The 57671-nt window shown below is 56.7% G+C and carries 49 protein-coding genes and 1 riboswitch (2 of these 50 cut by a window edge); of the genes, 24 read left to right on the top strand and 25 right to left on the bottom strand.

The window, feature by feature from the left end; all coding sequences use genetic code 11:
* The 6 genes from ACI7MX_RS11270 to ACI7MX_RS11245 form a co-directional block, all read right to left on the bottom strand.
* Positions 1 to 840 carry the 5' portion of a hypothetical protein gene (locus tag ACI7MX_RS11270; protein ID WP_405586726.1) on the bottom strand. It extends 102 nt beyond the left edge of the window, so 840 of the gene's 942 nt are visible here — the first part of the coding sequence; its start codon is at positions 838 to 840; its stop codon lies beyond the left edge, outside the window.
* The gene (locus ACI7MX_RS11265) at positions 837 to 1793 is read right to left on the bottom strand and encodes a DUF6708 domain-containing protein (RefSeq protein ID WP_405586729.1); all 957 of its coding nucleotides are present in this window, start codon (positions 1791 to 1793) and stop codon (positions 837 to 839) included. Before ACI7MX_RS11265 ends, ACI7MX_RS11270 begins: the two co-directional genes overlap by 4 nt.
* A complete protein-coding gene (locus tag ACI7MX_RS11260) occupies positions 1790 to 5125 on the bottom strand; it encodes a toxin VasX (RefSeq protein WP_405586732.1) in 3336 nt (1111 codons plus the stop codon). Before ACI7MX_RS11260 ends, ACI7MX_RS11265 begins: the two co-directional genes overlap by 4 nt.
* Positions 5122 to 5970 (bottom strand): DUF4123 domain-containing protein, encoded by an 849-nt coding sequence (locus tag ACI7MX_RS11255; RefSeq protein WP_314489796.1) that lies wholly within the window; start codon positions 5968 to 5970, stop codon positions 5122 to 5124. Before ACI7MX_RS11255 ends, ACI7MX_RS11260 begins: the two co-directional genes overlap by 4 nt.
* A complete protein-coding gene (gene tssI, locus ACI7MX_RS11250; protein ID WP_405586735.1) occupies positions 5967 to 7988 on the bottom strand; it encodes a type VI secretion system tip protein TssI/VgrG in 2022 nt (673 codons plus the stop codon). Before tssI ends, ACI7MX_RS11255 begins: the two co-directional genes overlap by 4 nt.
* 118 nt (positions 7989 to 8106) lie before the next feature.
* The gene (locus ACI7MX_RS11245; protein ID WP_405586738.1) at positions 8107 to 8736 is read right to left on the bottom strand and encodes a LysE family translocator; all 630 of its coding nucleotides are present in this window, start codon (positions 8734 to 8736) and stop codon (positions 8107 to 8109) included.
* Positions 8737 to 8816: 80 nt separating this feature from the next.
* Between ACI7MX_RS11245 and ACI7MX_RS11240 the strand changes: the two genes are divergently transcribed.
* From ACI7MX_RS11240 to ACI7MX_RS11230, 3 genes are all read left to right on the top strand, one after another.
* Complete coding sequence (locus ACI7MX_RS11240; RefSeq protein ID WP_405586741.1) at positions 8817 to 9782, top strand: 2-hydroxyacid dehydrogenase; 966 nt, start codon at positions 8817 to 8819, stop codon at positions 9780 to 9782.
* 31 nt (positions 9783 to 9813) lie between these two features.
* Positions 9814 to 10812, top strand: a complete 999-nt coding sequence (locus ACI7MX_RS11235; protein WP_146384268.1) for a class I SAM-dependent methyltransferase — start codon at positions 9814 to 9816, stop codon at positions 10810 to 10812.
* Positions 10813 to 10862: 50 nt separating this feature from the next.
* Positions 10863 to 10982, top strand: a riboswitch (yybP-ykoY riboswitch).
* A gap of 91 nt (positions 10983 to 11073) precedes the next feature.
* Positions 11074 to 11658, top strand: coding sequence for a TMEM165/GDT1 family protein (locus ACI7MX_RS11230; RefSeq protein ID WP_314492591.1), 585 nt, complete (start codon positions 11074 to 11076; stop codon positions 11656 to 11658).
* 193 nt (positions 11659 to 11851) lie between these two features.
* Here ACI7MX_RS11230 and ACI7MX_RS11225 read toward each other — a convergent pair whose 3' ends face one another.
* The 4 genes from ACI7MX_RS11225 to ACI7MX_RS11210 form a co-directional block, all read right to left on the bottom strand.
* Positions 11852 to 12673, bottom strand: a complete 822-nt coding sequence (locus ACI7MX_RS11225) for a M48 family metallopeptidase (protein WP_405586744.1) — start codon at positions 12671 to 12673, stop codon at positions 11852 to 11854.
* A 154-nt stretch (positions 12674 to 12827) separates the two neighbouring features.
* A complete protein-coding gene (locus ACI7MX_RS11220) occupies positions 12828 to 13454 on the bottom strand; it encodes an SOS response-associated peptidase (RefSeq protein WP_405586747.1) in 627 nt (208 codons plus the stop codon).
* Positions 13455 to 13493: 39 nt separating this feature from the next.
* Positions 13494 to 13754: a putative signal transducing protein gene (locus ACI7MX_RS11215; RefSeq protein ID WP_314492579.1), complete on the bottom strand. Its 261-nt coding sequence runs from the start codon at positions 13752 to 13754 to the stop codon at positions 13494 to 13496.
* Positions 13755 to 13763: 9 nt separating this feature from the next.
* Positions 13764 to 13949, bottom strand: coding sequence for a CPXCG motif-containing cysteine-rich protein (locus ACI7MX_RS11210; protein WP_314492580.1), 186 nt, complete (start codon positions 13947 to 13949; stop codon positions 13764 to 13766).
* 103 nt (positions 13950 to 14052) lie between these two features.
* Here ACI7MX_RS11210 and ACI7MX_RS11205 point away from each other — a divergent pair, with 103 nt between their 5' ends.
* Together ACI7MX_RS11205 and ACI7MX_RS11200 are read left to right on the top strand one after the other, a co-directional pair.
* Positions 14053 to 15219 carry a 1-acyl-sn-glycerol-3-phosphate acyltransferase gene (locus tag ACI7MX_RS11205; RefSeq protein WP_405586751.1) on the top strand — a complete coding sequence of 389 codons (1167 nt, stop codon included), beginning with the start codon at positions 14053 to 14055 and terminating at the stop codon, positions 15217 to 15219.
* Positions 15220 to 15437: 218 nt separating this feature from the next.
* A complete protein-coding gene (locus ACI7MX_RS11200; RefSeq protein ID WP_405586754.1) occupies positions 15438 to 15644 on the top strand; it encodes a hypothetical protein in 207 nt (68 codons plus the stop codon).
* Positions 15645 to 15703: 59 nt separating this feature from the next.
* Here ACI7MX_RS11200 and ACI7MX_RS11195 read toward each other — a convergent pair whose 3' ends face one another.
* The gene (locus tag ACI7MX_RS11195; protein WP_314492589.1) at positions 15704 to 16288 is read right to left on the bottom strand and encodes a YajG family lipoprotein; all 585 of its coding nucleotides are present in this window, start codon (positions 16286 to 16288) and stop codon (positions 15704 to 15706) included.
* An 832-nt stretch (positions 16289 to 17120) separates the two neighbouring features.
* On the opposite strand from ACI7MX_RS11195, the gene mqo reads away from it, so the two are divergent.
* Complete coding sequence (gene mqo, locus ACI7MX_RS11190; protein WP_405586758.1) at positions 17121 to 18626, top strand: malate dehydrogenase (quinone); 1506 nt, start codon at positions 17121 to 17123, stop codon at positions 18624 to 18626.
* A 70-nt stretch (positions 18627 to 18696) separates the two neighbouring features.
* Here mqo and ACI7MX_RS11185 read toward each other — a convergent pair whose 3' ends face one another.
* The 5 genes from ACI7MX_RS11185 to ACI7MX_RS11165 all read right to left on the bottom strand — a co-directional run bounded on the left by ACI7MX_RS11185 (position 18697) and on the right by ACI7MX_RS11165 (position 22141).
* Positions 18697 to 19137 carry a hypothetical protein gene (locus tag ACI7MX_RS11185; protein ID WP_405586761.1) on the bottom strand — a complete coding sequence of 147 codons (441 nt, stop codon included), beginning with the start codon at positions 19135 to 19137 and terminating at the stop codon, positions 18697 to 18699.
* Positions 19138 to 19410: 273 nt separating this feature from the next.
* Positions 19411 to 19695, bottom strand: a complete 285-nt coding sequence (locus ACI7MX_RS11180; RefSeq protein WP_314490742.1) for a PA4642 family protein — start codon at positions 19693 to 19695, stop codon at positions 19411 to 19413.
* A gap of 55 nt (positions 19696 to 19750) precedes the next feature.
* A complete protein-coding gene (locus tag ACI7MX_RS11175; protein WP_314490739.1) occupies positions 19751 to 20245 on the bottom strand; it encodes a hypothetical protein in 495 nt (164 codons plus the stop codon).
* Between the two features lie 80 nt (positions 20246 to 20325).
* Positions 20326 to 20886 (bottom strand): response regulator transcription factor, encoded by a 561-nt coding sequence (locus tag ACI7MX_RS11170; RefSeq protein ID WP_122785776.1) that lies wholly within the window; start codon positions 20884 to 20886, stop codon positions 20326 to 20328.
* Positions 20879 to 22141: an ATP-binding protein gene (locus tag ACI7MX_RS11165; RefSeq protein ID WP_314490736.1), complete on the bottom strand. Its 1263-nt coding sequence runs from the start codon at positions 22139 to 22141 to the stop codon at positions 20879 to 20881. Before ACI7MX_RS11165 ends, ACI7MX_RS11170 begins: the two co-directional genes overlap by 8 nt.
* Positions 22142 to 22388: 247 nt before the next feature.
* On the opposite strand from ACI7MX_RS11165, the gene ACI7MX_RS11160 reads away from it, so the two are divergent.
* The 9 genes from ACI7MX_RS11160 to ACI7MX_RS11120 all read left to right on the top strand — a co-directional run bounded on the left by ACI7MX_RS11160 (position 22389) and on the right by ACI7MX_RS11120 (position 34213).
* The gene (locus tag ACI7MX_RS11160) at positions 22389 to 23105 is read left to right on the top strand and encodes an SIMPL domain-containing protein (protein ID WP_405586766.1); all 717 of its coding nucleotides are present in this window, start codon (positions 22389 to 22391) and stop codon (positions 23103 to 23105) included.
* Between the two features lie 416 nt (positions 23106 to 23521).
* Positions 23522 to 25147, top strand: a complete 1626-nt coding sequence (locus ACI7MX_RS11155; protein WP_405586769.1) for an ABC transporter substrate-binding protein — start codon at positions 23522 to 23524, stop codon at positions 25145 to 25147.
* 300 nt (positions 25148 to 25447) lie between these two features.
* Positions 25448 to 27046 carry an ABC transporter substrate-binding protein gene (locus ACI7MX_RS11150; protein ID WP_314490727.1) on the top strand — a complete coding sequence of 533 codons (1599 nt, stop codon included), beginning with the start codon at positions 25448 to 25450 and terminating at the stop codon, positions 27044 to 27046.
* Positions 27047 to 27206: 160 nt separating this feature from the next.
* Positions 27207 to 28574 carry an OprD family porin gene (locus ACI7MX_RS11145; RefSeq protein ID WP_314490725.1) on the top strand — a complete coding sequence of 456 codons (1368 nt, stop codon included), beginning with the start codon at positions 27207 to 27209 and terminating at the stop codon, positions 28572 to 28574.
* A gap of 88 nt (positions 28575 to 28662) precedes the next feature.
* On the top strand, positions 28663 to 30258 hold the full coding sequence (locus ACI7MX_RS11140; RefSeq protein ID WP_405586774.1) for an ABC transporter substrate-binding protein: 1596 nt from the start codon (positions 28663 to 28665) through the stop codon (positions 30256 to 30258).
* 75 nt (positions 30259 to 30333) lie between these two features.
* On the top strand, positions 30334 to 31344 hold the full coding sequence (locus ACI7MX_RS11135) for an ABC transporter permease subunit (RefSeq protein ID WP_314490720.1): 1011 nt from the start codon (positions 30334 to 30336) through the stop codon (positions 31342 to 31344).
* Between the two features lie 10 nt (positions 31345 to 31354).
* A complete protein-coding gene (locus ACI7MX_RS11130; RefSeq protein ID WP_146384289.1) occupies positions 31355 to 32266 on the top strand; it encodes an ABC transporter permease subunit in 912 nt (303 codons plus the stop codon).
* Positions 32267 to 32276: 10 nt separating this feature from the next.
* Positions 32277 to 33245 carry an ABC transporter ATP-binding protein gene (locus ACI7MX_RS11125; RefSeq protein ID WP_405586778.1) on the top strand — a complete coding sequence of 323 codons (969 nt, stop codon included), beginning with the start codon at positions 32277 to 32279 and terminating at the stop codon, positions 33243 to 33245.
* Positions 33245 to 34213, top strand: coding sequence for a peptide ABC transporter ATP-binding protein (locus ACI7MX_RS11120; RefSeq protein ID WP_405586781.1), 969 nt, complete (start codon positions 33245 to 33247; stop codon positions 34211 to 34213). The genes ACI7MX_RS11125 and ACI7MX_RS11120 overlap by 1 nt, the downstream gene beginning before the upstream one ends.
* A 200-nt stretch (positions 34214 to 34413) precedes the next feature.
* On the opposite strand, the gene ACI7MX_RS11115 is transcribed toward ACI7MX_RS11120, so the two are convergent.
* Both ACI7MX_RS11115 and ACI7MX_RS11110 read right to left on the bottom strand, forming a co-directional pair.
* Positions 34414 to 34740, bottom strand: a complete 327-nt coding sequence (locus ACI7MX_RS11115; RefSeq protein WP_314490710.1) for a hypothetical protein — start codon at positions 34738 to 34740, stop codon at positions 34414 to 34416.
* A gap of 199 nt (positions 34741 to 34939) precedes the next feature.
* Entirely contained in the window at positions 34940 to 36523 is a 1584-nt protein-coding gene (locus tag ACI7MX_RS11110; protein ID WP_314490707.1) for a peptide chain release factor 3, read from the bottom strand.
* 339 nt (positions 36524 to 36862) lie between these two features.
* On the opposite strand from ACI7MX_RS11110, the gene ACI7MX_RS11105 reads away from it, so the two are divergent.
* The 5 genes from ACI7MX_RS11105 (at position 36863) to ACI7MX_RS11085 (ending at position 41989) form a co-directional block, all read left to right on the top strand.
* Entirely contained in the window at positions 36863 to 37579 is a 717-nt protein-coding gene (locus tag ACI7MX_RS11105) for an ABC transporter permease (RefSeq protein ID WP_405586785.1), read from the top strand.
* Positions 37580 to 37604: 25 nt separating this feature from the next.
* Positions 37605 to 38498, top strand: a complete 894-nt coding sequence (locus ACI7MX_RS11100; protein WP_314490701.1) for a glycine betaine ABC transporter substrate-binding protein — start codon at positions 37605 to 37607, stop codon at positions 38496 to 38498.
* 14 nt (positions 38499 to 38512) lie between these two features.
* Positions 38513 to 39166, top strand: a complete 654-nt coding sequence (locus ACI7MX_RS11095) for an ABC transporter permease (RefSeq protein WP_405586789.1) — start codon at positions 38513 to 38515, stop codon at positions 39164 to 39166.
* Positions 39163 to 40320, top strand: coding sequence for a betaine/proline/choline family ABC transporter ATP-binding protein (locus tag ACI7MX_RS11090; protein ID WP_405586792.1), 1158 nt, complete (start codon positions 39163 to 39165; stop codon positions 40318 to 40320). Before ACI7MX_RS11095 ends, ACI7MX_RS11090 begins: the two co-directional genes overlap by 4 nt.
* Positions 40321 to 40825: 505 nt before the next feature.
* Positions 40826 to 41989: a type III PLP-dependent enzyme gene (locus tag ACI7MX_RS11085; RefSeq protein ID WP_153381394.1), complete on the top strand. Its 1164-nt coding sequence runs from the start codon at positions 40826 to 40828 to the stop codon at positions 41987 to 41989.
* Between the two features lie 83 nt (positions 41990 to 42072).
* Here ACI7MX_RS11085 and ACI7MX_RS11080 read toward each other — a convergent pair whose 3' ends face one another.
* The 4 genes from ACI7MX_RS11080 to ACI7MX_RS11065 form a co-directional block, all read right to left on the bottom strand.
* Positions 42073 to 43086, bottom strand: coding sequence for an alpha-xenorhabdolysin family binary toxin subunit B (locus tag ACI7MX_RS11080; protein ID WP_314487078.1), 1014 nt, complete (start codon positions 43084 to 43086; stop codon positions 42073 to 42075).
* Between the two features lie 19 nt (positions 43087 to 43105).
* Complete coding sequence (locus ACI7MX_RS11075; RefSeq protein WP_314487082.1) at positions 43106 to 44392, bottom strand: alpha-xenorhabdolysin family binary toxin subunit A; 1287 nt, start codon at positions 44390 to 44392, stop codon at positions 43106 to 43108.
* Positions 44393 to 44494: 102 nt separating this feature from the next.
* Positions 44495 to 45259 (bottom strand): tetratricopeptide repeat protein, encoded by a 765-nt coding sequence (locus ACI7MX_RS11070; RefSeq protein ID WP_314487085.1) that lies wholly within the window; start codon positions 45257 to 45259, stop codon positions 44495 to 44497.
* Positions 45260 to 45262: 3 nt separating this feature from the next.
* Positions 45263 to 45943: a Fe2+-dependent dioxygenase gene (locus ACI7MX_RS11065; protein ID WP_122785800.1), complete on the bottom strand. Its 681-nt coding sequence runs from the start codon at positions 45941 to 45943 to the stop codon at positions 45263 to 45265.
* A 218-nt stretch (positions 45944 to 46161) separates the two neighbouring features.
* On the opposite strand from ACI7MX_RS11065, the gene ACI7MX_RS11060 reads away from it, so the two are divergent.
* From ACI7MX_RS11060 to ACI7MX_RS11050, 3 genes are all read left to right on the top strand, one after another.
* Positions 46162 to 48462 carry a TonB-dependent siderophore receptor gene (locus tag ACI7MX_RS11060; protein WP_314487090.1) on the top strand — a complete coding sequence of 767 codons (2301 nt, stop codon included), beginning with the start codon at positions 46162 to 46164 and terminating at the stop codon, positions 48460 to 48462.
* 89 nt (positions 48463 to 48551) lie between these two features.
* Complete coding sequence (locus ACI7MX_RS11055) at positions 48552 to 51098, top strand: PepSY domain-containing protein (RefSeq protein ID WP_405586799.1); 2547 nt, start codon at positions 48552 to 48554, stop codon at positions 51096 to 51098.
* A 95-nt stretch (positions 51099 to 51193) separates the two neighbouring features.
* Positions 51194 to 51556: an endonuclease domain-containing protein gene (locus tag ACI7MX_RS11050; RefSeq protein ID WP_405586802.1), complete on the top strand. Its 363-nt coding sequence runs from the start codon at positions 51194 to 51196 to the stop codon at positions 51554 to 51556.
* 168 nt (positions 51557 to 51724) lie between these two features.
* On the opposite strand, the gene ACI7MX_RS11045 is transcribed toward ACI7MX_RS11050, so the two are convergent.
* Genes ACI7MX_RS11045 through ptsP form a run of 3 tightly spaced genes read right to left on the bottom strand, consistent with a single transcriptional unit; the run spans position 51725 to position 57275 of the window.
* Positions 51725 to 53461, bottom strand: coding sequence for a PTS fructose-like transporter subunit IIB (locus ACI7MX_RS11045; RefSeq protein ID WP_405586805.1), 1737 nt, complete (start codon positions 53459 to 53461; stop codon positions 51725 to 51727).
* An 11-nt stretch (positions 53462 to 53472) separates the two neighbouring features.
* Entirely contained in the window at positions 53473 to 54414 is a 942-nt protein-coding gene (pfkB, locus tag ACI7MX_RS11040; protein WP_405586808.1) for a 1-phosphofructokinase, read from the bottom strand.
* A complete protein-coding gene (ptsP, locus tag ACI7MX_RS11035) occupies positions 54414 to 57275 on the bottom strand; it encodes a phosphoenolpyruvate--protein phosphotransferase (protein WP_405586810.1) in 2862 nt (953 codons plus the stop codon). Before ptsP ends, pfkB begins: the two co-directional genes overlap by 1 nt.
* Positions 57276 to 57612: 337 nt before the next feature.
* On the opposite strand from ptsP, the gene cra reads away from it, so the two are divergent.
* On the top strand, positions 57613 to 57671 hold the start of the coding sequence (gene cra / locus ACI7MX_RS11030; RefSeq protein WP_405586813.1) for a catabolite repressor/activator. The gene runs 937 nt beyond the window's last position; 59 of the gene's 996 nt are visible here — the first part of the coding sequence; the start codon lies at positions 57613 to 57615; its stop codon lies off the right edge, out of view.

The raw sequence follows: 57671 nt of genomic DNA, 5'->3' as shown, positions 1-57671 counted from the left end.
CCATTCGATGATCTCGGGGTAATCCAAGGTGGGTGGGGGTGAGAGCTTCCAGGTTTGCAGCATGAAGGCTACGGGGGCGCCAAAAATGAAGATACCCAGTATTAACCAAATCGCTTCACCGACCTCCCCGTCCCGCAGATGCTTCCAAATACCCTGCGCATACTCACAGCAAATACCCCAAACTATCCCACGACCTTTAAGATTGGCACGCGACCTTTCAAAATTATTGCATTCAGGTATGGCGTGCGGACCGATTTCCATGTAACTACGAATACATTCCCACGTTGACATCGCGGCTTCATTGCCGCCGCAGTTGAAACCCCACAACCATTGTTTATTGTTCTCGGCTGCAAGCGGATCTGGGTTGTCAAAGCTGATAAACAACATCCCTGAAGTCGTTTTGCCTGCCTGACTGACTGAAGAATGCTGCGAAGCTGCGGCATTGACAGTTTCCCAAGGCACAATCCAATATTCGCCATCCTTCCGAGGCACGCAAACTTCGCGACGTTGGCGATTGAAGCGTATGGGTAAAGGCGCGGGACGAATTAAATTGCTAACGAACACCAATGTAGGGATACCCACAACCGCTATCCCTGCTAAGACCATAAGAGGCTCTGGAAAATAGATATTCATCAACAAAAAAAATATGGACATTGGCCAGATACTCATGATGGCACCGCCAACATTGAAATTCCCAATATCTAAAAACACATCATTCTTGCGCCAAATCATGTTGACCATATCAATAGGCTTCTGACCCGTTGGTATTGGCAACGGGGCTAAATAATCCTGCTGCGAAAGTAGACTCTTTTTTGTAGTGCCAGCGGCTTCTGAAGTCATGACTGCGCTCTCGCAAGCAACTCCGCCTCGCGCTGGATAATGGCGGCTTCCAAAGCGTCTGAACGCTTGGCCCATTGTTCAGGGGGCAGGGGTTTTGACCATTCGATTATCTCGGGGTAATCCAATGTTGGCGGTGGCGAGAGTTTCCAGGTTTGCAACATAAAGACGAAGGGGCCACCAAAAATAAAGATGCCAAGAATTAACCAACTCGCCTCACCCACCTTCCCGTTCCGCAGATGTTGCCAAATAGCCTGCGCATACTTACAGCAAACACCCCAAACTATCCCACGGCCTTTGAGAGTGGCACGCGCCCCTTCAAAATTATTGCACTCGGGTATGGCGTGCGGACCAATTTCCATATAACTGCGAATGCATTCCCACGTTGACATCGCGGTTTCATTGCCGCCGCAGTTAAAACCCCACATCCAGTGCTTGTTATTTTCGGATGCAAGAGGATCAGGATTATCAAAGCTAATAAACAGCATCCCCGAAGTCGTTTTGCCTGCCTGACTGACAGAAGAGTGCTGGGAAGCTGCGGCGGTGACTGTTTCCCATGGGATGATCCAATATTCACCCTCTTCTCGAGGCACACAAACTTCGCGACGCTGGCGATTGAAGCGTATGGGCAATGGCGTTGGGCGGCTCAAATTGTAGATAAATACAAGTGCGGGAATCCCTACGACAACGAGTCCAAGCAACAAGGTGAATTCACTTCCTTCAGGCGAGATATTTTTAAAACCCAAACCTAGAGCCAAATAAAATAGCGCCGAAAACCAAAGCACCATAAACCCGCCAACATTAAAATTCCCTATGTCTAAAAAAACATCATTATTGCGCCAAATCATGTTGGCCATATCAACTGGCTTCTGGCCGGTCGGAATTGGCAACGGTGCAAAGTAGTCCTGCTGAGAAAGGACGCTTTTTTTGATTGTTCCAGCCGCAGGAGAACTCATTTCTTCAACCCCGACTGCCAGATCACCGAAAACTCTTGATTGCCTAAAACATAGTTAGGCGCTCTATCCAGTTCTGGAGTTGGATCGTTACGAAGTTCAACAACGCCTGATGAACTGCTCACTGTAAAGGCTACACCTCGTTCGCCACCGACATAGCTGAGTGCCCCCAGCAGGGAAGTCAACGGCGTGCGATAGCGCAACCGCAAGGACACTTTTGAAGGCTGCGACATAAAAACCCCCGGCACGACTTTCAAGAAGGTGCCTGTCAAACGTAACCCCTGGCCTTGGGTAGACGGAATCCATTCACAACGACTGTGCTTTATCCACAGATCAGCAAGGGTTTGCATAGGTTCATCTGCACGCAGGCGACCTTCACCATTTTTGATACGGGCCCACATCGCCGGCGAATCCACTGGATTACCAATCATGGCGATTTCGAGGTGCGCATTACCCGGTTCCGCCCCCGGTAAATCAATAGTCAGGGAATCAATAAAGGTGGTGAACTTCACCCCCACATAGCTATTGGCGCCAACGGGTTCATCACGCCCTTTAAAGCTGACTCTCGGGGAGTAGAGAATACCGTAGAGCCTGTTTAGTTCATCTTGCTGATTCTCAATTGTAATGGGGCTTAGATCGCTGGCGCGGGCTTTGGACCAACAACACGAGTTTAGAAATTTTTGTATGGGTGTTTGCTGGAAGTACCATGCAATCAAATACAACACACCCAATACAGCGACCAATAAGTTGAGTGGCCCCATCCATAGAGCATATGCGGCAATCGCTGCTTTGGCTGTCATTACTCCCGCGAGAGCTCTGGCCGTGTAATAAATCCCTATTAATGCTTGAGATCCAAATACGAAAATTTGTCCTACTACCACGTTCTTCCGCATGTTCAACCACGGATCCATTGAACCATGAGCAGATTCTAATTGTTTCTGAAGAGACGAAAATTCGTAGAATGCCGCGATTGCTGAAAACCCTCCAATGACAGCACCAAAAAAAGTTAATACAGGTGTTGAAACCCATTCGCTAGTAGGTAACTTAAGTGTAAACACCCTCTCAGCAACCTTACTCCTCATCTGATTATCAATAACCGCCACTAACGCAGCCCCTGCATACAAGGTCGCAGATACCGTGTCATTAATCCGCTGCCGATCCATCCCCTCCAAAGCCCCTGCCTGCGTGAGGTAATTCTTGGCATTCCAGCTATTGAGCAATAACGCTGACAAGGCCACCAAACCTCCGCTGCCCTTCACCGCTTGGGAGTTAAGGATTTTGGACACTTGCCCTGCACCAATGGCATCGCCGGTTTTTTTGGCCCATTGCGCAATATCTTCCCCGGCTTTGCCAAACAGTTCCCACGTGCGCAAAGCACCTTCCTTGACCGCACGTAACCCGACGCCACTCCCCAACCGAGCCGCTACCAGTATGGCCAGCCATGAGCCACCGGGCGCATTGCCGTGCTCGCCTTTGAGCAGCAACAAAGCGCCCCCTAACCGCTTGACCAACGTTGCCCAACTACCCTGAGTGTCTTCAGCACGAACCCCCATACTGACGACCATTGGCTCGTTCAACACCCCCAGGACCTTAATAATGGCTTGCTTGGCATTGGCCTGATTTTCCAGCGCCAATGCCGCGATCAATTCGCCTGCGCGCGTGGTGCTGTTAACCGCGGCATCCAGCGTCGGGTTCCAGCCATAGAACAACTGGCGCAACGCCCCATCATCGGCACTGCGCACATAGTCGGCGTATTGCTCGGCACCCTGGGTGCGGATGCATTGACCACTGAGGCAGGCCACGGCCAGATTATCCAGCCAGTGGGTGTGGTCGGGATCGCTGTAATCAACTTGCCATGTCGCGCTGTGATGACGTTGCAAGTACAGGCCACGGTCAGAAAACAGGCTTTCGTGACGCTCCTGAACCTGCGCAAAGTGCGCAGGGGCTGTGGTGTCGAGCCAGGTATTCATCGCCGGCAAGTCGATGTATTCCTCAACCTTGTCGCTGGCGAGTTTGTTGTTGATATTGTTGGCTTTGCTTTCCTGATAATCGCGCACCAGTTCGATCACTTCGCTGTGCAGATCAAGGGGAATAAACCCACGCACAGGGAATACGGCAGCCTGTTCACGCCGATGTATTTCAGCCAAACGTATATCAGCCTCTTCATTGCTGTGGGTGGTGCCACGCCGAATGTTGGCGGTGTATCGGTCTCTGGCCAGCTTCGCCAATTGAGTGCGGGCATCCAGCAGTATTTGCGCCTGATTTCGGGTTATCAGAATGTCGCGATCGCGGTAGCGGTAGTTGAGCTGTCCTGATAATTCTGCAGCGTCCTCTGTGATCAAGCTTCTCACAAACCCACCAATGCTCAGGCGCAGGTTGTTGTCGGCTTGCCACTGTTCGTGGCGAGACTCGACCCATTCTTGTTCGTGATTGATGTCGCGTAGCACACCAAGGTCGTCATCGAGGCAGGCCAGTACGCTGTATAAACCGTTCGATTCCGAGAGGGCGGTTTCCACCAGCGACTTGCTGGCGGTGGGTGCCCACGCCTGGGCACTCCATTCTCCCGGTGGCGCAACCTCTTCGGAAAGCGGCGGGTAGTGCGCCGCTAGTTGCGCTCGTTCTTCCACCCAACGCATAGCATCGGTGTAGGCCTTGATCATGAACGGGGTCGGCTTTTTGCAGACTTGCTCACCCAGCTCCTCCGCCTCTTTACAGTAAACCTGCTGGTTGCGCTGGTAATCCATCGCCAAGGCCAGGTCGTAAGTCTTGGGTATCAACTCGCCCACTACCTGTGCCGCGTCTTGCAAGGGCACGCAATGGGGGGCTTGCAGGGTGTTGGCGACGGCTCGCAGGTCGAGGCAGCGCATGCGCCTGGCGCGCACCTCTGGGTCGCTCAGGTGTTCGCAATGCTGGGGTTTGAGCGGGATTTCGCTGTACAGCATCCATGCCGACTGGTGCTTGTCCAATGCAATGCCGCTCAAGGTTCCCACAACCACGACTGTGTCATCGTCGTCCAGCGCCTGTTGGCGCAACCGATTGTTCTCCGCCACGGCATAGCGCTGTAGCGGCCCCTTACCCTGCCACACGTAGACAAAACCGACGCGCAGCAACCGCACCGCCATGGGATGACTTTGGGTGTCAACGCCCGGCTGGAAGGCGGCATGGGTCACAGGTTCTTCGCTGAGGGCATAGCGTACTGGCACGACAAACAGGTGCCCTTGGTTGGCCGGGCATTGCTGGACGGTGCTGTTGATGTCGACATGCCCACACGCAGCGGCAGCGCGTCTGGCCTCTGCCAGCTGGGTGACGGTTTGCAGAGGTTTAATTTCGCTCATAGGGCGGGCTCTCTTGGGATGGCGCGTAGGGTCAATTCGTCCAGCGCGCGATCAAGACGTTGTCGTGGGGTGACGCCTCGCTCTGCCAGCAAGCTGCGATAAATCTCCAGACCCTCGCCCTGCGGAAAGTCTTCGCCATAGGTGGCAAACAGACTCGCCCAGAGCATCACTTCGTCTTCTGCGCTGTAGCCCTGCCGCGCGGCGCTGGCCTGACACGCCAAGGCCCACGCCTGCTGCTGTCGGGGGTGGAGGTCGTGCAGGCAGTGAGGGAAATAGCGCTGAACATGGTCAACAAGGCGTTGCAAAAACTGACTGCGCTGGGCCTGACAGAGGTGTTCAAGGGTGTGCGCGCTCAGCCTCAACCAAGGTGTTGGCCCATAGCGAGCCGTCGGCTGATCGGGGTTTTGTTGACTGATCACCAGCGTACTGCCATCGGCCTGCGGCAATCGAATCACCCGCACCGGGCCCATCAACCGGTCACGTTCAGCCGCAGGTAAATCGTGCAGCCACAGGCGTGTGATGACGGGGTCGTAAAAGCGGAAGAAAGCGCTGACCTCTCCGTCCAGTTGCACATGGATCAGGCTGCGTACATGCGCAATCACATCCGCTTCAGCCGCGTCGGACTCCAGCCAGATGCCTGCCTTGTCCTGCCAGTGCGCGTGGAAAGTATTGGCCAGCGGACTGGCGCGCTCAACGCCCACCACTACCGGGCCAAAGGAGGCCAGCGCCGCGTATTGCGTCATCAAGTACAGCGCGTGAGGGGTGGTGGTGGGCGCCAGCTCATACAACTGCGCATGCAGACCCGCTATTTGATGGCTGTCGAGCAACAGGTAAGCCTGCATCATGGCTGGCGCTCCTCAAGGGACTGACAGACGATGCACACAGGCGCACTGTTGGCGATGGCTTGGGTGAAGGCCTGTTGTTGCGCTTCTAACGCCAGCGCTGTCATTACCCCGACCGATCCGGCCAGCGCCGACACCACTGGCACGCCGGGGATGGGCACCCCGCCCGGCAAAATCGGCGTACTGCTCAGTATCCCGGCAGGTGTCAGCAGCAGGTGCTGGCCACCCGCCTTGAGGCTCAAGCTGGCGCCACCGTTGAGAACCATCATCGCCCCCGCATTGAGGTGAATATGTTCACCCGCCTCGACCGTCAGCACGGCACCCACGCGGGTATGACTGTTGAGGGCGGTGTCCAGATAATCACTGGCGTTGATCATGGTTTTACGGTCGCCGGTGACCGTCTGGTGATCCTCGGCATCGAGCACCACCCGGCTGTTGCCTTCGATGGTTTCTTCGCGCTTGCCTTCAACATGCAGGTGACTGTCGTGTTCGATGTGTTGTTGCAGGTCACGTTGGGCGTGCAGGTAAATCAGCTCCTGGCCCTTGCGGTCTTGCAGACGCAACTCATTGTGGCCGCTGCCGCCCAGCGTACTGCGGCTGCGCACGACGCTTTGGGTGTTTTCGGCCGGCAACGTGAGGGGCGTAGGCGTGATACTCGACGCCAGGCAGCCCGTGACGACGGGCCGGTCAATATCCCCCTCCAGATAGCTGATCATCACTTCCATGCCCACCCTCGGGATGATCACGGTGCCATAGGACTCGCCCGCCCAACTGGAGGCGACGCGCAGCCAGCAACTGCTTTGCTCGTTGTTCACCTCGCTGCGGTCCCAGTGAAACTTGACCCGCACACGGCCGAACGCATCGGTATGAATGTCTTCGCCGGCCGGCCCGGTGACGCGCGCCGTCTGATAGCCCAGCACCACGGGCTTGGCGAAAACGGTGGGCGACCGGTAGGTCACCGTCTCGGGAATACCGCGGAAATGGTTGCGGTAGCCTTGGGTAAAATCGATCAAATGCTCAATGCCTGAATCGCCGCCCTGCTCTTTCAACACCTGCGGTTGTTTGCCTTCATGGCGAACATGGGTCAGCAGCCAAGGCGCGTTAAAGGCGGGGTTAGGGTGCTCGGTCAGGCTCAGAAACTGACCGCTGCACAAGGCCGGTTGATCGCTGTCACCGCGCCCTTCGCGACGGTCGGCTTGATGACGTTCCAGGGCGATGCGACTTTGTCGCTCGCCGTCAGCATGGGCCGTAAAACGACCGGGATAGGTGTAGTGCTCGAGGGGACGTTCATGGGGATTGGCGCGGCTGTCCGCCTGTAGTGTGCGACTGGCGACCTTAAAGTCGTAGTCGCGAGTCAGGGTGCTGTTGATCCGAATGCTCAGTTTCACGCGAAAACTGTGCACCGACGGCTCGCCCGCCACCATGCCGTTATGGGGCTTGAAGGGAGTGGCTCCCTGCGCAGGGGTGAACGCAGCCTCACCATCTCCGAATTGTAGAAAATGGCCGTCGGGGGAATGTCGGAAGACATAGTGAATGCCTTCTTCAAAACACAGGCGCTGGATAAAGTGCAGGTCCGATTCGCCGTACTGCACGCAGTATTCACGCGGCGCGTAAGCGGATTGCAGGGTGAAACCATAGGCGTTGCTGAAGATGCCGTGCTCTTCGAGGAGTGTCTCGATGATGTGCTGCACGGTCTGTTTCTGAAAAATACGATGATTGGTTCGATGGAGCAGATAGGCCAACTGCGGTCGAAGCGACAGGCGATAGTGCGTCAGCCGTGGGCCAGAACTGCTTTTGAGCACGTGATAAATCTGCCCATGGACGCCATGCCCCTGAGTATCAAAGGCCAGAAAGGCAGGCGTATGCAGCAGCGTTTCAAGGTCCAGATCAGGACGTTCACACACCACTTCAACGGCAAACGAAAAGGGGGTGCTGATGGCTTCGTCACCACTGAAGGCCAGCACTTCCAACGGGTGCGGGCTGGCCTGCGCGGTCAGGCTGAAACGGTGATGGGCGTTCATCCGTCGATCCTCTGAAATGAGGGATGAACGCTAACGGATGAACGCTTTTTAGGATGTAGGAGCCTTCTCTAACTCGCGACTGAAATACCTATTTGCAAACCGTACTCTCCGTGTTCGATCAATGCATCTCGGTAAAGGCGAGCTTGATGCCCAGCGCCACCAGTACCGCGCCCATGCTGCGATCAAACCAGTGCCCCATGCGGGCAAAAACGTTGCGCACCCGCTGATGGCTGAACAACGTGGCCACCATGCAAAACCACAGGCCCGTCGCCACCGCCAGGTAAACGCCATAACCGGCCTGAATCGACAGCGGCGTGTGCGGGTTGATCACCACGGTAAACAGCGAGAGGAAAAACAACGTCGCCTTGGGGTTCAGGCCATTGGTCACAAACCCTGCCGTGAACGCACCGCGCGCCGTACGCTCGCCCACCGGCAAGCTTTGCGCCATAGCCGCCGGGTCGGCCGGTTTGGCCCGCAGTGCCTTGATGCCGATGTACAGCAGGTAGGCCGCCGCCAGCCATTTGAGCGCGTTAAACAGCACAATCGACTGCGACACGATGATGCCGATACCCAGCAACGAATAGCCCACGTGGACAAAAATCGCCGTGCCCACACCGAACGCGGTAAACAGGCCAGCACGTCGCCCGTGGGTCACGCTTTCACGCACCACCACGGCGAAATCCGGCCCGGGGCTGGCGACTGCCAACAAGTGAATCAGGGCAACGGTCAAGAATTCTGTCCAGTACATGCACGGCTCCATTACAAAATGTTTCTTCTGTTAGGCTCGCCACATTACGCCTTCACTCGACAGCACAAAAGGTACAGTTGATGACAAACACTCAGCGCGCCGTCTTTCTTGACCACCCTTCCCTGGATCTCGGCGACCTCGACCTCAGCCCTCTGCGTCACTGCTTCAGCGAGTTGCAGTTGTGGACCGACACCACCCCCGACAACGTGATCGAGCGCCTGCAAGGGGCCAGCGTGGCCATCAGCAACAAAATTCAGCTGGACGCCCACACCCTCGCCGCCTGCCCGGAGCTGAAGCTGATTCTGGTGGCCGCCACCGGCACCAATAACGTCGACCTTGCAGCCGCCCGCGCCCACGGGATTACCGTCGCCAACTGCCAGGGCTACGGCACGCCGTCCGTGGCGCAACACACGCTGGGCCTGCTGCTGGCGTTGGCCACGCGCCTGATCGATTACAACCAGGCCGTGCGCGCCGGGCAGTGGCAGCAGGCCAAACAGTTCTGCTTGCTGGACTTTCCGATAGTCGAGCTGGAAGGCAAAACGCTGGGGCTGTTCGGTCATGGGGAGCTCGGCAGCGCCGTGGCCAAATTGGCCGAAGCCTTTGGCATGCGCGTATTGATCGGACAAATCCCCGGTCGCCCGGCCCGCGCTGATCGCCTGACGCTGGACGAATTGCTGCCTCAGGTCGATGCGCTGACCTTTCACTGCCCGCTGACGGAGCACACCCGAAACTTCATCGGTGCCCGCGAGCTGGCCTTGCTCAAACCGGGGGCGTTTGTGGTCAACACCGCCCGTGGCGGCATGATCGATGAACAAGCACTGGCCGATGCATTGCGCAGTGGTCATTTGGGCGGCGCGGCCACCGATGTGCTGAGCGTCGAACCACCGCGTGACGGCAACCCGCTGCTGGCGGCGGACATCCCACGCTTGATCATCACCCCGCACAGTGCCTGGGGCAGCCGAGAGGCGCGGCAACGAATTGTTGCTCAATTGACTGAAAACGCCGAAGCCTTCTTCAACGGTACAGCGCTGCGGGTCGTCAGTTGATAAACTGCGCCCCTTTTTTGAGGAGCAGATTATGGATCCGCGCAGTGAAGTACTGCTTCGTCAGCCTGAATACTTTCAAGGCTCGCTGCTGTTAGTCGGTTTACCGGCCGATGATTTACTCGGCCAACTGCCCAATGCCCACGGGTGGTGCTGGCATGCGGGTGATCAGGCCGCGCTCGACGCCCGCTTTGCTGGGCGCGTGCACTTTGGCGTTGAGGTGCCTGAGCGCGCTTTCGACACGGCGGTGGTGTTTTTGCCCAAATCCAAGGAATTGGCTGATTACGTGCTCAAAGCTGTCGCCGCCCGCCTGCCGGGTGCCGATGTGTTTTTGGTCGGTGAAAAAAAGGGCGGTATCGAAGGCGCTTCCAAGCAACTGCTGGCGCTGGGCAAACCGCGCAAACTCGACAGCGCACGGCATTGCCAACTGTGGCAAGTGACGGTCGAGACTGCTCCGCAAGCCCCGGTATTGGCCGACCTCGCTCAACACTACGAACTGCCACTGGCAGAAGGCCCACTGAAAGTCGTCAGCCTGCCAGGTGTATTCAGCCACGGTCGACTGGACCGCGGCAGCGCGCTGCTGCTGGAACACCTGGACAAACTGCCGAGCGGCCACGTGCTGGATTTTGGCTGCGGTGCGGGGGTTTTGGGTGCAGCGGTCAAGCGTCGCTACCCGCATAACACCGTCACCTTGCTCGATGTCGATGCGTTTGCCACCGCCAGCAGTCGTCTGACGCTGGCCGCAAATGGTCTGGAAGCGGAGGTGATTACCGGTGATGGCATCGACGCTGCACCGATGGGTTTGAACACTATTTTGAGCAATCCGCCGTTTCATGTCGGCGTCCACACCGATTATCACGCCACTGAGAACTTGCTAACAAAAGCGGTCAAACATCTGAAAACAGGTGGCGAACTCCGCTTGGTTGCCAACAGTTTCCTGCGTTACCAACCGCTGATCGAAGCGCAATTTGGCCACTGCACGGTCAAGGCCGAAGGCTCGGGTTTTCGCATTTACAGCGCCAAGCGTCGTTGAAGCCATTTGAAAATAAGGACTTGCCGGATCGGATTTGCCTAGGCAGAATCCGCTCCGTCCTAGGGGAGTAGTCTCCCACGAGCCTCACGCTCGTCCGGCATGCGTCAACATACTTGGTCAACAGACCATGGTGCATGCGACCCAGGTGTCCACACAGATGGACCAGGGTTTGACAAGACCTATGACACGAACACCTTACCCGGGGCGGGAAGGCTGTACGTGTCATAGCCGTGTCGACCCGCCCCTGGAAACTACCTGATGATGCTCGACTCCTTACTCGTTCCTACTGCAATCGTTGCCTTGGCCGAAATCGGCGACAAGACGCAACTCCTCGCGCTTATTCTTGCCGCACGCTTTCGCAAACCCTGGCCGATTATTGCTGGCATCGTGGTCGCGACCCTCGCCAACCACGCAGCGGCCGGTGCCGTAGGTGCATGGATCGGGAGCTTCTTCACGGATGCGATGCTGCACTGGATTTTGGCCGCCAGCTTTACCGCGACCGCATTGTGGACGCTGGTGCCGGACAAAATGGACGATGACGAAGCCAGTACTGCGCGCAAGTACGGCCCTTTCGTGACCACTCTGATTACGTTTTTCATTGCCGAGATCGGCGACAAGACCCAAGTGGCGACTGTGATGCTGGCTGCGCAGTATCCAGACTTGTGGCTGGTGATTATCGGCACCACCGTGGGTATGTTGATTGCTAACGTACCGGTGGTGATAGCCGGTAATTTTGCGGCGGATAAACTGCCACTGACCTTGATCCGCCGCCTGGCTGCGACTGCGTTCTTTGTGCTGGCGGCAGTGGCGGTGTACAAGGCGATGGTGATCAGCGGCTGGGTTTAAAAGCGACCCTCACCCTAGCCCTCTCCCAGAGGGAGAGGGGACTAAAAGCAAAAGCAGATTTGCGCAACGCCACCGTCTGGCCCCCTCTCCCTTTGGAAGTGGGGACTAAAAGCAAAAGCAAAACCAGATCTGTGCAACACCACACATCAGCCCCCTCTCCCTTTGGGAGAGGGTTGGGGTGAGGGCCCAGCCGTTACTGGGTCTTGGCCGCTTGCTGATACAGCGGCATCACCTTGGGAATCGCCGCTTCCAGTGCCGCAATACGGCTAGTAGAGGCCGGGTGAGTGCTCATGAATTCAGGCGGTGCACTTTGCGAAACCTGCCCCATCTTCTGCCACAGCGTAATCGCCGCGTTCGGGTTGTAACCCGCCCGCGCCGCCAACTCCAGACCAATCAAATCTGCTTCGTTCTCATTGCTGCGACTGTTGGGCAACGTCAGGCTGTAGTTCACCACTGTGTCGGCCAGCTGCAAGCTGTCCTGCCCTAATCCCAGCAATGCTCCCGCACCTTGTTTGGCAATTTCGATGCCGTAAGCCTTGGACATCGACTCACGCCCGTGTTCACGCAAGGCGTGGGCAATTTCATGGCCCATCACCGCGGCAATTTCATCGTCATTGAGCTTTAGCTGATCAATGATGCCGCTGTAAAAGATGATCTTGCCGCCCGGCCCGCAGTTGGCGTTGAGTTCGTCACTCTTGATCAAATTGACTTCCCAGTTCCAGTGCGCTGCATCCGGACGGAATGCCGGTGCCTGAGCAATCAGTCGATTGGCAATGGCCTGCAAGCGCTGGGCGTTGGCACTGGTTTTATCCAGCTCGCCTTTGGTGCTCGCTTCGCTGACCGTCTGTTGGTACGACTGCGCATACATTTGGTCAACCTGCTCACTCGACAGCATGCTGAACATGTACTGCTTGCGCTCTACACCGACCGCTCCGCCACTGGTGGTGTTCACCGCCTGACACCCCCCCAGCAGCAACCCGGCGCCCACTGCACACACAACCGCTAATTTGCCCATCATCCGCCTCCATAAACGTGGTGCTCATGGTAGGCGCGCGCTGACAACTGCGCTAGAGCCGTGACTCAGCTACCAGAGGGTTTTAGGTACGCCCAGACACCAAAAAGGTGTCTCGCGCGTGGAGTGGCGTGGCGTGGCTAACCAGACTTGAGGCTTAGCCCGGTGTGAGGCACTCAGGGGCATTGAGCTTGGGATCATTGACCAGATTGGCCAACGGCCGCTCACGCAAAGGCGATTGCGGCGCTGCCAATAGCGCTTGCAGGGTATGCAGCGGGGTTTCAGGGTCGAGCCAGGCTTGCTGGCCCGCCTCATCAAGAATCAACGGTCGACGCTGACTCGCCGCCGCTTGAGTGATCACCGCAGTGCTCAGCCACACATGCCCGTCCACCGGGTACGCCTCCCAAATACCCGCGAAAAACAGCGAAGCCCCCTCGCCCGGCGTCAGCCAATAAGGGCGTTTTCGCGTAGTGCCGCGCCATTCGTAAAAACCATTGGCCGGAATCAGGCAGCGACGCAAGTTAAAGGCATCGCGAAACATGGGCTGCTCGACGACCGTTTCGGCACGGGCATGAGCCGGCGTGCGCGACAGGTCGGTGAGCCACGGCGGGGTCAGCCCCCACCGTGCACGCGCCAGATTACGCTGGCCGGTTTCGGCTTCGGCACGCAGGATCAACACCGAGTCATTGGGCGAAATATTCCACTGCACCTGCTGATCTGCCGGAAAACCGGGCAAGGCTGCAAACGCAGGGTTCCAACGAAACAGGGCAAAACGTCCACACATGGGGCTGTACAACTCTTCTATATAAAGGTGGCTAGAAACTCAACACTCGAGCACATCCGGGAAGCTTGGGGGCTCATCGTCCGCCACGGGAGACGCCGCATTGTACGCATCGATCAGCTCGCGCGCGTGCCGCGCCTGATCATCGGCCACCGTCAGTCCCAGTAAACCCAACGCGGGCAACTCGCCTGTCCCCCCCACCAGATCACGCCCGTCGAGACGGGCGTAAATACCCTCACTGTCCAGCATCCCCAGCAAAAGCTCGGCTTCCATCAGGTTTTGTGGTTCGTAGATACGTCTCATGGCCGTCACTCACGCTTCATTCTCGCTGTGGACTTCCAGCATCCACTCATGACCATCGGTCTGAAGCGTGAACCTGATAGGCCGGCAACACACCGGGCAGTCTTCTATGTACTGCTGATCGCCGCCCGACAGGTCGATGACCGCCTCTGCCGGCTCTCCACAATACGGGCAGTCATAGGGTTCGGTCTCAAGCATCGCGGTCTCCAGGGTGACTTGTGCGTATAATCGCCGTCTATTTGCAGGGCTATTATTGTGTCCTGCCCTGTGTACTAACCTTAGCTGTTTCCAACAAGAGAGCATGATGGGCGAATTCGATAGCATCCGACCTTACAACGACGCCGAAGTCCCAGCCGTGCTGGCCCGGCTGCTCAGCGACAAGGCGTTTCTGGAAATCCTGACCCACTTCCGCTTTCCGCGTCTGGCGGGCGCTTTCGGCTGGTTGTTACGACCCCTTATAGCGCATCGCCTGCGCAAAGAGTTCGCAGGTGTCACCTCGGTCGCCACTTTACAGGACAAAGTTGAAGTCTATGTAGACCGCACCATCGGTCACGCCACAGACGGCGTGACCTACACCGGCGTCGAGCGGCTCAAGCCCGGCAGTGCGTATCTGTTCCTGGCTAACCACCGCGACATCGTGATGGACCCGGCCTTCGTCAACTACGCGGTGTACCACGCGGGTCTGCCGACGCCACGTATCGCCATTGGCGACAACCTGCTGCAAAAACCCTTTGTCAGCGACCTGATGCGCCTGAACAAAAGCTTTATCGTGCACCGCTCAATTACCGGGCGTCGCGAAAAACTGGCGGCGTATCAACTGCTGTCGGCGTATATCAATCATTCGATCATCAATGATTGTCAGTCGATCTGGATTGCCCAAGCCGAAGGCCGCGCCAAGGACGGTGATGACCGCACTGATTCGGCCATCCTGAAAATGTTTCACATGAGCCGTAAAAATGAGCCCTTTGCCGAGGTGATTCAGTCGCTAAACCTGACACCCGTGTCGATCAGCTACGAATACGACCCCTGTGATCAAGCTAAGGCCCGCGAACTCTATATCCGCGCCACCACCGGCACTTACACCAAAGCACCGGGCGAAGACGACACCAGCATTGCCAACGGCATTACGGGTTACAAAGGCCGCGTGCACATCAACTTTGCCGAACCCGTGACCGAGCCATTCGAAGACAGCAAATTGCTGGCCGCCGAAATGGACCGTCATATTCTCAGTGGTTATCGCCTGTTCCCTGCGCACTACCTGGCGTATGCCCAGTGGAGCGACGCAGACCCGCAATTGCAGGTGCCCAAAGCTGCCGAGGTGTTCCCTGCCGAAGAATTGGCCAAGGCCCAACAAGAGTGGCAACGCCGTCTTGACGCCTGCCCGGCGGAACATCGTCCGTATCTGGTGCTGCAATACGCGATGCCGGTGCGTAATCAGTACCGGATCAAGGCCGGATTACCCCTCTAACTCCTCTCATTTTCGTAGCAGCTGCCGAAGGCTGCGTCCGGCGACGCAGTCGTCGTAATCATTCAGACGCAGCGCGAATTCAGGTTTACGATCGCTGCGCAATCGGACGTCGCCTTCGGCAACTGCTTCGAGAACATCGGGTGCTAATTTCTGCTGTCACCGTATCGTCATCAAGAAGGGTCACTCTGTGGCCCCTCGACACCGACACGGAGATTGTCATGCTGCACGCAGAAAATCAGGATCGTCTTTACCTCATCGCACCCAGCGACGAACAGCAAGCACTGATCGAGGGCTTGGCCTTTAACGTGCAGGACCCCCACTGGCTGGTGTTTTGCGCCTTGAGCGGCCACACCCATGCTGACCTGCCCGAGCTGGATCTGCTCACCGGGGTCAGTCTCCTTGAGGTGTATGCCGAAGCGGCCTGAAAACAGCGCGCACAAAAAAGCCCGAACGCAGCACGTTCGGGCTTTTTGTTTACACGCGATTACTCGCTCAGCAAACGGCCAATGCTCGGGTCTTTGAACACGCGAGTCAGTGCGTCGCTCAACACATCGCTCACCAGCTTGGTGTTGGTTTCCTGATTGGGTGCCATACCGAAGCGCTGATCCAGCGAGGCGCCATAACGGCCACTGTAGGTACGCCCGCCGTTTTTCACATCAGAGCGAAACGTCGCACCAATGGTGGCCTCGGTCACGTACATGGTGTCTTTGGGCGATTGATACTTAAGCTCCGCCAGCGTCACGGTCAGCGTCGGCGCATTCATTGCGTTGCTGGTGGGGGTGAAACCCAGCAAACGCACGGCGGCTTCAGCTTGAGCCTGGAGTTTAGGAATCACGTCGGTGCTGCTGACGCTGATCGCGCTGGTCTCGGGGTACATGCCGCCACGCGTTCCCAAGGTGGGCGACGGACGCCCGTCTACCACACGCACGACGACCGGCTGGCCGCGGCCCACGGGGGCCAGCTGGGTTGTCAGCTTGGGTTGCGGGCTAAGCTGCTGCGGGCTGTGGGCGCAACCGACCAGCGTCAAACTGGTCACAGTAATCAAACCGAACAACAGACGTTGCAACATGCTCATCTCTCCAGGACAGGGTAAAACAGGTCGCCAGTATAGCGGTGCACTGTCCCTGCGAACTAGCGGCTTGCGGTGCGCGGCTTTGCGCGATAGTCGAGCAGTCACCAACAGGGTCGAATGCAAAGAAATTGACCGGCGAACCAATTAAAGTCACTAAACAGGGTCAATTGCCCGCGTTTCTTCGATACACTCTCCCCCCGATTATAAGGACGTCTCCTGATCGGGCCTCGCAGCACTGCTAATGCGCTTGTATTAGCTCCCCCGCACCGCCCACAGAGAGCCGCCCACACAGACCCTGTGAAAGGGGGGCGCTTGATTTTTCAGGCGTCGTTCCCCATTTTTCATACGGTCTGCCAGAGCTGTCATAACGCTCGGCCACTGGTGTTCGGTGCCACGCGTGCGGCAGCCCTTTTTTGAGGTTCACGTCTTCAAGAGAGCGTGAAAAAAAAACGGGTTTTCACAACTTCACAAGAGTGTGGCGAGCAAATGAAAAGTTTTGCGTCTGAACATGCACCATTAGCGTCTGAAACAACCTCACCAAGCAGGATCGAAGTCGGCTCCACAGCACGAGACTGAAGCCTGTCCGCATCGGATCTGGTTGCACAATCGGACGCTCTAGACCTTAAGTCGAATTGCCTGTCGGGAACCGAAATGCGTTCATATGAACCTTCAAGGCCCGATTGGAAGCGTCCGCTGAAGTAGCAAGAAATTGCGAGAATCGGACATGGCGATCCTGGCCACGCGTGGCTTGAGGCACACCTGATTGACGCCTCGAAACACCTGGCCGCTATGCCGTCAATTTGGTGCCGTAGATTTTGGAGACGCGTTAATGGCGCATAACGAAGCAGTCGACGTAGTACTGGTTGGAGCGGGCATCATGAGTGCCACTCTTGCCGTGCTGCTAAAAGAGCTCGACCCCGGCATTACGCTGGAAGTTGTTGAGCAGATGGACTCAGGTGCTGCAGAAAGTTCCAACCCGTGGAACAACGCCGGCACCGGTCACGCTGGTCTTTGTGAACTGAACTACACGCCGCAAGCGGCCGATGGCTCGATTGACATCAAAAAGGCTGTGCATATCAATGCCCAGTTCGAAGTGTCGAAACAGTTTTGGGCCTATCTGGCGCAAAAAGGAACCTTCGGCTCGTGCAAATCCTTCATCAGCCCGGTTCCTCACCTGAGCTACGTTGAAGGCGAAAAAGGGGTTTCCTTCCTGAAAAAACGCTTTGAAGTGCTGAGCCAGCACCATGCGTTTTCCGAGATGGAATACACCGAAGACAAAACCGTCATGAACGAGTGGATGCCCCTGATGATGCCGGGCCGCCCTGCGGATCAGCACATCTCGGCCACCCGCGTGATGCAGGGGACTGACGTCAACTTCGGCGCACTGACCCAGCAACTGCTCAAACATCTGGGCAGCGCACCGGACACTCAGATCAAGTACAGCAAAAAAGTCACTGGCCTCAAACGCAATGGCAGCGGCTGGACAGTGAGCATCAAAGACATCAACAGCGGCAATACCCGCCACATTGATGCCAAGTTCGTGTTCCTGGGCGCTGGCGGCGCGGCCCTGCCACTGCTTCAAGCTTCCGGCATCGAAGAGAGTAAAGGTTACGGCGGCTTCCCGGTCAGCGGGCAGTGGTTACGCTGCGACAATCCAGACGTGGTCAAACAACATCAGGCCAAGGTGTACAGCCAGGCTGCGGTTGGCTCGCCGCCGATGTCGGTTCCGCATTTGGACACCCGTGTGGTCGATGGCAAAAAGTCCCTGCTGTTCGGACCTTACGCCGGCTTCACCACCAAGTTCCTCAAGCACGGCTCGTTCCTTGACCTGCCAATGTCGATTCGCCTAGGTAACATCGGGCCCATGCTCGCCGTGGCTCGCGACAACATGGATCTCACTAAATACCTGGTCAGTGAAGTGCGTCAGTCGATGGAGCAACGTCTGGAATCCCTGCGTCGTTTCTATCCTCAAGCCAAAGCAGAAGACTGGCGCCTTGAAGTGGCCGGCCAACGGGTTCAGATCATCAAGAAAGACCCGAAAAAAGGCGGTGTGTTGCAGTTCGGTACTGAGTTGGTAGCGGCTAAGGACGGCTCGTTGGCCGCGCTGTTGGGCGCATCGCCGGGTGCTTCGGTGACTGTTTCGATCATGCTTGACCTGATCGAGCGCTGCTTCGCCGACAAAGCCAAAGGTGAATGGGCAACCAAGCTCAAGGAAATCTTCCCGGCCCGGGAAAAAGTCCTCGAAACCGACGCTCAGCTGTACCGTGAAATCAGCACCCGCAACTCCGAGTTGCTGGAGCTGGTCGCACCGAGCTCCGCAACCAGCATCGCGTAACACTCGCGCCCCATAACAGGGCGAACAAAAAGCCCGCGCTCCACAATGGAGCGCGGGCTTTTTTATTGCCTCAGCGCATCGTAAACATCACCCGTGAGCCGCCGTTGCTGACGAACTCATCGTCGTCGGGTACGGCAATCTGTTCGGCACTGCATAAAGCAGGCATTGAACCGACAGATTTGGCCCCCACCCAACGATTAAGGTTAGCCGAATCTGGCGTAAGGTGGCCAAAGCCGAAATGACAGGCTTGCTCGCCATATTGGTAAGTGAATGCTTGGGTGCCCCGGGACTCGGGCAAGTAATAAATCAATTCCTGACTGCTGCCCGGTGAAACAACAAAGTCATGCCCCGCGTTATCTGACGAGTTCAACCATGAAAAATCTTTGCCCGGCGTAATGTCATGCGCCGTAGCGTTGAATATTTCGACCTCCAGCACCTGATCCAACGCCAGCGCGGCTGAGCCAAAAAGCCCCAGTATCAGACCTGTTCCCCCTGCAAACGTACGCATCATTGTTCAATCCTCGTGAGTCATCGGCCCATAGTCCTTATGGCCCGCTTCACCCTCGAGTATTGTTCGCCCACGCAAAAGCCCCATGCGCCAAAGCGAATGCGATTCGTAGGAAGGGTCTTGAGTCCGTAGCAGCTGCCGTAGGAACGAGGCGGCGTCCGGTTGCGAAGCAATCGTAAAACCTGAGTGTGCGTTTTGCCTGATAAAACGTGACACCTGAATTTACGACGGCTTCGCCGCCGGACGCCGCCTCGTTCCTCGTCAGCTGCTACAGGATCAGCGAGCTTGCTCGATCAGTGCGATGTACTCAGCAGCATTGCGCTGGTCTTTGATGAGGTCGACAAAGGTCTGGCCATGCTCGTCCTTGCCATCAAGGTCGTACCCGGCTTCTTTGAAGAAACCCAGAAAACGCTCGAAATCGTCAATACGCAGGCCACGATAGGCTTTGATCAGTTTGTGCAGCGAGGGTGAAGTGGCGTCTACAGGCTCGAAGTCCAGGAACAACTTGATCTGCTCGTCGCCAATCTCATCACCAATCAACTGCTTTTTGTCTTTACGCATGTCCGACTCCAGCCTGCTCATACTTCACGGGGCCAGCAGTTTACCCAAGGCTGGCTTATCGTGCACGCACGCTGCCCGTGTGCAGGTCAGCCCAAATATGACCGTTGGCATAGGTCAAAAACTGTACGTACACCGTGTCATTGCGCAGCAAATCCATAATCACGCGGTATTGGCTTAGCGGATAAGACAGGCTCAAGGTGCGGGTTTTACTGTCAAAGGTCGGCTTTTTCAGGCTTTTACTTTCGCCATCGAATGAAATCAGCACCTCACGCACCGTCGCCCCCTGGCTCATCGGCTTGCCCTTGAGGCGCAACAGTAGAGGCGATGTGACCGGAATCGGCTGTTGATTGGACTGACGCTGGCTACCCACCACCACGGAGTAGGTGGTCACCAGCATCAATTGCTGCTGCTCGGGCGCCTCGGCACGCAGTTGCAGATCGTCAGCCGGCAAAAACTGCGCATGCAACGGTGGCGCCACAGCGGGAGCCGCCGCCAACGGCAAGCTGGCCATCAGTAACAAGGCGGCAATACAACGAGAAAAATGGCTCATGACCTGCTCCGGAATACGAAGCCAGCACTCTAGCATGTGCCCTGCGTTGCCACTCGCAACGCAGGGGCTACAGCTCTCGTTCAGCGTCGTACCGGGCGCTTTTGCAACTTGCGCTGCAGGGTGCGGCGGTGCATGCCCAGTGCGCGGGCGGTGGCAGAGATATTGCCTTCATGCTCACCCAGCACACGCTGGATGTGTTCCCACTGCAAACGGTCCACCGACATCGGGTTTTCCGGCACCAGAGAATCCAGATCAGCATGCTCTGTCAGCAGGGCCGCCAATACGTCGTCGGCATCGGCGGGCTTGCACAGGTAGTTACAGGCACCGCGTTTGATCGCTTCAACCGCGGTGGCAATGCTCGAATAACCGGTCAGGATGACCACGCGCATTTCCGGGTCGAGTTCCAGCAGTTTGGGCAGCAAAACCAGACCTGAATCGCCGTCCATTTTCAGGTCCAGCGCGGCAAAGTCCGGCAGGTCCTGCTGGGCCAGCTCCAGCCCTTCATCAGCCGAACTGGCGGTGCTGACGCGAAAACCGCGGCGTGACATGGCGCGGGCCATCACCCGGGTAAACGTGGCGTCATCGTCTACCAGCAACAAATGCGGCAGCTCTTCTTCTTCGACCTGAATTTCTTCACTCATTTTCATTTCCTCGGGCGACACGTGGCAGACGCAGCTCGGTGAGCGTGCCGCCATCCTCATGACTGTAGAGTTTTACCGAGCCGCCTGCGCGTGTCACGCTGGCTTTGCTCAAGAATAGGCCCAGACCGAAGCCTTTACCCTTGGTTGTAAAAAAAGGTTTACCGATTTGCTCTGCGATGGCCAACGGGACCCCGGGGCCATGATCACGAATATTGATAGTGACATCTACCGCATCCCAGTCCAGGGACACTTCCAGCCCTTCCGGGCAGGCGTCTGCTGCATTGTTCAACAAATTGAGCAGTGCCTGGGTCAAATCGGGGGGCGGCGCCATGCGCGGTATCGGCGCATGGCCAAGACAATTAAAGCGATAGGTCGCTTCGGGGCGCATCAAGTGCCAGCGATGCAGCGCTTCATCCAGCCACTCGGTGACGTCCTGCACTTCAATGGCCAGACGGCGATTGGCTTCAGCGGCACGCACCAGTTGCTGCAAGGTCTCCTTGCACAACTTGACCTGATCCTGAAGCACGCTCAAGTCTTCTTGCAACTCCGGGTCCGGATGATCGCTGCGCATCTCTTTAAGCAACACGCTCATGGTCGACAAGGGTGTACCCAGCTCATGCGCTGCGCCCGCAGCTTGGGTGGCGACCGCCAGCAATTGCTGATCGCGCAACCCCTCTTCGCGGCGCAATGCGCGCAGCTCTTCTTGGCGACGCAACTCTTCGGCCATTTTTGCAGCAAAAAAGGTAATAACCCCCGCCGACAGCGCAAAACTCAGCCACATCCCGTAGATCTGCAGTTTTTCGCGGAAGAACGCCATTGTGTCCAACGGGTAAGACTGCACCAGCAACAAGGTGTACAGCGTGAGTGCGATGCACGACAGCACCACCGAAAACCGCCATGGCAGGGTGACGGCAGCGATGGTCAGCGGCACCAAATAATACGAGACAAACGGGTTGGTCGAACCACCCGAGAAATACAGCAAGGAACTGTGGATAAACAGGTCGCATGCCAGCTGGAGTGCGTATTCCAACTCGGTAACCGGCCATGTAGTGCGCAACCTGATGGCCGTGAACGCACACAGCAGCATGGAGAAAGCCAACGTCAGGCACAGCTGAAACCACGGCAGCGGCAACAGGTCGAACAGATAGGCAATGCCTACCGAACTTGCCTGCGCGGCCAGCACGAGGGTGCGGATAATGGTAAGGCGCCAGAGATTTTGGCGAGTAACGGACACTAACTGTTCGGGGGCGAGCATGAGCTCTCCTGATGAGCACTGCAGGCGATTCGCACGGAGTATAACCAAGCTGATGGCCTGACAGACACAAGTGCGGCAAAGGGCCACAGTGTAATTTCTGGATTTTTGGCTATTAGCCGCCCCTGCGCCAACCTGTAGCACAGTGCAGTTGTAGTGAAATTGTAACTGGGCGAACGGATGGCCACTCACTACAGTCTTATAAATCAACGCAGCCGAACAAGACTGCGTGTTCATTCAAGGAGCTTTCATGTTGACGTTTCAACGCACTGCAGCCGTTCTGACTTTGACCCTCGGCGCATTCGCCAGCCTACCGGCGTTGGCCGAAGGCGTTAACTACAATCAGGTGTCACTGCGTGCGGAGGCCAGCCAGGAGGTTCCTCGCGACCTGATGATCGTGACCTTGTACACCGAAGCGCAAAACAGCGACTCGGCCAAGCTGGCAGCGGAAATCACCACCACTATGAATAACGCCCTGAATCAGGCCAAACAGGTCAAGGAAGTGACCCTGCGGCAGGGGTCGCGTAACAGCTTCCCTATTTACGACAACAAAACCCAGAAAATCACCGGCTGGCGTGAACGTGCAGAGTTACGCCTGGAAAGTACCGATTTCGCAGCCTTGTCCAAGCTGACGGGCGAACTGATGCAAACCCTTAAAATGGGCAATATGCAATTCACCGTGGCCAATGCCACGCGCAAAACCAGCGAAGATGCACTGCTCAAAGATGCGGTCAACGCCTTCAAGGCCCGCGCCCAACTGGCTAGCGATGCCCTGGGCGGCAAAGGTTACAAAATCGTAAGCCTGAACCTCAACAGCAATGGCTACCCGCAACCCTATATGCGCGGCGCCATGATGATGAAAGCCGCCGCTCCTGCGATGGACTCGGCCCCTACTCCCGAAATCGAAGCCGGGACCAGCGAGGTCAGCATGAGTGCTGACGGCGTGATTGAAATACAGATGCAATAAGCCGGCGTACGTTTCCCCAAGCCCTTGAAGCGGTGTCGCATCAAGGGCTTTTTTACGCCCGGCGTAATAGTGGGGAGCGCGCCAAGCACAATATTAGAAAATTCTTACAGCATTTAAAGCATGGACTTACATGCAAGACCGCCAAAAGTCTGGATAAGTAACAGCCCCGCACCAAAGCTGGGCATTGGGCGCGCCAAGACGTCGCAAGCATGTAACTAAATGAGTCGAAAACCGTGACGCAAACGATCAAATGCGTCATAAGTTACAGATAAGCGACATTCTTGTACGCACGTTCCACCTTTTGCGCATGCACACTCATACACATATTGCATTGGGTACGGGCCGTGCATAAGTATCGCCAGGTCGACTCACAAGGTCGCCCTCAAATCAAAAACGATAAAAATCATGAGGTCTCCATGTTTAAACTCGCGGTCATTCCGTTGTTAGTGGGCGCCAGCCTGCTGGCCAGCGCACCTTTCGCCTCGGCGGCAACCAATCTGGTGTATTGCTCCGAAGGCAGCCCTGCCGGTTTTGACCCGGGCCAATACACCACCGGTACGGATTTCGATGCCTCGGCCGAAACCATCTACAACCGGTTGAGCCAATTCCAACGCGGCGGCACCGCCGTTGAGCCTGGTCTGGCCACAAGCTGGGACGTCTCCCCCGACAACCTGATCTGGACGTTCCACCTGCGTGACGGCGTCAAATTCCACACCACGCCGTATTTCAAACCGACCCGCGAGTTCAACGCAGACGACGTGCTGTTTACCTTCAACCGCATGCTCGATAAAGACATGCCGTTCCGTAAGGCCTACCCCACCGAATTCCCTTATTTCACCGACATGGGCATGGATAAAAACATCGCCAAGGTGGAAAAGATTGACGACAAAACCGTCAAATTCACCCTTAACACGGTCGACGCTGCGTTTATCCAGAACCTGGCCATGAGCTTTGCCTCCATCCAGTCTGCCGAATACGCCGAACAACTGCTCAAGCAAGGCAAACCGGCTGATATCAACCAAAAGCCAGTGGGCACCGGCCCTTTTGTATTCAAGAGCTACCAGAAAGATTCGAACATCCGCTACACCGGCAACAAGGACTACTGGAAGCCTGAAGACGTCAAAATCGACAACCTGATTTTCGCCATCACCACTGACCCGTCGGTGCGGATGCAAAAGCTGAAAAAGGATGAGTGTCAGGTGACGCTTTACCCGCGCCCTGCCGACCTCGAGGCGCTAAAAGCTGATCCGAACCTGCAAATGCCGCAGCAAGCGGGCTTTAACCTTGGCTACATCGCTTACAACGTGATGGACAAAATCAAGGGCAGCAACGAGCCCAACCCGATGGCTCAGCTCAAGGTTCGCCAAGCGCTGGACATGTCGGTGAACAAACAGCAAATCATCGACTCGGTCTATCAAGGTGCCGGTCAACTGGCTGTCGGTTCCATGCCGCCGACCCAATGGTCCTATGACACGACCATCAAGGATGCCCCTTACGACCCTGAGAAAGCCAAAGAGCTGCTCAAGGAAGCGGGCATTAAGCCAGGTACCGAAATCACGTTATGGGCCATGCCGGTTCAACGTCCCTACAACCCGAATGCCAAGCTGATGGCTGAAATGCTGCAATCGGACTGGGCCAAGATTGGCATCAACGCCAAGATCATGACCTATGAGTGGGGCGAGTACATCAAGCGCTCCAAGGGCGGTGAGAACGGCGCAATGCTGATTGGCTGGAGTGGCGACAACGGTGACCCGGACAACTGGCTGGGCACCCTGTTTGGCTGTGACGCAATTGAAGGCAACAACTTTTCGAAGTGGTGTAATCCGCAGTTCGACAAGCTGGTCAAAGCCGCAAAAGCCACCACCGATGTGGCTGAGCGCACGAAGCTTTATCAAGAGGCGCAGCAACTGATCAAACAACAAGTGCCCATGACACCCATCGCCCACTCGACGGTGTATCAGCCGATGCGCAAAAACGTGGAGGGTTTCAAGATCAGTCCGTTTGCCTTGAACTCCTTCTACGGCGTGAGCGTCAGCAAATAAGGTAAAGGGTAAATGCGGCGACAACGTCGCATCCCCCCTATCCCCTCGCAATCGGAAATTTCCGTCAGCCTAAAGCCACTGCGTACTACAGCAAGAGCTATAGGACTTAGAGATATTTCCTACACGATTGTCAGTCCTGCCGCATTTACTCCTATGCGTCGACTCCCTAACGTCGACGCATAGCCAGTCTATTGCGCCAGGTAAAAAACCGTAGCTGATGAGAACGACGCCCTGAGCCCTTCGCGCGCAATCAAAACGTGCGCGCAGGACTCAAAAACAAGAAAAAGGATTGGCAATTTCATGCGCAACCCAGTGGTTTTATCTGTATTACTCAGCGCCGGAATTCTGGCCGCAAGCCCGCTCGCAAACGCCGCCAGCAGCTTGGTCTTCTGCTCGGAAGGCAGCCCTGCCGGATTTGATACCGCGCAATACACCACCGCCACCGACAATGACGCGGCAGAACCGATTTACAACCGTCTTGCCGAATTCGAGAAAGGCGGCACGGCCGCCATTCCCGCATTGGCAAAAAGCTGGGACGTATCCGAAGACGGACTGACGTGGACCTTTCATTTGCGTGACGATGTGAAATTTCACACCACCAAATGGTTTACTCCGACCCGTAATTTCAATGCCGATGACGTGCTCTTCACGTTCAACCGCATGCTCAACCCTGAGCACCCGTTCCGTAAGGCTTACCCGACCGAGTTCCCGTATTTCACCGGAATGAGCCTGGACAAGAACATCGCCAGCGTTGAAAAAACTGACCCGTTGACCGTTGTGATGAAGCTCAACTCGGTCGACGCCGCGTTCATTCAAAACCTCGCCATGAGCTTTGCCGCGATTCTGTCCGCCGAATATGCCGATCAATTGCTCAAGACCGGCAAACCCAGCGACATCAATCAGAAACCGGTCGGTACTGGCCCGTATGTGTTTCAGCGTTACCAAAAAGATTCGAACATTCGCTATACGGCCAACAAGGACTATTGGAACCCCAGCGCGGTCAAGCTCGACAACCTGATTTTCTCGATCAGCGTCGACGCCTCGGCGCGCATGCAAAAACTGCGTAAAAACGAGTGCCAGGTATCACTCAATCCGCGCCCGGCCGACATTGCCGGTCTTAAGGCAGACCCGAAAATCAAGGTCATCGAAAAGCCCGGCTTCAACCTTGGATATATTGCCTACAACGTTCAACACAAACCGCTCGACCAGCTTCCTGTGCGTCAGGCGCTGGACATGGCCGTCAACAAGGACGCCATTCTCAAAGCGGTGTATCAGGGCGCGGGACAAAAGGCCGTGAACGCCATGCCGCCCACCCAGTGGTCTTACGACGACTCCATCACTGACACCCCCTACAATCCCGAAAAAGCCAAAGAGTTGCTCAAGGCGGCCGGCGTCAAAGAAGGCACCGTGATCAACCTGTGGGCCATGCCGGTACAACGGCCCTACAACCCGAATGCCAAGCTGATGGCCGAAATGCTGCAAGCGGACTGGGGCAAGATCGGGCTCAAGGTCAACATCATCAGCTATGAATGGGGCGAGTACATCAAACGCACCAAAAATGGCGAACATGACATCAGCCTGATTGGCTGGACCGGCGACAACGGTGACCCGGACAACTGGCTCGGCACCCTCTACAGCTGCGACGCCATTGGTGGCAACAACTACTCCATGTGGTGCGACAAGGCCTACGACACGCTGGTCAAAAATGCTAAAGCCATCACCGACCGCGACCAGCGCACTGTGCTGTACAAACAAGCCCAGCAGTTGATCAAGCAAAACGTGCCCATGACTCCGATTGCGCACTCGACGGTCAACCAGCCGGTTAGCGCCAACGTTGAAGGGTTCACGGTCAGCCCTTTTGGACGTAACGCGTTTTCGGGCGTCAGCCTCAAGGAATAACCCCACCCCTGTGTTCACCTTCAGCCAGCCCCTTGGGAGGGTGAGTTGAAGGTGTGCATGTCACAGGGCGGGCACAGGTTTTCAACGCTTCAACGTTCCATAACAGCCAGGTCAAACCAATAAAGGCCGGCAATAAAAAAAGCAGTAAGGAGCCTCAACCATGAAAGTCACAAGCAGCGCGTTGTTAGCCTTGTCCATCAGCGGCCTGGCCGCCATGGCCCACGCCGATGAGTTCATTGCCACCGAACTGAAAACCGGTGCCAGCGCTCAAAGCGAAACCAAAGGCTTTGTTGAAGAACAAACCTTGAGCGGCACCACGCGCAACTGGTATGCCAATGAACTCAAGCGCCGGGACGGGCGCTTTACCTACAACGATCACGGCGAAACAAAAACCACCCCGCGCCGGATCAACTGGGTACAGGGCACCATCCTTGACTACACCTCGGGGTTCACCCAGGGCACCGTCGGGTTCAGCACCCAATTCGCGGCTTACAACGCCATTGCACTGGATCGCGACATCAATGACATTGCCGGTGACAACAACCGCACCCTGACCCGTCATAACGGCGACGCTGTGGGCCAGTGGAGCAAACTGGGGCTGGCCAATCTAAGCGCCCGCATTTCCAACACCACACTGACCGTAGGCCGACAGAACTTCAGCAGCCCGACCATCGACGTGATTGGCAACCGTGCATTGCCTTCCAGCTTCCAGGGTGTAGCGCTGCACAGTGAAGAGTTCAATAACCTGTCCTTTGACGCGGGTTCGTTTGATCGCGTGTCGCCGCGTACCGAAGCCAGCCTGAGCAAGTTTCGCAGTGAATACAGCGCCACCGGGGTTGAGACAGACCGCGCCAGCGTCGCTGGCCTTAACTACCAGCCCTTCAAAAACCTGAAAACCACGCTCTACGCCACCCACGTAGAAGACTTCTGGAACCAGTACTACTTCGGCGCCGTGCACGACATCGGTGACAACGCCACGCTGGGCCTGAACACCAACTTCAACTACTACAAGACCCTCGACACCGGCAGCAAGGCCATGGGGGACATCAACAACGATGCGTACAGCCTGGCTTTTGCCCTGACCCATCAGGCACACACCGTCAGCCTGTCGTTCCAGCAAATCGTGGGCGATGAGTACTTCGACTACCTGCATGAAACCAACGGCATCTACCTGGCCAACTCCTTGCTCTCGGACTTCAACGGCCCGAACGAGAAGTCGCTGCAACTGGCCTACAGCATCAACATGGCGCAGTACGGCATACCGGGTCTGAAGTTCAACGCCTACCACGCCCGTGGTTGGGACATCGACGGTACTCATTACAAAGGCACCGCCTATGACGTGCGCAATATGGACGGTGAAAACCACTACGAGTACAGCGTTGGCACGTCCTATGCAATCCAAAGCGGCCCACTGAAAGCCACTGCCATTCGCGCCACGTACACCACACACCGCGCCAGCACCAATCAGGCTGACGGCAGCATCAACGAGTTCCGCGTGGTCACCACGATTCCATTCAACATTTTGTAAAACACCGCTTACACCCCTGAACACTACGGCTGATTCGACGAATCAGCCGTAGTCGTTACGCTGGCTCAACCAATTGGAGAGGGTTGCAATGAAAAAACGTCCACTACGCACTGCCCTGGCCGTGGCACTGCTCAGCACCGCTGTCAGTGTCAGCGCCAAAAACCTGGTGGTCTGTACCGAAGCCAGCCCTGAAGGGTTCGACATCGCTCAATACACCACCGCCGTCACGGCCGATGCCTCTGCGGAAACCATCCTCAACCGTCTGGTCGACTTTGCGCCCGGCACCACCGATGTTGTGCCCGCACTGGCAGAACGCTGGGACATCAGCACGGATGGCCTGGAGTACACCTTTCACCTGCGCCCCGGCGTGAAATTTCACACCACGGACTATTTCAAACCGACCCGAACCCTGAATGCCGATGATGTGGTCTGGAGTTTTCAGCGCCAGCTGGACCCGAATCACCCCTGGCACAAGCTTTCGCTGGTCGGTTTCCCCTATTTCGAAAGCATGGGCTTTAAAGACTTGCTCAAGAGCGTCGAAAAAGTCGACGACCTGACCGTCAAAATCACGCTCAACAAAGCCGAATCGCCCTTTTTGAGCGACGTGGCCATGCCCTTCACCTCTATTTATTCGGCCGAGTATGCTGACCAATTGCTCAAGAGCGGCAAAACAGCCGAGCTGAACAGCAAGCCGATCGGCACAGGGCCGTTCATGTTCGTGCGCTACAACAAAGACGCGCAGGTACGCTTCAAAGCCAACCCCGACTACTTTCGCGGCAAGCCGCCCAGCGACGTGCTGATTTTTGCCATTTCCACCGACAGCAATGTGCGCCTGCAAAAGCTCAAGGCCAACGAATGCCAGATCGCGCTTTACCCCAAGCCCGATGACGTCAAAAACATCCGCACCGACGCGAATCTAAAGGTCGATGAACTGGCTGCGCTGATGACCAGCTACATCGCCATCAACTCAAGCCATCCGTATCTGAATGATGTCCGCGTGCGCAAAGCCATCGACATGGCTTTCGACAAGCAGACTTATCTCAATACCGTGCACGGTGCCGGAAATGCCCTGCTAGCAATAAATCCGTATCCGCCTACGATGCTCGGCTTTAACAAGAACATCCCGACTCCACCCCGCGACCTCGACAAAGCCCGCGCTCTGCTCAAGGAAGCCGGTGTACCTGAAGGGCAAGTCTTTACCCTGTTCACTCGCAACGGCGGCGGCCCGACCAACCCCAACCCGATGCTGGGTGCACAACTCCTGCAATCGGATCTGGCGCAAATCGGCATCAAGCTGGATATTCGCGTCATGGAATGGGGGGAAATGCTCAAGCGCGCCAAAAGTGGCGAGCACGATCTGGTGTCCACCGGCTGGGGCGGCGATAACGGCGATCCAGATAACTTCCTGACGCCGCTGCTCAGCTGTGAAGCCGCTAAAAACGGTGAAAACTACGCCCGCTGGTGCAACAAGGACTTCGAAGCCCTGATCACCAACGCCCGCAACATCACTGAACCCGCAAAGCGGGCCGCACTCTATGAACAGGCGCAGGTGATTTTCAATCAGGACCAACCCTGGATCAATGTGGTGCACCCGATGCTGTTTACAGCGATGCGCAAAAACGTCGAGGGCTATACCCTTAGCCCGCTGACCAATAACAACTTCGCCACCACCCAGGTGAAGTAGAACAATAAAACACCCGCCAGGGTTCTACCGAGCACTGGCGGACCTGCCTAACCGGCTGATGAGGTACACCACACGATGTTTAGTTTTATAGCCCGCCGAGTGGGATTGTTGATTCCCACGTTCTTCGGCATCACCCTGCTGACCTTTGCCCTGATTCGCATGATTCCCGGCGACCCGGTCGAAGTCATGATGGGCGAGCGTCGGGTCGACCCCGAAATGCACGCACAGGCCATGGAACGCCTGGGCCTGAACAAACCGTTGTATGAGCAATACTTTGACTACATCGACAAGCTCGCTCACGGCGATCTTGGCGAATCGCTCAGAACGCGTGAAAGCGTGTGGACCGAATTTACCGCACTGTTCCCGGCCACCCTTGAGCTGTCGATGGCCGCGCTGTTGTTCGCCGGCATCCTCGGGTTGCTGGCCGGTGTGATCGCGGCACTCAAGCGCGGCTCGTTGTTTGACCACGGGGTGATGGGGATCTCCCTGGCAGGTTATTCAATGCCGATCTTCTGGTGGGGCCTGATTCTGATCATGTTCTTCTCCGTCGGTCTTGGCTGGACGCCGGTGTCCGGACGCATCGACCTGCTGTACGACATTGAACCCAAAACAGGTTTCATGCTCATCGACACCCTGCTCAGCGATGAGCCCGAAGCCTTTTGGGATGCGCTGCACCACTTGATCCTGCCCGCCATTGTGTTGGGCACCATCCCGTTGGCCGTGATCGCACGGATGACCCGTTCATCCATGCTTGAAGTGCTGCGTGAAGACTACATCCGTACCGCCCGTGCTAAAGGTCTGTCGCCCGCCCGTGTGGTGTTCGTACACGGCCTGCGTAACGCGCTGATCCCAGTACTCACCGTGGTCGGCCTGCAAGTCGGCACCCTGCTGGCCGGTGCCGTGCTGACTGAAACCATCTTTTCATGGCCCGGTATCGGCAAATGGCTGATTGAAGCCATTGGCGCCCGGGACTATCCCGTGGTGCAAAACGGCATCCTGCTAATCGCCTGCCTGGTGATTCTGGTCAACTTCGTGGTGGACATCCTCTACGGCTTTGCCAACCCACGCATCCGTCACCAGCGCTGAGATCCTGACCATGACCACCCCAACCAACGCTACAGAAGTGGATCAAAGCCTGCTTTATCCATCGCCTTACAAAGAGTTCTGGCACGCCTTCGCGAAAAACAAAGGCGCCGTGGCCGGCCTCATCTTTATGAGCATCATCGTGTTCTGCGCGATTTTTGCCCCGTGGGTTGCCCCGCATAACCCCAGCGAGCAATACCGCGACTTCCTGCTGACCCCGCCGGTCTGGCTCGAAGGTGGCAACTGGCAGTTCCTGTTGGGCACCGACGAACTGGGCCGTGACTTGCTCTCGCGCCTGATCGAAGGTTCGCGCCTGTCGCTGCTGATCGGTTTGTCGTCCGTGGTCATTTCACTGATTCCGGGCGTGATTCTGGGACTGTTTGCCGGGTTCTTCCCGCGCATCCTTGGCCCCAGCATCATGCGCTTGATGGACATCATGCTGGCCTTGCCGTCCTTGCTGCTGGCCGTGGCGATTGTCGCCATCCTCGGCCCTGGCCTGATCAACACCGTGATCGCCATTGCTGTGGTGTCATTGCCGTCTTACGTGCGTCTGACCCGTGCCGCCGTGATGGGCGAACTGAACCGCGACTACGTGACCGCCGCCCGCCTGGCCGGCGCCAGCTTGCCGCGCCTGATGTTCATCACCGTGCTGCCCAACTGCATGGCACCGCTGATCGTTCAGGCCACCTTGAGCTTTTCTTCGGCCATTCTCGACGCCGCCGCACTGGGCTTTCTGGGCCTTGGCGTACAGCCACCGACCCCGGAGTGGGGCACCATGCTGGCCTCAGCCCGCGACTACATCGAACGCGCGTGGTGGGTCGTGAGCCTGCCCGGTTTGACCATTTTGCTCAGCGTGCTGGCAATCAACTTGATGGGCGACGGCCTGCGCGATGCGCTCGACCCGAAACTCAAGAACGCCGCCTGAGGAGATTCCCATGTCACTGTTAGAAATCAAGAATCTCAACGTCCGCTTTGGCGACGCCACGGCCGTGCCGGTGGTTGACGGCCTGAGCCTGTCGGTCGACAAAGGCGAAGTGTTGGCCATCGTTGGCGAGTCGGGGTCTGGCAAATCCGTGACCATGATGGCGCTGATGGGCCTGATCGAGCACCCGGGCATCGTCACCGCCGACGCGCTCAACTTCGACGGCAAAAACATGCTGACCCTCAGCGCCCGTCAACGTCGGCAAATTGTCGGCAAAGACATGGCGATGGTCTTCCAAGACCCCATGACCGCGCTGAACCCCAGCTACACCGTGGGCTTCCAGATTGAAGAAGTTCTGCGCCTGCACCTCAACATGTCGAAAAAACAGGCCCGCAAGCGCGCCATCGAGCTGTTGGAAAAGGTTGAAATCCCCGGCGCTGCCAGCCGCATGGACGCCTACCCGCACCAACTGTCGGGCGGGATGAGCCAGCGTGTCGCGATTGCCATGGCCATCGCCGGCGAACCTAAACTGCTGATTGCCGACGAACCGACCACTGCGCTCGACGTGACCATTCAAGCTCAGATCATGGACTTGCTGCTCAACCTGCAACGCGAGCAAAACATGGGTTTGGTGCTGATCACCCACGACCTTGCCGTGGTGGCCGAAACCGCCCAGCGAGTCTGCGTGATGTACGCTGGCCAAGCCGTGGAAGTCGGCCAGGTACCGGGCTTGTTCGACGTACCGGGCCACCCCTACAGCGAAGCCTTGCTGGCGGCGATCCCGGAACACAGCATGGGCGCTGACCGTCTGGCCACTTTGCCCGGCATCGTTCCCGGTCGTTATGACCGCCCCAACGGTTGCCTGCTGTCACCGCGCTGCCCGTATGTGCAAGACACCTGCCGCCAACAACGTCCTGCGCTGGAACCCAAGGCCCACAGCCTGGTGCGCTGCTTCTTCCCCTTGAATCAGGAGGTGGCGTAATGACTGTCGTTCTTACTGCCCGCGACTTAACCCGTCATTACGAAGTGTCCCGTGGCCTGTTCAAAGGTCACGCATTGGTACGCGCCCTCAACGGCGTCTCCTTTGAACTTGAAGCCGGAAAAACATTGGCCGTGGTGGGCGAGTCGGGCTGTGGTAAATCCACCCTCGCCCGTGCCCTGACCCTGATTGAAGAACCGTCGTCCGGCTCACTGAAAATCGCTGGGCAGGAAGTGACCGGGGCCAACAAAGCCGAGCGCAAGCAACTGCGCAAAGACGTGCAGATGGTCTTCCAAAGCCCTTATGCGTCGCTTAACCCGCGGCAAAAAGTCGGGGATCAACTGGCCGAACCACTGCTGATCAACACCACTCTGAGCGCCAGCGAACGTCGCGAAAAAGTCCAGGCCATGATGAAGCAAGTGGGATTGCGCCCTGAGCATTACCACCGCTACCCGCACATGTTCTCTGGCGGCCAACGTCAACGTATTGCCCTGGCACGCGCCATGATGCTGCAACCTAAAGTGCTGGTGGCCGACGAACCGACTTCGGCGCTCGACGTGTCGATTCAGGCGCAGGTGCTTAACCTGTTCATGGACTTGCAGCAAGAGTTCAACACCGCCTACGTGTTTATCTCGCACAACCTTGCGGTGGTGCGTCATGTCGCAGATACCGTGTTGGTGATGTACTTGGGTCGTCCGGTTGAAATGGGCCCCAAGGAAGAAATCTACACCCGCCCGCTGCACCCTTACACCCAAGCGCTGCTGTCAGCGACCCCGACCATATATCCGGACCCACTCAAACCGAAAATCAAGATTGTCGGCGAACTGCCCAACCCGCTAAACCCGCCCTCGGGTTGCGCTTTCCACAAGCGCTGCCCGTATGCGACCGAGTTGTGCAGCACAGACGAGCCAGCGTTGCGCCTGCTCGACAACCGCCAAGTAGCATGCCATTACGCCGAGCAGTTTTTGTAAGGGGAGTGCTGCGGTTTACTGGGTAAACCGCAGCGCCTGGCGCTTGTAGCCGCTGTCGAGGTACGAGGGCTGCGATCGGACGCGAAGCGACCGTGAATCCTGACCCTGTGATGTTTCTGAAGCAACGCGTTGCATGGTTTTACGACGGCTGCGCCGCCGATCGCAGCCTTCGTACCTCGGCAGCGGCTACAGGCGACAAGTCAGTACTGCCCGCCGCTGGATTTACCGTCATCGACGCTGTCATCATCGTCGGGATCAGTCTTACCATCGCCATCGGTCGAGTCTTCGCCACTCGTGCCGCTGTCCCCATCGACCTGATCATCATCCCCCGAGCTACCGCCCTGGCCTTGATCACCCGGTTCAGAATCAGATTTGTAAATGGCATGCACCGTCGGCCCGGCCACACCCGTGGTTGAAGCCCCGACACCAGGAAGCGTCAGAGGATTACTCGCCCACGCACTCGACGCGCTGAGTGTGAGCAGTACCACTACTTTGATCGACAACAGGATGCGTTGAAAAAGGTTCATAGGTCATTCCGTCCGTGAATAGGATACGTTCGGTTTAAACCTAGACCCTTTACGAAGGTATTGCCTAAAACTTTGCAGTCCATCTAGAACCATTCGGTCTAAATCGATGGCTGTATCTCATCAGCCTCAGGGTCACGTTTAAACACGCAAAAAAAAGCGAAGCTCAAAGCGCTTCGCTTTTTTAAACAAGGCCTAAGCCTTAGTGATGCTCACGCGTGGCGCGGAATTTCACATCAGGCCAGCGCTCTTCCATCAAGGCGAGGTTAACGCGGGTTGGGGCCAGGTAGGTCAGGTGACCACCGCCGTCAATCGCAAGGTTTTCCACCGCCTTGATTTTGAACTCTTCCAGCTTCTTCTTATCGTCGCAGTCAATCCAGCGCGCCGAGTACACAGTGATCGGCTCGTAGGAGCATTCAACTTTGTATTCGCCCTTCAGGCGGCTAGCGACCACGTCAAATTGCAGCACACCGACGGCACCCAAAATGATGTCGTTGCTGCGCTCCGGGAAGAACACCTGAGTGGCGCCCTCTTCGGCCAGTTGCTGCAAGCCCTGACGCAGTTGCTTGGATTTGAGCGGGTCACGCAGACGCACGCGACGGAACAGTTCCGGAGCAAAGTGCGGGATGCCAGTGAAACCCAATACTTCGCCTTCGGTGAAGGTGTCGCCGATCTGGATGGTGCCGTGGTTGTGCAGGCCGATAATGTCGCCGGCGTAGGCTTCTTCGAGCTGTTCACGCTCGGAGGAGAAGAACGTCAGTGCATCGCCAATGCGGATGTCTTTGCCGGTACGCACGTGACGCATTTTCATGCCCTTGTCGTACTTGCCCGAGCAAATACGCATAAAGGCGATGCGGTCGCGGTGTTTAGGGTCCATGTTCGCCTGAATCTTGAACACGAAGCCGCTGAATTTCTCTTCAGTGGGTTCAACCGTGCGCTCGTTAGCCACACGCGGCAGCGGCTCAGGGGCCCAGTTGACCACCGCATCGAGTACGTGATCGACCCCGAAGTTGCCCAACGCTGTACCGAAGAACACCGGCGTCAGTTGGCCGTCGAGGAATTCCTGCTGATTGAATTCATGGCAGGCGCCTTGAACCAGTTCCAGCTGATCGACGAAGCGCTGGTATTCGTCACCCAAGTGGGCGCGGGCTTCGTCAGAATCGAGCTTCTCGATGATCTTGGTTTCGGTGCGCTCATGACCATGACCAGCGGTGTAAACGATGATGTAGTCGTCAGCTAGGTGGTACACACCCTTGAAGTCGCGATAGCAACCAATTGGCCAGGTGATTGGCGCGGCCTTGATTTTGAGGACGGCTTCGATCTCATCAAGCAACTCGATAGGGTCACGAATATCGCGGTCGAGTTTGTTGATGAAGCTGACGATGGGCGTGTCACGCAGACGACATACGTCCATCAGGGCGATGGTGCGTGGCTCAACGCCTTTACCACCGTCGAGTACCATCAACGCCGAGTCAACGGCCGTCAACGTACGGTACGTATCTTCAGAGAAATCTTCGTGGCCCGGGGTGTCGAGCAGGTTGATCATGTGGTCGCGATACGGGAACTGCATGACCGACGTGGTAATCGAAATACCCCGTTGTTTCTCCATTTCCATCCAGTCGGAGGTGGCATGGCGGTCGGACTTTCGCGATTTCACCGTACCGGCGACAGCAATCGCCTTACCCATCAACAAGAGTTTTTCGGTGATGGTGGTCTTACCCGCATCGGGGTGGGAAATGATGGCGAAAGTGCGGCGTTTCGCGACTTCGGCGGCCTGGTGGGTCATGGGAAATCGCCTGACGATTGATTCAAAAAAGGGCGCGGATTATAGCTCAAATACAGCGTGTGCAGCCACCGTTGGTGCCCTTGCTCGTCGGACAAGGGTGGCATTGTGCCGTAAAAAATGTGAACCTTTTAGGCAGTGGAGGCGTCCACTCTCCTGATACGAAAAACCGTCAGGGGCTGATATATCAGCAAGTTAGCCTGACGAGGCTGCGCTAATGACAGGTGACGAGGGCGTTTTTTCGCCACCGCCTGTTGCTTTTCGCGAACACATTGTCGGCAGCCAGGAATGGCGTTGCCACACGACATTGTGTCCGCAGACTAAAAAAAAAGGAGTCCGCCTGTGGCTAATCGCTATGGTAAAGGGCTTATAGGAGCTGCGATTGTTGTCGCGCTTCTGGCCCTGTTGGTCCACTGGATCGGCATCAGCACTATCGAACACTATCAAGATGATCTGTTGTTCTATCTGCAAGCCCATCTGTACCTCGTACTCGCTTCAATGTTTGCCGCCCTCCTTGTAGGGATACCCGCCGGGATTTTTCTCAGCAGACCCAGCATGGCCGCCCGTGCCGAGCGCTTCATGCAGGTTTTCAATATCGGTAACACCGTCCCGCCGCTGGCCGTATTGGCCATTGCACTGGGTTTTCTGGGGATCGGCAGCGGTCCGGCCATCTTCGCCCTGTTTCTCGCTTCGTTGCTGCCCATTGTGCGCAACACCTATGAAGGCCTGAAAAACGTCCAGGGTTCGCTCAAAGAAGCCGCCGTCGGCATCGGCATGACCCCGCGCCAAGTGCTCTGGCGGGTCGAAATGCCCAACGCCGTGCCCATCATCATGGGCGGTGTACGCGTGGCACTGGCGATCAACGTCGGTACTGCACCGCTGGCGTTCCTGATCGGCGCCAACAGTCTGGGCAGCCTGATTTTCCCTGGCATTGCCCTCAACAATCAGCCGCAACTGATCCTTGGCGCCGCGTGTACCGCGCTGCTGGCATTGCTGCTCGATGGCCTGGTGATTCTCATCAGCCGTCGCTGGTTGGAACGCGGTCTACGACCTGCTTAAGGTCTGGCTGAGCAAAGGAATAAGCATGAAAAAAATTAGCTTTTTACTGGGCTGCGTTCTGCTGTGCGCAGGCATTGTCCAGGCCGCAGAGAAACCCTTGATTCGTATTGGCGCGCGCGTGTTTACCGAGCAAACCCTGCTCGCGGAAATCACTGCGCAATACCTCAACAGCAAGGGTTACAACGCTAAAGTGACGGGCGGTCTGGGCAGTAGTCTGGCGCGTTCAGCGCAGGAATCCGGGCAACTGGACCTGATCTGGGAGTACACCGGCGTCTCACTGGTGGCTTACAACCATGTGACCGACAAACTCGACAGCCAGCAATCCTACGACCGAGTCAAAGAACTTGATGCCAAAGTGGGCCTGGTCTGGTTGCACCCCTCCAAGTTCAGCAACACTTTCGCGCTGGCCTTGCCGCAGAAAGTGGCCGAGGAACACCCGGACATCAACAGCATCAGCGACCTGACCAAGGCCATGGCCGATCCGCAAAACAAGGATGCACTGGTGGCGCTGGACACCGAGTTTGCTAACCGCTCTGACGGTTTGCTAGGCATGGTCAAGCTCTACGACATGGACCTGACGCGGCGCAACATGCGCCAGATGGACGCCGGGCTGGTGTACACCGCCCTGAAAAATGGCCAAGTGTTTGCAGGTCTTGTCTACACCACAGACGGTCGACTCAGCGCTTTCAACCTCAAGCTGCTGGAGGATGACAAACATTACTTCCCGGACTACACGGCCGCTCCAGTTGTGCGTAAAGCATATCTGGATCAACACCCGGACCTCGCGGACCTGCTCAAGCCACTGGCCGATCTGTTTGACGATGAAACCATGCGTCAACTGAACGCCCGGGTCGACGTCAATCACGAAAGCCCATCCGAAGTTGCCGCAGACTTTCTGCGCCAGCACCCACTGAACTGAACCGAGGAGAAGACATGGAATTTTTAAACGCCTTTTCCCATATGGACTGGTCACTGGTTCTGCATCTAACGTTGCAACACATCACCTTGGTGGGCATCGCCGTCTTTTTGGCAATCCTGATCGGTGTGCCCCTGGGTGTCTTGATGACACGCTTCCCGTCACTCGCCGGCCCACTGCAAGCCAGTGCCACGGTGCTGCTGACCATCCCGTCGATTGCCCTGTTTGGCCTGCTGCTGCCGTTCTACTCCAAGTTCGGCCAAGGCCTTGGCCCTATGCCAGCCATTACCGCGGTGTTCCTGTATTCACTGCTGCCGATCATGCGCAACACCTTTCTGGCCCTCACCGGCGTGGAACCAGGTATTCGCGAAGCCGCTCGCGGCATCGGCATGACCTTCAGCCAGCGCCTGCGCATGGTTGAACTGCCCATCGCCGTGCCGGTGATTCTGGCCGGGGTGCGTACCGCCGTGGTCATGAACATCGGTGTCATGACCATTGCCGCCACCATCGGCGCCGGTGGCCTGGGTGTACTTATTCTTGCTGCAATCAGCCGTAGCGACATGTCGATGCTGATCGTCGGCGCCGTGTTGGTCAGTGTTCTGGCCATCATCGCTGACCTGTTTCTGCAATGGCTGCAACGCTCGCTGACTCCAAAAGGACTGCTCAAATGATCGAACTTCAAAACCTCAGCAAAACATTCCAAAGCAACGGCAAAGATGTAAAGGCCGTGGACTCGGTAAGCCTGACCGTGAACGAAGGCGAAATCTGCGTGTTCCTTGGGCCTTCGGGTTGCGGTAAGAGCACCACGCTGAAAATGATCAACCGCCTGATCAAGCCGACCTCCGGCAAGATTTTGATCAACGGTGAAGACACCACCGACCTCGACCCGGTCACTCTGCGTCGCAATATCGGTTATGTGATCCAGCAGATCGGGCTGTTTCCGAACATGACCATCGAAGAAAACATCACCGTAGTTCCGCGCCTGCTGGGCTGGGACAAGCAAAAGTGCCATGAGCGCGCTCGCGAGCTGATGAGCATGATCAAGCTGGAGCCCAAGCAGTACTTGCATCGCTACCCGCGTGAATTGTCCGGTGGCCAGCAGCAGCGTATCGGCGTGATTCGCGCATTGGCCGCTGACGCCCCGCTGCTCTTGATGGATGAGCCGTTTGGTGCAGTCGATCCAATCAACCGGGAAATGATCCAGAACGAATTTTTCGAAATGCAGCGGGCGCTGAACAAGACGGTGATCATGGTCAGCCATGACATCGACGAAGCGATCAAGCTGGGCGACAAAATCGCCATCTTCCGTGGCGGCAAGCTGTTGCAGATGGATCACCCGGACACCTTACTGGCGCATCCGGCGGATGAGTTTGTCAGCAACTTTGTAGGTCAGGACAGCACGCTCAAGCGTCTGTTGCTGGTCAAGGCCGAAGATGCGGCCGATAACGCACCGTCGGTGAGCCCGGAAACACCGGTCGCAGAAGCGCTGGAATTGATGGACGAACTGGACCGCCGTTATGTCGTGGTCACCGATGGCGACAACAAGGCACTCGGCTATGTACGTCGACGCGACTTACACCGTCAGAGCGGCACCTGTGGCCAGTTCCTGCGGGAGTTCACCGCGACCGCTGCGTCGGAAGAGCACTTACGCATCCTCCTGTCGCGCATGTACGAGTTCAATCGTTCGTGGTTACCGGTGATGGACCCAGAGCGCGTGTTCCAGGGTGAAGTGACGCAAGAGTCGATTGCGGCATACCTGAGTTCCGGTCGCTCGCGTGGGGCCAAGAGCAGTATTGTGTCGCCCGCTGAAACAGCGATGGCCTGATCGAATGTCACCCTCACCCTAACCCTCTCCCTGAGGGAGAGGGGACTAAAGGCAAAAGCGTATTTGCGCCCCATCACAAATCAGTTCCTCTCCCAACGGGAGAGAAGACTGAAGGCAAAAGCTGATCTTGGCCCCACCACTCCTCAGCCCCCTCTCCCTCAGGGAGAGGGTTGGGGTGAGGGGCTTTTGATTTTCTGCTGCGTGAACTCTGCGCTGTCATCACAGTCGGTTACATAAAGGGCCGTCTTTTACCCCACGACAAAGCCGTGTAAAAACGCGACATTTTTTGTTGATCTCAACGCGGTCACGCCCTACAGTTCGCGCCGAACATCCATGCTGGAAACGATCCATCCGGCTCAAGTACTGACGACGAGACAGCAAGGTTCATTTACCTTATTTGCTTTCGGCGGACATGCCTTGGGAAGTAGGCGAACCAAAGTGGGGATACGGAGGATGTTCAGCTGCACCCATTTATTGATGACGTTTGCCACAGGAGTTCTCCAGCATGTCGATTCAGGTCGAAGACTATTACGCGCGCGATACCTTCAACAAAATGAAGGCCTTCGCTGACACCCAGGAAACGCCGTTCGTGGTGATCGATACCGCCATGATCAGCAAGGCTTACGATGACCTGCGCGCAGGCTTCGAATTCGCCAAGGTGTACTACGCAGTTAAGGCCAACCCGGCCGTCGAAATTATTGACCTGCTGCGCGACAAGGGGTCGAGCTTCGACATCGCGTCGATCTATGAGCTGGATAAAGTGATGGACCGTGGCGTCAGCCCGGATCGCATCAGTTACGGCAACACCATCAAGAAATCCAAAGACATCCGCTATTTCTACGAGAAAGGTGTGCGTCTGTTCTCCACCGATTCCGAAGCTGACTTGCGCAACATTGCCAAGGCTGCACCGGGTTCGAAGATTTATGTGCGCATTCTCACCGAAGGCTCCACCACGGCAGACTGGCCCCTGTCGCGCAAGTTCGGCTGCCAGACCGACATGGCCATGGACTTGCTGATTCTGGCCCGTGAGCTGGGTCTTGTGCCTTACGGCATTTCCTTCCATGTGGGGTCGCAGCAACGCGACATCGGCGTGTGGGATGCAGCCATCGCCAAGGTCAAAGTGATCTTCGAACGCCTGAAAGAAGAAGACGGCATCGTCCTCAAGCTGATCAACATGGGCGGCGGCTTCCCGGCCAACTACATCACCCGCACCAACAGCCTGGAAACCTATGCTGAAGAAATCATTCGCTTCCTTAAAGATGACTTCGGCGATGACCTGCCAGAAATCATTCTGGAACCGGGTCGCTCGCTGATTGCCAACGCCGGCATTCTGGTCAGTGAAGTGGTACTGGTCGCGCGTAAATCGCGCACCGCCGTTGAACGCTGGGTGTACACGGACGTGGGCAAATTCTCGGGCCTGATCGAAACGATGGACGAAGCCATCAAGTTCCCGATCTGGACTGAAAAGAAAGGCGAGATGGAAGAAGTCGTCATCGCGGGTCCAACCTGCGACAGCGCCGACATCATGTATGAAAACTACAAATACGGCCTGCCGCTGAACCTTGCTATTGGCGACCGCTTGTACTGGCTGTCGACCGGTGCTTACACCACCAGCTACAGCGCGGTTGAATTCAATGGCTTCCCACCGTTGAAATCGTTCTATTTATAAGCAGTGATTGATCATTGCGCCCATGTTAAGCAACACATGGGCGCAATATTCATAACCGTTCATTCGGCTATAGCCTTGCACCTTTACACGCGCACCTGTCTGAGCAACTTCTCAAAGTTTGCTAAATGATCGTGTAACCGAAGCGGTTCGAACGCTTCTGTATTCTGAAATAGCTGACACTCTCTCAAAAATATTTCTACACACTCTAATACGTTGCCGATTTGCCCCACCCACTGGCTCTTGGCTTCGAGCAAACGATCATAAGCCTCAACCCTTTCTTTTCGAGCCTGCAACACCTGAATTTTTTCCTGGTTATCTAATCGTTCACGCGAATTGTCAGTTACTTTACCCGTAACATTCATAATCGCCTGCGCGAGAGACGAGCGCTTGGCCACCTCTGAGAACAAGTCCACATATTGGCTTAAACGCTTTAGAGCCAGCTCGATAATCTGAGCGTCGATTTTGGGGACCATTGCAATCGACACCAACAACTCAACTTCTTCAGCGGTGGGCAGTAGTGTTTTGGCTTGCTCTAACCAAAAATCAGTCCCCAAGACTGCATCTGCCGCTTTAAGCGCCTGCAGGTCGCCCAATAATTTTTCGCGTTGCGCCTGTAAGGAAGCCTCGCGGGCGCGCAGTACCTTTAAACGGTTCTCATCATAGTCCACCAACTCGCTCGCATAATGTTCAAGGTTTAACCCTTCAAACTCCTGCTTTAATGCAAACACTGCCAATCGAGTTGCGTCAGCTTTTATGATCACATTCACCAGTCGCTTCTTGCTAAGCGTAACCAGACTCTCCATGCCTTTATTCTTCACTGCGTCGGCCAGAGAAGCTGATTCACTGATTTCGCGGCATTGCGTTGCAATGTCTCCAATGCCCGAATTGGAAATCTTGACTTCCAGCTTCATGACTTCGACTACCAAGGCACGGCCATGAGTGTTCATCATTGCACTCGCCGCAACGACACGCTCTTGCAAACCTGGAATAAACGCATAGTAATCACTGGCCACCACCTGATTAAACAGGTGCGCAGCAGTCTTGACAGCAGTCATATTCAATGACGGATAGAGATTCAAAGCGGTGATTCCATTCACGTAAAGACTCCTTATCAAGTTACGGCTTAATCAGTTCATTAAAGGCATTGGAAATTTGAATTGAATAGTTCTTTATGCTGCGCCACGGATTAATCACCAAGGACAAGTTAAGCGCAAACAAGTGCAGTTCGGCCATATTATCCACCTGATCGAGTTCATCGCTCGCCTCATCCAGATAACGGGCAATATAAGCCCACACTTGTGACAGCTGTTTAGCGCCCACTTCGGCAGAGAACATACGCCCTTGCAAATCAACAAACTGCTGCTGCAACCCGTCCAGTAAATCGGAGATACGGTCTACCTCCCTCACTTTCTCTCTTACTAATTTGCGTTGCTCAATAAGCTCGTTTTTCTGTTTGCGGCATTTTTCTGCTTTATCGCCAAACACTCCACCCGTGATGATGAGCCCCAAAGGGCCCGCCACCATTCCGGAAAAAGCGAGACCCACCAGTTTTTTGTAGGTGGCACTCAAAAGTTCTATTTGATCATCGAGTTCTTCTATCTGATCCACCCAATCATCACGTTCGCCCTGCTTTCCAGAGTACTTGTAGGCCGAAAGTTTTATCTGAAGGGTCGGTATCAAATTGTCGGTTAACGTGACTTCAAACACGCTGGCGAGCTTTTCAACGTGACTGACTTCCTTGATAAATTTTTGGGTGCGTTCCTGCAACATATCCAAGTACCGCTTCAACCCGGCAACCACCGTTTTTTCCGTGGTATTTAGCAACATTTGGCTCAGCTTCTGGTTTTCCTGATCAGTGAGATCTTCGAGCGTACCGGTTAAACGCCGACCCAATTCCACCTCTTTAATGAGATCAAGCAAGGCATTGCCGAACAGTAAAAATTCAGCTGAGAACTTTTCTAACTGCCTCGCCAATTCTTTTGTTCCACCCTCCAGCGCTGACCACGTATTAGCATGGGCAACGATGTTGACGTGCATCTTCATGATACTTTCAGGCTCCAGCTCTGGAACCCCGATAGACTCATAGTTCAACCGCTTTCGGACATCCTCTAAACGGGTCGGTAATATTTGCACATGACGCACATACTGGCGCGTATTGGCAATATCACCTCGACGAATCAAGAAGCCTAATTCCTTTTTATCAACCCCCGATGGCGTGGCACCCGACATGACTTTTAAATACTGCTCCGGCATATAACTCGCCGCCTCTCGCACACTTAAACTCTCGATACTCTCCGCATCACCTTCTACCCTTAAAGTATTCACTTCGTGCTCCTTGATACTTATTAACTTCCCTTTCAAAAGGATAGTTTCAATATCAATTTGCTCAATGTGAAAAAACATACTGTGCACGTAGGATGCGCACGTTATCAGACAAGAAATAAGGCCTTTACAAGCGCCTTTAAAAGAAGAGTAAGTAACTGTTACAGCAACGACATCAATTAATCATTGACTCGCCAGAAGTGCCAACTCATCCAGGCGCTGTTTATAGTCAACACACACGGCCTGGATCGCGGCATTTCGGCTGGTCAGCAAAGCCGGATAAGCCACGCGCAGAAAATTCAAATTGCCGTTTTCAAGGGCTTGGCGATACCAGACAAGCGCACTCTCCAGTTGGCCATTTTCCAACAGCACTGAGGCATAACTAAACTGCCCCCTAAAATCCCCACCTTCGGCCGAGCGCTTGTACCACTCGCAGGCGGCTGCCTTATCTATCTGGCAATGCACGCCCTCTTCCAAGTAGCGACCTACAAGATTCATCGACTTGGCGTGCCCCGCCTCCGCTGCCACTCGATACAGCTTGAGTGCTCCAGCAACGTCCTGCTCCACCCCTCGCCCAGTGGCCAGCAAATTGGCAAAGTTGTAGAGCGCCCAGTCCAGCCCGGCTTCGGCCGCCAACCGATACTCATGGCTGGCTTTAGTGCAGTCCACTGGCCCGCCCCAGCCATGCTCCCAGCAACGGCCCAACATGTTGCGGGCCATTAAATGACCACCGTTGGCTGCAATCTGGAACCAGCGCCTGGCCAGTACTGGGTCGCAGGCGATGCCCTGCCCGTCGAGTAAAATCTGGCCCAGCAACGCTTGACCATCGACGATACCTTGTTTGGCTGCCAGCAAAATCGCCTGCGCAGCCCGCGCCGGGTTGTCAGCCAGCATGGCCGTCAGTTGCTGACCATCCAGCTGTTCTTCGCGACGCAGTTGAAAACTCATGACTTAGACCTCGACCCAGCGACGCAACAGGTTGTGATAGGTGCCGGTAAGCTGGATGAGCGAAGGGTGATCCGGCACGTCGCGGGTCAGTTGCTGAATCGCACCGTCCATCTCGTACAACAGCGTGCGCTGGCTGTCTTCACGCACCAGACTTTGGGTCCAGAAAAACGATGCAAAGCGGGCGCCCCGAGTCACAGCATTGACCTTGTGCAAACTGGTGCCGGGGTACAGCACCATATCCCCGGCCGGTAACTTGACCTGCTGCACACCGTAAGTGTCCTGAATCACCAGCTCGCCGCCGTCATAGTCTTCGGGGTTGCTGAAAAACAGGGTGGCCGACAAATCCGTGCGTACACGCTCCGGGCTGCCTTTGGGCTGACGCACAGCATTGTCGATATGGAAGTCGAAGCTGCCGCCGCCGGTGTAGCAATTGACCAGAGGCGGGAACACTTTATGCGGCAAGGCTGCCGACATGAACTGCGGGTTCTGCCATAGCCGATCAATCATCGCCGCGCCGATTTCCTTGGCGAGTGGATGGCCTTCAGGCAGTTGCAGATTGTGCTTGGCCTTGGCCGACTGGAAGCCAGCGGTGATCTTGCCGTCAGCCCACTCCGTCTGCTCCAACGCCTCGCGAATGCGCTGTACTTCTTCACGGGAGAACAAGCCGGGAATGTGCAGCAGCATGGTGCAATACCTGATAGCAAAGAGATGGCAATGGTATTGATTCTTATTGATTGTGTAAAACCCTGTTAAGGGCTACATAGACGAACGAGTGTGAAAAAACCGTAAAGCCAAATTGTAAAGATTGTAAATTTAGCGCTAATAGTAATTGCTCTCAATTGATAGGAGTAATTGTTTGCACTATATTTCGCGGCTCAAATTCTGGGGGAAGGGATCTTCACATGTCGCGCCAACTTATAAAAATACCTGTCAGCTCACCGCGTTTACTGGCTTCGGCCATTGGTGTAGCGATTACTGCGACCTCGGCTGCGCACATGGCTCAAGCCGCTGAAAGCACTGACAGCAAGGCGCAGGGCAATACCCTTTCCCTTGGCGCGACCACGGTTTCGGGCGAGCAGACTGAACAGTCTTACCAGATCGAAAAAGCCGACTCGCCCAAGTACACCGCCCCCCTGATCGATACCCCACGCTCGATCACCATCATCCCGCAGCAGCTGATAAAAGATACCGCAGCGACCTCCTTGCAAGATGCGTTGCGCACTGTGCCCGGCGTGACGTTCGGTGCAGGCGAAGGCGGCAACCCACAAGGCGACCGTCCGTTCATCCGTGGCTTTGACGCCCAAGGCGACACCTACCTCGATGGCGTACGTGATACGGGCGCGCAGAGCCGCGAAATTTTCGCGGTTGAATCCATTGAAGTCGCCAAGGGCCCGAACTCGGCCTTCGGCGGTCGTGGCGCAGCGGGCGGCACGATCAACATGGTCAGCAAAAAGGCCCACTTGGGTAACTCCTTTGATGGCGGTTACACCTGGGGTTCTGACCAGACCCAACGCTACACGCTGGACGGCAACTACCAGTTCAGTGACACCGTTGCAGGTCGGTTGAACCTGATGAGCCACGAAAGCAATGTGGCCGGTCGTGACAGCGTCAACTACGACCGTTGGGGTATCGCCCCCTCACTGGCGTTCGGCCTGGGCACTGATACCCGCGTCAACATTGATTACTACCACATGGAAAGCAACGACCTGCCGGACTCGGGCATTCCTTATGGTTACTCGGTCGGTAAAACCCACACCGCCGCCAGCCCCGACCGCCCGAATAACGGCGGCGACAGCAGCAATTTCTACGGCCTGAAAGACCGCGATTTCCGTAAAACCCGCACCGATATCACGACCTTAGCGTTTGAGCACGACTTCACCGAAGACCTGCACATCAAGAACACCTTGCGCCACGGCAACAGCATGCAGGATTACATCCTGACCCAGCCGGATGACAGTAAAGGCAACGTGAACAACGGCAGCGTATGGCGCCGGGCCAACACGCGCGTCAGCAACACGGCCACCACCACCAACCAGACGGATCTGTTTGGTGACGTGTACATCGCCGGCTTTAAAAACAGCTACTCGACCGGTATCGAACTGAGCCGTGAGACCAGCAGCAAGTCGTCTTATAACGTCGACACCAACACCAACGGGTCGTCTGCTTCGACCTGTAATCCGTCCTTGATAGGCTCGCCAAGTGGCTTTAACTGCACCTCGCTGGGCAACCCGAACCCGAATGATCCCTGGAACGGCGCAATATCTCGCAACTACGCAGGCACCGACACGTCCAGCACCACACGCGCCATTTACGCGATGGACACACTGGAACTGACGCCTGAGTGGCTGCTGAACATGGGCCTGCGTTACGACCACTTTGAAACCAAGTACAAGTCGTACACCGCTGATGGCGCCACCACGTATAAAGGCGATGACACCAGCGACTTCTTCTCCGGCCAACTGGGTCTGGTGTGGAAAGTGCGCCCTAACGGCAGCATCTATGTGTCGTACGCCACCTCGGCAACACCGCCGGGCTCGATGCTCGGTGAAGGCATGGAAGGCAATGCATTGCCGGGCACACCAGATCGCGCCGGCAACCTGCTGTCCAGCGACTTGGAGCCGGAAGAAACCACCAACTACGAAATCGGCACCAAGTGGGATGTGTTCAATGACCGCCTGTCTCTGACGGCTGCTATTTTCCGCACCGAGAAAGAAAACACCCGCGTTCAGACCGACGCTGACACTTACGAAAACGCCGGTAAAACCCGTGTAGACGGTGTTGAACTGTCGGCTTCCGGGAAGATCACCGACAAATGGCAAGTGTTCGCCGGTTACACCTACCTGGACGGCAAACAGAAAGATGGCGGCCCGTTGAACAAGGCCACCGATGGCAACCAACTGCCTAACACGCCGAAAAACAGCGCCAGCCTGTGGACAACGTATGCCATCACGCCAAAGCTGACCGTCGGCGGCGGTGCGTTCTACGTGGATGAAGTGTTTGGTAACGTGGCTAACTCCACGTATGTACCGGCTTACACCCGCTTCGATGCCATGGCCAGCTACAAGCTGACCAAAAATATCGACCTGCAACTGAACGTGCAAAACCTGACAGACAAGACCTACTACGACAAAGCGTTCTCGACCCACTTCGCCAATCAGGCGGCGGGCCGTACAGCCTTGTTGACCACCAGCGTCCACTTCTAAACCGGTTTAGCGCTGAACAAGCCCCGCCCATTCAATGGCCGGGGCTTTTGTGTGAAAGCCCCACCCATTGAGCGAGCAAGGCGGTCGTCGTGTTTAAGAACATCCTGTTTCAGTTGCACTGGTTTTTCGGGATAACCGCAGGGTTGATTCTGGCCCTGATGGGCATTACCGGCGCCACCGTATCGTTTCAGGACGAGTTGCTGAACCTGCTCAATCCTTCGGTGCTTAAGGTCGAAAAACGCGACAGCGGCGTCTTGCCCCCTGCCGAACTGGTGCGCAAAGTCGAAGCCATTGAAGGCAAACCCGTCTCCATGCTGTGGGTCGGTGTGGACAGTGACAGCGTTGCGCGGATCTTCCTCACCCCGCCTCCGGGGCAGCGCCGCGGCGAGCTGCGTTACGTCGACCCGTACACCGGCAACTATCAGGGCAGCGCCACCGGGCAAGGCTTTTTTGACCTGATGTTGCAGCTGCACCGCTTTTTGGCCATTGGCCAGACGGGTCGCCAGATCACAGGCGCCTGCACCTTGATGCTGGTGTTCTTCTGTCTGTCGGGGCTGTACCTGCGCTGGCCACGCAAGCCCTTGAACTGGCGCGCCTGGTTAACACTGGACTGGGCCAAGAAAGGTCGCAGTTTCAACTGGGACTTGCACGCAGTGGCGGGCACGTGGTGCATGGTCTTTTACTTGTTGGCAGCCTTGACTGGCCTGTCATGGTCGTACGAATGGTACAACAAGGGCCTGCAAAAACTGCTGTCAGACGCGCCCAGCGGTGAACAACGCCAAGGAGGCGGTCGTGGCCCGCGCGGTCAGGGCGCGCCAGCGGGCCCGGCGCCGGTCGCCGACTATGACGCGATGTGGGCCAGCATCCAGAAAGCCGCCGGCCCCGACTTGAGCCTGTACAACGTCCGTATGCCGCCCGTGGCCGGTCAGCCTGCGACTGTCTTCTATCTCTTGAAAACTTCGCCCCACCCGCGCGCCTTCAATCAGATCGTGCTCGACCCGGCCACAGGGGTGATCAAGAAGGTAGAGCGCTATGACGACAAGACGTACAACGCGCAATTGCTCACCAGTATTTACGCCCTGCACACCGGCAGCTACTGGGGTTTGCCCGGACGTATTCTGGTCACTGTTGCCAGCCTGACCATGCCGTTGTTCTTTATTACCGGCTGGCTGCTGTACCTGGACCGTCGACGCAAGAAGCGCCAAATCAAGCAGGCACGTCAGGGCGTTGGGGCGGCTAACAGCGATACGCCTTCATGGCTGATCGGTTTCGCCAGCCAAAGCGGCTTTGCAGAACAACTGGCGTGGCAGACTGCCGGGCAATTACAAGCAGCCGGTTTGCCGGTGCGGGTCGAACCGCTGAGTTCGGTCAGCCCGCACGACCTGCAACACGCGAGTCATGCGCTATTTGTGGTCAGCACCTTTGGTGACGGCGAAGCGCCGGACAGCGCACGCGGCTTTGAACGCAAAATCCTCGGCCAGCCGCTGGGGCTGGAAACGCTCAAGTATTCCGTGCTGGCGCTGGGCGACCGCCAATACCCGCACTTCTGTGGCTTTGCGACTCGTATGACCCAATGGCTGAGCGAGCGTGGCGCGCAATCGTTGTTCACTCCCGTTCAGGTCGACAGCGGCGATGCGCAAGCGCTCCAGCACTGGCAACAGCAATTGGGGCAACTCACAGGTGTTGCGCCCACAGGTCAATGGCCGGTTGCGGCGTATGACAACTGGGTGCTTGAGCAACGCCTTTTACTCAACCCTGACAGCAGTGGATCGGGCGTTTACTTGCTAGGGCTGCGAGCACCCGATGCCCGCTATACGTGGCAAGCCGGTGATCTGGTTGAAGTCATGCCAAGACAGTCGAGCTGGGCGGTTGAGCATTTTCTGGAGGGTTTGGGTTTGGCGAGCGACACGCACGTTCGCCTTGATGGTCTTAACGAAACACTCGCGCAAGCCCTTGCCAGTCGCCAGCTGCCTGAAAATCGCGGCCATCTGGTGGGCATGCATGCCCAGGCGCTGGTCGATGCGCTGATCCCGCTGACGATGCGTGAGTATTCCATCGCATCCATCCCCCAGGACGGTCTGTTGCAACTGCTCGTGCGTCAGGAGCGACATGCCGATGGCAGTGTGGGCTTGGGTTCAGGCTGGCTGACCGAGCATGCCGAGATAGGATCGAGCATCAGCCTGCGCCTGCGCCGCAACAGTGGCTTTCATCTTCCGGGCGAACCGTGCCCATTGATTTTGCTGGGTAATGGCACGGGTTTGGCGGGTTTACGCAGTTTGCTCAAGGCACGCATCGCTGAGGGTGAGCAGCGCAACTGGCTAGTGTTTGGCGAGCGCAATGCGGCGCATGATTATTATTGCCGCGAAGAATTAGAGGGATGGTTGGCCAGCGGTGATCTTGAACGGCTGGATCTGGCGTTTTCGCGGGATCAGGCAACCAAGATTTATGTTCAGGATCGGCTGCGTGAGGCGGGTGAAGAGGTCAAACGCTGGGTCGCTGAAGGCGCCGCCATTTATATCTGCGGCAGCCTGCAAGGCATGGCGACGGGTGTGGATCAGGTATTGATCGAGATACTCGGTGCTGAAAGGGTGCAGGTGTTGATTGAGCAAGGCCGTTATCGTCGGGATGTGTATTGAGTCTCCCTAACCCTCTCCCGGAGGGAGAGGGTTGGGGTGAGGGCAGCCCGCAACTACACTCAAGCAGACACCCCACCTTCACAAGGACGTGAAGCATGCCAACCCTCCATCAATTCGCCCGCCAATTACGCACTCATCAAACCGAGTGTGAACGACTGATATGGCAAAAACTGCGTGCCCGGCAAGTACTGGATTTGAAGTTCAGACGCCAACATCCCTGCCCGCCTTATGTACTGGACTTTTACTGCCTTGAACTGCAATTGGCTGTTGAGCTGGATGGCAGTCAGCACTTCACGCCTGAGCAGCGCAGTTATGACCGGCGTCGAAGCGAGTATTTGAATAACTTGGGAATTGAAGTGCTGCGGTTTGATAACCGGCAGGTATTGGTGGAAACCGAAGGTGTATTGCAAGAAATATGGCGTACAGCGCACCGAAAAATCAAAAGCCCCTCACCCTAACCCTCTCCCAGAGGGAGAGGGGATTAAAGGCAAAAGCAGATTTTCGCAACGCCATCACTCAAGCCTTCTCCCGCCGAGAGGGGGATTAAAGGCAAAAGCAGACAGACCAAACACCACAAATCAGCCCCCTCTCCCTTTGGGAGAGGGTTGGGGTGAGGGTCAGCGGTATCACGCCTTCGCCGTTTCCAGCGCCATTTCAACCGGTTCCGGCCGTTTGATCACCGCATACACCAACGCCGTCACTACACTGCCCGCTACAATCGCCAGCAAATACAACAACGCATGGTTAATCGCGTTCGGAATCAACAGCACAAACAAACCACCATGCGGCGCCATCAGTTTGCAGCCGAAATACATCGACAACGCGCCCGTCAACGCCCCGCCCAAAATACTCGCGGGAATCACCCGCAGCGGATCTTTGGCGGCAAAGGGGATAGCCCCCTCAGAAATAAAGCACAACCCCAGCACCAGGGCAGCCTTGCCCGCCTCGCGCTCGGTTTGGGCAAACTTGCGGCGCGCTATGAACGTCGCAATCCCCAACCCGATCGGCGGCACCATGCCCGCCGCCATCGTGGCCGCCATCGGCGCGTAACTTTGCGACGCCAGCAACCCTACCGAAAACGCATACGCCGCCTTGTTGATCGGCCCGCCAAGGTCCACACACATCATGCCGCCCAGCAGTACACCCAGCAGAATCGCGTTCGTGGTGCCCATGCTGTCCAGGAAGTGGGTCAAACCTTCCAGCATGCCGGCCACAGGCTTGCCCACCACGTAGATCATCACCAACCCGGTGAACAGGCTGGCTAATAAAGGGATGATCAAAATCGGTTTGAGCGCCTCAAGACTCTGCGGCAACTTCGCATAGCGATTGATCGCTTTGGCGCAATAACCGGCGATAAAACCGGCAATGATCCCGCCGATAAATCCGGCACCCAGGGTGCTCGCCAGCAAGCCGCCAATCATCCCCGGTGCCAGACCCGGACGGTCGGCAATCGAATAAGCGATATAACCCGCCAGCAACGGCACCATCAGTTTGAACGCGGCATCACCGCCGATTTGCATCAGCGCCGCCGCCAACGTACCCGGTTCTTTGTAAGCCTCGATGCCGAACACAAAAGACAAGGCAATCAACAATCCGCCCGCCACCACCATCGGCAACATGAACGACACACCCGTCAGCAGGTGTTTGTAGACGCCGGTTTTCTCTTGCTTGGCCGGGGCTCCACCGCCCGCAGCAGCACGCTCGAGTTGACCTTCGCTCAACGCTTTGTTGAGTGTTGCTTCAGCCTGCTTCAGCGCAATGCCCGTACCACAACGGTAAATCTTCTTACCGGCGAAACGCTCTGTAGGCACTTCAATATCGGCGGCCAACAGCACCACATCGGCGTCGCGGATAGCCTGCTCGCTCAATGGATTGCGGGCCCCTACGGAGCCTTGGGTTTCGACCTGCAAGTCGTAACCCAAGCGTTTAGCAGCCTGTTGCAAAGCTTCAGCGGCCATGAAGGTGTGCGCAACACCCGTCGGGCACGCCGTTACGGCCACAATTTTAGGCGCGTGCTGCGGTTTTTCTGTCTCAACAGCCTGCGCAGGCGCGACGTACACTTCGGCCTCTTTGACACCACGCTGCAACACGGCTTCTACATCTTGCAGTGCCTGCGCCGGTGCGCACTGAAACACTCGCTTGCCGATAAACCGCTGCATGTCCAATGGCGTGCTGCTCACCACCAGCACCCATTCGGCCTCGTCGAGTGTCGCTTTCGTCAATTGACGCTCAGGGTGCTTGGGATCATGCACTTCGACGCTGGTGCTCCAGCCCTGACGCTGCGCCGCTGCATCCAGCAAGCGAGCACACAGCACACTGGTCACCATGCCGTTGGGGCAGCCCGTCACTATGGCTAATTTCATGGACATTCCTCTTATTCTTTTGTCAGGTGGCGCACGCTTACGCGGCTTTCGAGCATCGCTAACTGCACCGCATCGCTGATTCCAAATCCAATCTGGGTGACCGCCATCGCCGCAATGGCGGTGGCGGTGCGCAAGGTCTGCTCGGGGCTGTGGCCACTGATCAAGCCATGCAGCATGCCCGCCAATAGCGAATCACCCGCGCCAACCGTGCTGGCCACGCGAACCTTGGGCGGCACGGCGTGCAAGGCCACATGGCGGCTGAACCAGTTAACACCCTGCGCACCGTCAGAAATCACTACATGCTCAATACCCTGAGCGAGCAATTGAGTCGCGGCGCCTACTTGGTCGGCCAGACTGTCCACTGCACAGGCCAGCGCGTCGCCCAGTTCTTCGGTATTGGGCTTGACCAGCCAAGGACCGGCACTCAAGCCTTCGTTCAACGCCTCGCCGCTGCTGTCCAATACCACTTTCAAGCCCATCGCTTTAAGGCGCAGCAATAACGCTCGAAACCACTGCGCACTGACACCGCGCGGCAGGCTGCCTGCGACTACGACCGCGTCGTGCGTGCTGGCAATCTGATCAAGTGTGTCGAGCAAAGCTTGCTGAGCCAGCTCACTGACCAGCGGGCCAGGCCCGTTAAGGTCGGTGACGCGGCCATCGTCTTCGGCCAGTTTGATGTTGCTGCGGGTTTCACCCGGTACGCGGATAAACGCATCGGCAAATCCTCGGTGGGCAAACAGTGCTTCAAACGCGTGCGGATTCTGTTCACCCAAAAAACCACTGACGGTGATGCTGTGGCCTAAATCAGCCAGCACTTGGGCCACATTCACGCCTTTACCGGCGGCATGGGTGACCAAAGGTTGGCTGCGGTTGACCTCGCCGGGCACCAATTGCGGCACGCGCACGGTCACGTCCAATGCCGGGTTAAGGGTGACACACAGTATTCTGGCCATTAGAGCGCTTCCACCAAGGCACGGACTTCATCCGGGCTGCCCACGCTCAATGCGTCAGCGGCCAGGGTTTTAAGACGATCCATAGACAACTCACGCACCCGCGCCTTGACTTCAGGAATGCTGCGCGCCGATACGCTCAACTCATCAACGCCAAGCCCCACCAATACCGGCACCGCCAGAGGGTCGGCCGCCAGTTCGCCGCATACACCCACCCACTTGCCATGGGCGTGGGCCGCACGGACGGTGATGTCGATCAGTTGCAGCACCGCGGGATGCAGACCATCCGCCTGAGCCGACAGGGTCGGATGCCCCCGGTCGATGGCCAAGGTGTACTGGGTCAAATCGTTAGTGCCGACGCTGAAGAAGTCGACTTCCTTGGCCAATACTGGCGCCAGCAAGGCCGCCGAGGGCACTTCGATCATGATGCCCAACTGCAAATCAGCAACCGGAATTTCCAGACGCAGGCGCTCGGTCATGTCCCTCGCGGCGCGCCACTCGGCAACGCTACCCACCATCGGGAACATGATGCGCAGCGGACGGTTATCCGCAGAGCGCAACAGGGCACGCAACTGGCTTTCCATCATTTGCGGACGTTGCAGGGTCAGACGAATGCCACGCACGCCCAAAAACGGGTTTTCTTCTTTCTCGATGGGCCAGTAGGGCAACGGTTTGTCACCGCCCACATCCAGCGTACGCACGACCAAAGGACGGCCTTCAAGTCCATCCAGTACGCGTCGATATTCGGCTTCCTGCGTGGCTTCGTCGGGCGCTTGGGAGTGGGCCATGAAAATCAGCTCGGTGCGCAGCAGGCCAATGCCTTCCGCGCCCTGCTCCACCGCGATGGCAACACCTTTGCTCTCACCGATATTGGCAAACACTTCAACCGCATGCCCATCCTGGGTGATGGCAGGTTCATGACGGCGCTCGGCGGCGGCCAGTAAACGTTGCTCGCGACTGTCGCGTTCCTGCGTGGCCTGCTGCAAGGCATCAGCATTCGGGGCCACATGCAAGCGGCCGCGTTGCCCGTCAATCAGCAGCGAGGTGCCGGGTGCTATCAGCAATACGCTGTCGCCCGCCCCGACCAACGCCGGAATGCCCAGTGCACGCGCCACAATGGCACTGTGCGCGGTCGCGCCGCCACGGGCGGTCAAAATCCCTGCAACCCGTGCCGGATCAAGGCGCGCCACGTCCGAGGGGCCTACTTCGTCCATCACCAGCACATACGGCTGAGCGGGTTCTTCAGGGGTTTCGATACCACACAACTGCGCCAGCACACGACGACCGATATCGCGCAAATCGGCGGCGCGCTCGGCTAACAGCGCATCCTTCAATGACTCTTGCTTGACCGCGGCCGCTTCAATAACCGACATCCAGGCGGCTTCCGCGCTTTCGCCTTGCTTGAGGCGACTGTCGACTTCGTCGGTGAGCTCCGGGTCGTCGAGCATTTCCTGGTGAGTAATGAAAATCTCGCGAATGGCCTTGGACTGGCTGCGTTGAATCAGCCCGTCAATGTCCTGCCGCACATCCGCCAAGGCTTTTTGCAGGCGCTCGCGCTCAACCACAGACGACTCGCCCCGCAGCGGGTAATCGAGTATTGGCAGGACTTGAATATGCGCCGGGCCGACGGCAATACCGGGGGCCGCCGCGATGGCTTGAATCACGCTGCCAGCGGCCGGAGCCGTGAGCACTGTGGCAATGTCGGCCACCACAGGCGGCGCTTCAGTTTCGATGGGCAGCGGCTCTACTTCTTCGCCCAGGCCTTCTTCAATGGCAGCCAGGATCGCTGGCAGCGCATCGTCGGCCACACTCGGTTCAGCCACAAATTCCAGTACCTGCCCGCGACGGGCACCCAGGCTCAGAAGTTTGCTCAGGCTTTTGGCAGACACCGCCGAGTCCTGACCATCGACCACCCGCACGCGGATGTCGCCGTCAAAACTTTTGGCCAGTTGCGCAAGAATCTTTGCCGGGCGCGCATGCAAGCCGTGGGCATTGGGCAGCGTAATACGGGCGCTCGGCCAGTCTACCGGCAACTCGCCGCCCAAGACCTCGAGCACTGCACGTCGGCTGGTGGCGCGGCCCAGTTCGTGGCCCCGGCCTTCAATCAGCAGCGCACATAAACGTTCGAGCAGGGCTTGATGCGCCTCGCCCAGACTGGCCAGACAAAACAACCCGCTCAAGGGCTGGCCCAAATACCGGATCGGCTTGTCCGGGGTCACGAATGCCAGCCCCGGACGCTTGACGGTTTGCTCGCTGTGCAGCCACCAAAGACCATCGCCCAGCGGCAGGGCCTCAACTTGTTGCAACACGGCGGCAAAGCCATTGCTGACGCAGTCGGCCTGTCGCAGCAAGCGTGCGCCGCGCCACACCAGTTCTTCGAAGTCATCCGCCGACACCCCCAGGCCAATCATCTGCGCGTCCAGCGCCAATTCCTGCGGGGCGCCCTGAAGCAGCTTGAGTAAGGCTTCTGGCGTGCTGGCACGGCGCAATGCCTGGCCCAAATCGGTCTCGCCAAGCGCACGGGTGAGCAATTGCAACAACCGCAAATGCTCGTCGGACTTAGCGGCAATGCCAATCGCCAGATAGACGATTTGACCATCGCCCCAATCCACGCCCTCAGGAAACTGCAACAAACGCACGCCCGTGGCATACACCAGCTCACGGGTGTCCGGAGTGCCATGGGGGATGGCAATACCTTGGCCCAAAAAGGTCGAACCTTGAGCCTCACGCGCTTGCAAGCCTTGAAGATAACCTTCAGCCACCAACCCATCGGCGACCAGCTTATCAGCGAGTAATTGCAGCGCCGCAGACTTATCCACAGCCGTTTGGCCCATGGAAATCTGCTCTATGGTGAGTTCGAGCATGCGTACTCCTTTTCCGGCACTCTGTGGCGCCAGGTATTGTTTTGAATGAGGTCAGCTTAGGTCGTTAGCACCAGAGCGCATGGGCCGATGTGTGGCAAGCACATCGCTGGTGGGAAAACCTATTAAACACGCCTGCTGAAACGTTTAACCCTTAATGCACGGCACGTTACTGCATAATTGCCCGCGCTTGAAGCCTAACCTGTCGCATTGTTCGGACCTGCGTTCGCGCTGACACAAAAAAGACGGTGCATACAAGGCAGACGATGATCGACTGCCACAATCGGGTAGGATTGGTGAAAATGTTGATATGTACTACAAAAAATAAGGAATTTTCGGCGTGAAGCTCAGTGATATAGCTCAACTGGCAGGTGTATCCGTCACCACGGCCAGCTACGT

This window comes from Pseudomonas sp. 2024-210, assembly GCF_045062345.1.
Taxonomy (GTDB): Bacteria; Pseudomonadota; Gammaproteobacteria; order Pseudomonadales; family Pseudomonadaceae; genus Aquipseudomonas.
The sequence above is the reverse complement of the archived record's forward strand: the minus strand, read 5'-3'. Positions and strand labels throughout refer to the sequence as shown.

Excerpts from the sequence above, each read along its gene's own strand:
- ACI7MX_RS11265 (WP_405586729.1), bottom strand. The coding sequence starts at position 1,793 with ATGAGTTCTCCTGCGGCTGGAACAATCAAAAAAAGCGTCCTTTCTCAG.
- ACI7MX_RS11260 (WP_405586732.1), bottom strand. The coding sequence starts at position 5,125 with ATGAGCGAAATTAAACCTCTGCAAACCGTCACCCAGCTGGCAGAGGCC.
- ACI7MX_RS11255 (WP_314489796.1), bottom strand. The coding sequence starts at position 5,970 with ATGATGCAGGCTTACCTGTTGCTCGACAGCCATCAAATAGCGGGTCTG.
- tssI (WP_405586735.1), bottom strand. The coding sequence starts at position 7,988 with ATGAACGCCCATCACCGTTTCAGCCTGACCGCGCAGGCCAGCCCGCAC.
- ACI7MX_RS11245 (WP_405586738.1), bottom strand. The coding sequence starts at position 8,736 with ATGTACTGGACAGAATTCTTGACCGTTGCCCTGATTCACTTGTTGGCA.
- ACI7MX_RS11240 (WP_405586741.1), top strand. The coding sequence starts at position 8,817 with ATGACAAACACTCAGCGCGCCGTCTTTCTTGACCACCCTTCCCTGGAT.
- ACI7MX_RS11235 (WP_146384268.1), top strand. The coding sequence starts at position 9,814 with ATGGATCCGCGCAGTGAAGTACTGCTTCGTCAGCCTGAATACTTTCAA.
- ACI7MX_RS11230 (WP_314492591.1), top strand. The coding sequence starts at position 11,074 with ATGCTCGACTCCTTACTCGTTCCTACTGCAATCGTTGCCTTGGCCGAA.
- ACI7MX_RS11225 (WP_405586744.1), bottom strand. The coding sequence starts at position 12,673 with ATGGGCAAATTAGCGGTTGTGTGTGCAGTGGGCGCCGGGTTGCTGCTG.
- ACI7MX_RS11220 (WP_405586747.1), bottom strand. The coding sequence starts at position 13,454 with ATGTGTGGACGTTTTGCCCTGTTTCGTTGGAACCCTGCGTTTGCAGCC.
- ACI7MX_RS11215 (WP_314492579.1), bottom strand. The coding sequence starts at position 13,754 with ATGAGACGTATCTACGAACCACAAAACCTGATGGAAGCCGAGCTTTTG.
- ACI7MX_RS11210 (WP_314492580.1), bottom strand. The coding sequence starts at position 13,949 with ATGCTTGAGACCGAACCCTATGACTGCCCGTATTGTGGAGAGCCGGCA.
- ACI7MX_RS11205 (WP_405586751.1), top strand. The coding sequence starts at position 14,053 with ATGATGGGCGAATTCGATAGCATCCGACCTTACAACGACGCCGAAGTC.
- ACI7MX_RS11200 (WP_405586754.1), top strand. The coding sequence starts at position 15,438 with ATGCTGCACGCAGAAAATCAGGATCGTCTTTACCTCATCGCACCCAGC.
- ACI7MX_RS11195 (WP_314492589.1), bottom strand. The coding sequence starts at position 16,288 with ATGTTGCAACGTCTGTTGTTCGGTTTGATTACTGTGACCAGTTTGACG.
- mqo (WP_405586758.1), top strand. The coding sequence starts at position 17,121 with ATGGCGCATAACGAAGCAGTCGACGTAGTACTGGTTGGAGCGGGCATC.
- ACI7MX_RS11185 (WP_405586761.1), bottom strand. The coding sequence starts at position 19,137 with ATGATGCGTACGTTTGCAGGGGGAACAGGTCTGATACTGGGGCTTTTT.
- ACI7MX_RS11180 (WP_314490742.1), bottom strand. The coding sequence starts at position 19,695 with ATGCGTAAAGACAAAAAGCAGTTGATTGGTGATGAGATTGGCGACGAG.
- ACI7MX_RS11175 (WP_314490739.1), bottom strand. The coding sequence starts at position 20,245 with ATGAGCCATTTTTCTCGTTGTATTGCCGCCTTGTTACTGATGGCCAGC.
- ACI7MX_RS11170 (WP_122785776.1), bottom strand. The coding sequence starts at position 20,886 with ATGAGTGAAGAAATTCAGGTCGAAGAAGAAGAGCTGCCGCATTTGTTG.
- ACI7MX_RS11165 (WP_314490736.1), bottom strand. The coding sequence starts at position 22,141 with ATGCTCGCCCCCGAACAGTTAGTGTCCGTTACTCGCCAAAATCTCTGG.
- ACI7MX_RS11160 (WP_405586766.1), top strand. The coding sequence starts at position 22,389 with ATGTTGACGTTTCAACGCACTGCAGCCGTTCTGACTTTGACCCTCGGC.
- ACI7MX_RS11155 (WP_405586769.1), top strand. The coding sequence starts at position 23,522 with ATGTTTAAACTCGCGGTCATTCCGTTGTTAGTGGGCGCCAGCCTGCTG.
- ACI7MX_RS11150 (WP_314490727.1), top strand. The coding sequence starts at position 25,448 with ATGCGCAACCCAGTGGTTTTATCTGTATTACTCAGCGCCGGAATTCTG.
- ACI7MX_RS11145 (WP_314490725.1), top strand. The coding sequence starts at position 27,207 with ATGAAAGTCACAAGCAGCGCGTTGTTAGCCTTGTCCATCAGCGGCCTG.
- ACI7MX_RS11140 (WP_405586774.1), top strand. The coding sequence starts at position 28,663 with ATGAAAAAACGTCCACTACGCACTGCCCTGGCCGTGGCACTGCTCAGC.
- ACI7MX_RS11135 (WP_314490720.1), top strand. The coding sequence starts at position 30,334 with ATGTTTAGTTTTATAGCCCGCCGAGTGGGATTGTTGATTCCCACGTTC.
- ACI7MX_RS11130 (WP_146384289.1), top strand. The coding sequence starts at position 31,355 with ATGACCACCCCAACCAACGCTACAGAAGTGGATCAAAGCCTGCTTTAT.
- ACI7MX_RS11125 (WP_405586778.1), top strand. The coding sequence starts at position 32,277 with ATGTCACTGTTAGAAATCAAGAATCTCAACGTCCGCTTTGGCGACGCC.
- ACI7MX_RS11120 (WP_405586781.1), top strand. The coding sequence starts at position 33,245 with ATGACTGTCGTTCTTACTGCCCGCGACTTAACCCGTCATTACGAAGTG.
- ACI7MX_RS11115 (WP_314490710.1), bottom strand. The coding sequence starts at position 34,740 with ATGAACCTTTTTCAACGCATCCTGTTGTCGATCAAAGTAGTGGTACTG.
- ACI7MX_RS11110 (WP_314490707.1), bottom strand. The coding sequence starts at position 36,523 with ATGACCCACCAGGCCGCCGAAGTCGCGAAACGCCGCACTTTCGCCATC.
- ACI7MX_RS11100 (WP_314490701.1), top strand. The coding sequence starts at position 37,605 with ATGAAAAAAATTAGCTTTTTACTGGGCTGCGTTCTGCTGTGCGCAGGC.
- ACI7MX_RS11095 (WP_405586789.1), top strand. The coding sequence starts at position 38,513 with ATGGAATTTTTAAACGCCTTTTCCCATATGGACTGGTCACTGGTTCTG.
- ACI7MX_RS11090 (WP_405586792.1), top strand. The coding sequence starts at position 39,163 with ATGATCGAACTTCAAAACCTCAGCAAAACATTCCAAAGCAACGGCAAA.
- ACI7MX_RS11085 (WP_153381394.1), top strand. The coding sequence starts at position 40,826 with ATGTCGATTCAGGTCGAAGACTATTACGCGCGCGATACCTTCAACAAA.
- ACI7MX_RS11075 (WP_314487082.1), bottom strand. The coding sequence starts at position 44,392 with ATGTTTTTTCACATTGAGCAAATTGATATTGAAACTATCCTTTTGAAA.
- ACI7MX_RS11070 (WP_314487085.1), bottom strand. The coding sequence starts at position 45,259 with ATGAGTTTTCAACTGCGTCGCGAAGAACAGCTGGATGGTCAGCAACTG.
- ACI7MX_RS11065 (WP_122785800.1), bottom strand. The coding sequence starts at position 45,943 with ATGCTGCTGCACATTCCCGGCTTGTTCTCCCGTGAAGAAGTACAGCGC.
- ACI7MX_RS11060 (WP_314487090.1), top strand. The coding sequence starts at position 46,162 with ATGTCGCGCCAACTTATAAAAATACCTGTCAGCTCACCGCGTTTACTG.
- ACI7MX_RS11050 (WP_405586802.1), top strand. The coding sequence starts at position 51,194 with ATGCCAACCCTCCATCAATTCGCCCGCCAATTACGCACTCATCAAACC.
- ACI7MX_RS11045 (WP_405586805.1), bottom strand. The coding sequence starts at position 53,461 with ATGAAATTAGCCATAGTGACGGGCTGCCCCAACGGCATGGTGACCAGT.
- pfkB (WP_405586808.1), bottom strand. The coding sequence starts at position 54,414 with ATGGCCAGAATACTGTGTGTCACCCTTAACCCGGCATTGGACGTGACC.
- ptsP (WP_405586810.1), bottom strand. The coding sequence starts at position 57,275 with ATGCTCGAACTCACCATAGAGCAGATTTCCATGGGCCAAACGGCTGTG.